This window comes from Hoeflea sp., assembly GCF_039975035.1.
Lineage (GTDB): Bacteria > Pseudomonadota > Alphaproteobacteria > Rhizobiales > Rhizobiaceae > Hoeflea.
The window spans coordinates 1-57,174 of the sequence record NZ_JBDWHW010000141.1 but is presented as its reverse complement, the minus strand read 5'-3'; the positions used below and the strand labels follow the sequence as shown (position 1 = coordinate 57,174).

The window sequence follows — 57,174 nt, the reverse complement described above, 5'->3', positions numbered from 1 at the left end:
GGCGGTATGCAGCAATCGGCAACAATTGCCCGGCGGACGTTGCCATCGGCGCAGCCCGCACTTGCCGCGCCGAGCGTGGCCACACCGGTAACGCTGGCTTCTGCCAGGGTTGCTCAGGCACCGCAGGCGTTCCCCGAACGGCCGCAGCAGTTGGCATCGGCCGTGCCGGTGAATCCCAGCTACGCCAACGACGCCGAACAGGTCATGGCGCCGGATCCGATCGTGACCGGTACGGCGCCGCGCAGTGCGGGCTGGACAACGACAGGCGGAACCCGAATCACGCTCGGTCCGGGCGAAACCATCTACAACCTTTCCAAGCGCTACGGTGTTCCCGCCAGCGAAATCATGAAGGCAAACGGCATTGATGATGCGTCGCGGGTTTCAGCCGGACGGCAGTTGCTGATTCCGGTTTATGTGTATTCCCGAAAAGCGCCGGTTTCGGCGCCGGACAACAATCCGAAGACCGTTTCCGCCAATTCGGGCACCGGATTGCGCGGCGAGGCCAGACACGACCGGATTCCGGTGCCAGCGCCCGCACCGCGCCAGGATGTGGCCGTTTTGCCGACGGCGCCGGCTTTGCGCAGCCCGAAGAATGAAACCGAAGCGCCACAGACGGTGACCGCGTCCAATTCGAAATCAGGCGGCCAGGCTGATGGCGTCTATACCGTCAGCGGTGGCGACACGCTGAGCAAGATCGCGCGGAAATACGATGTGAGCGTGGATGCGCTCAAGGCGGCGAACGACCTGAATGGATCGAACATTCGTATCGGCCAGTCGCTTGTCATCCCGGCAGCTGGAGCCGAGATGGTTGACAGATCGACCACTGCATCGGTCAACAAGGCGACGTCTCCGAAAGCCTATACGCCTCCGGTCAGCGCCGGAGACGACAGTGTCGCTGCAAAGACCAAATCGGACATCGCTTCGATCGCTCCGGCAGGGACTGGAATTGACAAGTTCCGCTGGCCTGCGCGCGGCCAGGTGATCACCGGGTTCGCCAAGACCGAGAACGGCAAGCGCAACGACGGGATCGATATTTCCCTGCCCGCCGGTACACCGGTCAAGGCAGCAGAGAACGGCGTTGTGATCTATTCCGGCGATGGTCTCAAGGAATACGGGAAAACCGTCTTGGTCCGGCATGATGATGGTCTGGTGACGGTTTATGCGCACGCGCAAGATCTTAATGTGACCCGTGGCGACAAAGTGGTTCGCGGCCAGGTTATCGCCAGTTCCGGAATGTCCGGAGTGGCCAAGACGCCGCGCCTGCACTTTGAAGTTCGCAAGAACGCCACGCCGGTCGATCCGACGAAATATCTCGAATAAGCGCCCCTCCAGGCGAAAGAGGAAAAAGGCCGGCACTTTTGTGTACCGGCCTTTTTTCATTGCGGCGCGGACGTGCTCCGCTCAGATGTTTTTTCCCAGACGGCCGGCCAGATCCTGGATGAATTGCCAGGCCACGCGTCCAGAGCGGGCGCCGCGTGTTGTTGACCATTCCAGCGCCTCTGAACGGAGTGTTTCGGGGTCGGAGCCGAGTTCGAAATGCGCGGCATATCCCGATACCATCTCGAGATAATCGTCCTGGGAGCATTTGTGGAACCCGAGCCAGAGACCGAAGCGGTCGGACAGCGAAACTTTTTCTTCGACCGTTTCGCTGGGATTGATGGCGGTGGATCGTTCGTTCTCGATCATGTCACGCGACAACAGATGGCGGCGGTTGGAGGTTGCGTATAGCAACACATTGTCGGGGCGACCTTCAATACCGCCATCGAGCGCAGCCTTGAGCGATTTGTAGTCGGTATCGTCATGATCAAACGACAGGTCGTCGCAAAACAGGATGAACCGCGCCTGCGCCGGTCTCAGCAGGCCCATGAGCGCGGGCAGCGAGTTGATGTCCTCGCGATGGATTTCTATGAGTTTCAGAGGTGCCGGAAGATCCGCGTCGGCAGCAAGCGCAGCATGAACCGCCTTGACCAGCGAGGATTTACCCATGCCCCTGGCCCCCCAGAGCAACACATTGTTGGCGGGTAGCCCATGGGCGAAGCGGCGGGTGTTGTCGACCAGAATGTCGCGGACATGGTCGACCCCCCTGATCAGACTGATTTCAATCCGGTTGGGCCGGGTCACCGGCGCGAGATAATGTTTGTCCGCGTCCCAGACAAAACAGGCGGCTGCATCGAAGTCGTTGGTGACGGGCAGGGACGGCGCCAGGGCTTCCACGGCGCGCGACAGGCGGGAAAGCTCGGCAAGGATTTGGCGGGCGGTTTCGTCTTGCATGCGATGTTCCAGGCAGGTTTGACTTGACACTATTGTACACCGAGCGGTGTTCGTTTGGATGAACAGGCAATGGCCGCTAGATGCTTTGACCGGTTGCATGCCTGTCTCGGACGAGTGAAATCACCCTATCCAGACATGTGCCAAAGCGGGTAGCACGGCAGGATGACGCGGAAAAGCTGTTTTGAACGGCAATTAGGGCCAGCCGGCGCCATGTTTGCGTTGCAATCGTCTATCTTGCCACTATATTCCGCTCGACTGTTGGGGAGCCTCCGGGTACCCCCCAAGCTTACCCTCAAGGAGTTTTTCATGTTTGTGACCCCGGCCTATGCCCAGTCCCCACTAGGTGGCGGCGGCAGTGAGATCCTGATGTCGATCCTGCCTTTCCTGCTGATTTTTGTAATCATGTATTTCCTCATCATCCGGCCACAGCGCACGCAGATGAAAAAGCGGACGGAAATGCTGAATAATGTTCGCCGCGGCGATCAGGTCATCACCGGTGGTGGTGTAATTGGCAAGGTCTCCAAGGTGATTGACGATACCGAACTGGAAGTCGAAATTGCCGATGGCGTCAAGGTACGGCTGGTTCGCAGCCTGATTGCCGATGTGCGTGTCAAGGGTGAGCCCGCCAAGGAATAGCCGCAAATGACGGACAGGAACGTGTTCCTGTTCGTCTGACGCCGGACTTTTTACCCACACAATTTCGTCCCCGAGGATGAACCGAGAGCACCATGCTTTATTTCTCCCGTTGGAAAACTACCCTGATCTGGCTTGCTGTTCTTGCCGGCGTGGTGTTTGCCTCTCCGAACCTTTTGAACCAGCAACAGGCAGACAACCTGCCGGACTGGGCGCCTTCCAAGAAACTCACTCTTGGCCTTGATCTTCAGGGCGGCTCCTACATGCTCCTGCAGGTGGACCGTCAGGACATTATCAAGGACAGGCTGACCACAACGGTTGATGACGTGCGGCGGGTGCTGCGCGAAGCGGGAATCGGATACACGGGCCTTTCGGGAACCGGCCAGATGGTGCAGGTCCGCATTCGCGATGATGCACGGATCGATGAAGCCAAAGAGGCTCTTGCCGAACTGACATTGCCGGTCAATTCCGGATTGTTTGGCGGCGGTACCGTGGCCGAGGCAAGCATCGAAGAAACCCAGCCCGGGCAATTGCGTATTCTGCTGACCGATGAAGGCATTACCTACCGCGTATCGTCGGCGGTAGCCCAGTCGATTGAGGTGGTGCGCAAGCGGATCGACGAACTGGGAACCACCGAACCGGTTATCCAGCGTCAGGGCGTTGACCGGATTCTGGTGCAGGTTCCGGGTCTTTCAGATCCGGAGCGTTTGAAAAGCCTTCTGAACCAGACCGCCAAACTGGCTTTCCGGATGGTCGACACGTCGATGCCGGTGCAGGAGGCAATCGAAGGCCGTCCTCCGTCGGGGGCGGAGGTGCTCTATTCTACCGATGATCCGCCGATTCCCTATCTTATCGAGCGAACTGTGCTGGTTTCGGGCGAGAATCTCGTCGACGCACAGGCCGGTTATGACCAGCGCACCAACGAACCGGTTGTCAGTTTCCGGTTTGATTCCAAGGGCGGTCAGCGCTTCGGTCAGGCCACGACCAAGAACGTCGGCTTGCCGTTCGCCATTGTGCTTGATGAACAGGTGATCTCGGCTCCGGTAATTCGTGAACCCATCCTGGGTGGTACCGGCCAGATTTCCGGCAATTTCGATGTTCAAAGCGCCAATGATCTGGCGATCCTGCTGCGTGCTGGTGCATTGCCGGCGACATTGACGGTAATTGAAGAACGCACCGTCGGCCCGGGGCTCGGCGCCGATTCGGTTGCCGCCGGCGAAATCGCCGGCATCATCGGCGCGGTTCTGGTGCTGGTGTTCATGTTCGTGGCCTACGGCATGCTTGGCTTCATCGCGAACCTGGCACTGATTGCCAACGTGGTGATGATCATTGCAATCCTTACGCTGCTGGGCGCAACGCTGACATTGCCGGGGATTGCCGGTATCGTTCTGACCGTTGGTATGGCGGTGGACTCCAACGTGCTGATTTACGAGCGTATTCGTGAGGAACACCGGGCCGGGCGATCGCTCATCCAGGCTATCGACGCCGGATTCAGCAAAGCCTTCTCAACCATTCTGGATGCCAACGTCACCACGCTGATTGCAGCAATCATCCTGTTCTATCTGGGTACCGGGCCGGTTCGCGGTTTCGCGGTGACGCTTGCAGTCGGTATTGTGACAACCGTCTTCACCGCCTTCACCCTGACGCGCTGGCTGGTTGCGGAGTGGGTGCGGCGCAGCCGACCGAAGGTCATGCCCAGAGGCGCGCTTGATGCGATTATCCGGGATTTCAGCTTCCGATTCATGAAGCTTCGCCGATACACCTTTGTCATATCGGCGGCTACTTCACTGATCTCGATGGCGCTGTTTGCCACGATCAACATGAACTACGGCATCGATTTCAAGGGCGGATCGATGATCGAGGTTCAAGCCAAGGACGGAAACGCCAATGTCGGCGACATCCGGGCGCGGCTGTCGGAACTCAACCTGGGAGACATCCAGGCGCAGGAATTCGGCTCGCCACGCGAAGTGCTGATCCGTGTGCAGGCGCAAGGTGGCGGTGAAAACGCCGAGCAGACGGTGATCACCCTGGTTCGCGCCGAGCTGGAAGGCGACTACGATATCCGCCGTGTCGAAGTGGTCGGACCGACGGTTTCGGGTGAACTGGCGCAAGCCGGCACCATTGCCGTCATTGCATCTCTTATGGCCATCCTGGTCTATATCTGGTTCCGGTTCGAGTGGCAGTTCGCGCTTGGCGCCATCATCGCAACGATTCACGATGTGGTGCTGACCATTGGCATTTTCGTTGTCTCCGGTATCGAGTTCAACCTTTCGAGTATCGCCGCGGTGCTGACGATTGTCGGATATTCGCTCAATGATACGGTTGTCGTGTACGACCGTGTCCGGGAAAATCTAAGGCGTTACAAGAAGATGCCGCTTCCGAGCTTGCTTGACATGTCAATCAACCAGATGTTGCCGCGCACCATCCTGACATCAGTGACCACGCTTCTGGCGTTGCTGGCGCTGTTCCTGTTTGGTGGCGAGGTCATCCGCTCCTTCACATTCGCAATGATCTTTGGTGTCGTGGTCGGAACCTATTCGTCGATCTTCATTGCCGCACCGGTGCTGATCCTGTTCAAGCTGAGGGCAGACACTTTTCGCGTCGGGATGGATACCGAGGATCAGGGGGAAACCGACCCGGACGCCGCCAACCAGAGCACGGCCTGAGGGATGGCGCGGGGTATCGAGATCCGCGAGGCGCATTTTCCCGGCCGCGCGCCGATCGAGGCCTACGGCAATGGCGGTTTCAGGTTTGCCGAGATGTCGCATCGCGGCTCGATCCTGTGTCTGCCCTCTGGCATATACGGCTGGGATATGGATGAAGATTCCGCGTTGACGGCTTCGCGGTTTGACAAGGTGATGGCTGAAGCCGGAGAGATCGAATTTCTGCTGGTTGGAACCGGCATGTCGATCCGGCCGCTGCCTGCCGATCTGAAGCAGGTCCTGCGTGGTGCCAATGTCTCGTCCGACCCGATGAGCACTGGAGCAGCGGTGCGGACTTACAATGTCATGCTAGCCGAATCACGGGCAGTCGCCGCCGCCCTGATCGCCGTCTGAGCATCGTGACCGGGCCGGGGTCATCAGGCGCTCTGTCGCCCGCTGCGCGTGAGCAACAGATGTCCGAGCTGCGTGCTGCTGACATTGACCGGTATCTGGCATTGTTGCTGATGCCCGAGGCGGTTCGCGACGATCTCCTGACGTTGATGCTGTTTAATGCCGAGATCGCGGCGATCCGAGACAGGGTGCGTGAGCCGCTGCCCGGCGAGGTGCGGCTTCAGTGGTGGAGCGATGTGCTTTCAGGCGAACGGGACGGGGAGGCGAACGCGCATCCTGTCGCCTCCGCGCTGCGAGACATGATGGATCGCCGTGCCATGGCCGCCGCACCGCTGATGGCGATGTGCGCGGCGCGGATTTTCGATCTTTATGATGATCCGATGCCCGATCGCATGAGCTATGAAGGTTATGCCGGCGAAACCGCGTCGACGATGCTGCAAATGTCAGTCTATCTGATCGACCCTGCGATCTCGGCTGAAACCGCCACCGCCAGTGGTCATGCCGGCGTGGCACAGGCGGTGGCCGGCCATTTGATGATGTTGCCGATCACCCAGGCCAGGGGGCAGGTTTTCATTCCAGGCGATCTGCTGGCCGCGACCGGGCTCGATCGCGACCGATTTGTAAGGGGTGAAGACCGCGCCGCGATCTCGACTGTGGTGCGGGCTTTCGCCGGATTTGGCAGGGAGCATCTCAACAAGGCGAAAGCAGCGCTCGGGCTGATGCCGGCAGCGGTATTTCCTGCCTATCTGCCGGTGTCTTTAGTGGAGCCTGTTCTGGTGCGTGCCGAAAAACTGGGCGCGGCCAGCCTGGATACGTCGCTTCAGTTGCCGCAGTGGCGGCGGCAATGGAGCTTGTGGCGGGCAGCGCGGCGCGGCGGACTCTGATATTTTCCGCATTCGCTCATTGCCGATGCGCGCCATCTCCTGAAACTGATCCATGATTTGCGCGGCTTGCACAACAATATGGTGCGGGGCATAGTCAGCAAGCGTTGACGCGTCCGGGAGCCGCGTCAAGTCGGAGGAAGAAGATGAGCCTTGGTGTCTTGATTGTGATGGTCGCTTTCGGCGTCTTGCTGGTGGTTGGCGCTGTTCACTATACCGGGGGATCGCGACACAAGGATGCCCGCGACACCGGCGAAGCGATCCTCGAGTTCGCCCGCGCCTATCCCGGCGAGGCCATTCGCTCTGTGACGATGACCATGGATGGAAATGCCTGTTTTTTCAGGCTGGCAGATGGAAAAGTCGGATTTCTGCAGTCGATGGGACGTCACTTCGTTGCGAGGCTGATCCTGCCGGGCGCGGTCTCGGTAGAGCCGCTTGAAAACCAGCCCGGGTTGAAGGTTGAATTTCATGATTCCACCCTCAAGGGCGGAGAATATGTGTTCCTGAACAGTGAAGAGGCGGCGGAAGTTTCACTTTGGCTGTGCGGAAGCTTTGTCCTGGCGAAGCCGGAACTGGGCGGTCCGGAGGAGGGGCACAATGCCTGATCTGAAAGATTTTCCGGATGTGACGCAGATGGCGATCCCGTTTTTCGTGCTCGCGATCCTGCTTGAACTGTTTGTCATCCGGTATTTCAAAGGCCGCGGCGATTATGAAACCCGCGATACGCTGACCTCCCTGTTGATGGGCGTCGGCAATGTGGTCTCGGGTCTGCTTCTCGGTTTTGTCGCGTTCTGGGTGCTGATGTGGGCCTGGGAATTCCGGATCCATGATTTTGGCACATCCTGGTGGGCCATCGCCTTGTGCTTCATCCTCGATGATCTGCGGTATTACTGGTATCATCGCATTGCGCACCGGTGCCGCTGGGTGTGGGCTGAACACGTCAATCATCATTCCTCACAACATTATAACCTGTCGACGGCGTTGCGGCAGAGCTGGACAGGCACGTTCACCGGCATGTTCATTCTGAGGATTCCCCTGGCGCTGATCGGCTTTCATCCAGTGCTTTTGCTGTTTGTCGGCGGGCTCAATCTTGTCTACCAGTTCTGGATCCACACCGAAGCGATCGGCAGGATGTGGAAGCCGATCGAATTGATCTTCAACACTCCGTCGCATCACCGGGTGCACCATGCCACCAATCCGCGCTATCTTGATTCAAACTATGCCGGCACATTGATCATATGGGACCGCATGTTCGGCAGTTTCGTGCCGGAACTCGATGAGGACATGCCGCGCTACGGCATTGTCAGGAACATCGGCACCTTCAATCCGGTCAAGGTGGCGTTTCACGAATGGATCGACATGTTCGCCGACGCGTTTCAGCCGGGGCTGACGCTGACCGAGAGGCTGGCCTACCTGTTCGCACCACCTGGCTGGAGCCATGACGGATCACGCAAGGGGTCGGAGGCGTTGAAAACGGATTATGTCGCGCAAAACCCCGAATCAGCTGGAACACCCGGCCTGCCGCGCGCCGCGGCCGGGCAGGCGGTGTCCCCGGCGGAATAGCATTGGTTCACCCGGGATCGGGGGGGGAAATGCCGGTTGACGCTTGCCAATTGCGCTGATCATGCAAGCGGTCTTGTCACTGGATCCGCGGGGGAGCTCTACATCGTCAGCCGCACTGCCAGAATCTGGTTGGCGATATCCTGAAAGGCTGCGCTGAGCTTGGTCGAGTCGGTAATGGCTATGGCATTATCGGGTTTGGATGCACATGTGGCCAACCCCTGGCGTGTGCTGGCATTGGGCACGCCGACGCCGACGGTGAAGATTTCGATGCTCTCCGCCTTGGCGTTGGCGCATGCCTTGATCATGAGCTGATCGGCATAGGTGCCGTCCCTGCCGTTGTGCAGGGGGTAGGTCGGAGACAGGGTGTTGGAGCCGTCCGTCATGACGATCATGAATTTACGGACATCCTTGGAGTATTGCTTGCCTTCGCTAAAAGGCACTTGCGGCGACAACACTCGCCAACCCCACATGATGCCGGCCGGAATATATGTCTCGTTCTGAGCCACCATGGAATTGATTGCACTGCGAATGGTGGTGAAGTTGTCGGTGAGCGTCAGCAGCGGTGCACTGCAACTCTGATTCATCAAGCCGGGAATCCGTCGATCCGGGCGTGAATCGCTGACGTCCTGTGGCGCATCCCGCGATCCGACGCAGCCTTTCCATTTGATGGTTGTCGTACGGTCCCTGCAGACGGTCTGTTCCGGACCGTATGTGTAGCTTGTGCACACCTCGCGCGATCCCGTGGTTGGCACGCCGTCGTTCATTCCCGAAGTGGTCTCCCGGTAGCACCCTGATTTGCCGGTCACGGGTCTGTAGGTGCTGCAAACATTCTTGGTGGTCGATGAGTCCGGATCGACCTGGAGCCAACTCTCGTTTCGGTATTGCAACCCGACATTGACGTAGCGCGAGAATGGCACGAGCGCGATCTTGACGTCGAGATCGGACTCATCCTCGAAGGTTTTGATCAGGGCATTGGCTGCAGATTTGAGATCGGCCAGTTTCTGGCCAACCATTGAATAGGTGTTGTCGAGCACCATGGCAATCTCGATGCTTCGTCCCCCGGAGCGTTGCGCCTGGGCAGTGACCCCTACATTGAGTATGTCGAGGTTGAAAATCCGTGCAAACGTGCTTGGCAGCTTACCGTTGACTTGCATCGTTACCTGGCCATCGGCATTGAGCGTGAAAGCCGTCACATCGAGGTCGCTGCGCACATCGTCAGTGACATTGCCCAGCAATGCGGAGACGGCGATCTCCCGCAACTCCGCTTCGGTCGTCTTCTTGGAGACTGCCGCGGCCAGCACCGCGGCGTCGACGGCGTTCTGGATGCTGGCCTTGTGGCCTGCGGCGTTGACATAATCAACGGCCAGTGCGGCGGCGCCGAACAATGGCAAGCTCATCAATGCGGCCATCATTCCGAAGTTTCCGGAGCGGTTTGTGCCGAGTTTGCGTAGCATCTCGATTTCCCCGTGATCGACGTCTGCGGACGTGTTTTCGTGTTTATGGGAAATGATACCGGCAAGGAGTTAAGGTTTTTCGAAAAAACTCGTTCGATTTGGACCGGGTTTTCGTGATGCTATTCGGCAGCTTGTCGCACGGAGTCGCTTGACAGCCATGCTGCAAAATCAGTGAGCGCGCGGCGCGCCATGGCCTGTTTCTTGGCCTTGGCCTTGTCCTTGCCCCGGAAGCGGCCGCCGCCTTCGGGCTTGACGATTGCGCCGGGTTCGAGCGGTGGAAACAGACCGAAATTGACATTCATGGGCTGAAACGAACGCTTGCCGGGCTCGTCATCGCTCAGGATATGGCCGCCGGTGATGTGATTGAGCAGCGCGCCGAAGGCGGATGTCAGCGGCGGAGGTGTCAGCGCCTCGCCCAAACGTTCGGCGGCGGCAAAGCGTCCGGCCAGAAGTCCCATCGCGGCGCTTTCGACATAGCCTTCGCAGCCGGTGATCTGTCCGGCGAAACGCAGACCGGGGCGGGATTTGAGTTGCAGCGTGCCATCGAGCAGCTTCGGCGAGTTCAGGTAGGTGTTGCGGTGCAGGCCGCCCAGGCGCGCGAACTCGGCATTCTCCAGGCCGGGAATCAACCGGAAGATTTCGGCCTGTGCGCCATATTTCAGTTTGGTCTGGAATCCGACCATATTGTAGAGCGTGCCGAGCGCGTTGTCCTGACGCAATTGGACCACGGCGTAGGCCTTGATATCGGGCTTGTGCGCGTTGGTCAGGCCCATCGGCTTCATCGGGCCGTGGCGCAAGGTCTCGCGTCCACGTTCGGCCATGATCTCAATGGGCAGGCAGCCGTCGAAATAGGGCGTTCCCTCCCATTCCTTGAAACCGGTGGTGTCGCCGCCAATCAGGGCGTCGACAAAGGCCTCGTACTGGTCCTTGTCCATCGGGCAATTGATGTAATCCTTGCCGGTGCCGCCGGGGCCGACCTTGTCATAACGCGACTGGAACCAGCAGACCGACATGTCGATCGAATCGGTGTGAATGATCGGCGCGATGGCGTCGAAGAAGGCAAGGGCATCCTGACCGGTCTCGGCGCGGATCGAACCCGCCAGCCCCGGGGCTGTCAGCGGGCCGGTGGCGATGATTGTCTGATCCCATTGGGCAGGCGGAAGACCGGTGATTTCCTCACGCGCGATAGCGATCAGCGGTTCGGCCTCGATGGCATTGGTAACAGCCTGCGCAAAGCCTTCCCGATCGACCGCGAGCGCGCCGCCGGCGGGCACCTGATGGCTGTCGGCGCAGGACATGATCAGGGAACCCGCCAGCCGCATTTCAGCGTGAATGACCCCGACGGCGTTGTTTTCCGCGTCATCGGAGCGGAACGAGTTTGAACACACCAGTTCGGCCAGACTATCGGTCTTGTGGGCTTCGGTGCCGCGCACCGGCCGCATTTCGTGGAGTGTAACCGGCAAGCCGCGCCGCGCGATTTGCCAGGCGGCTTCCGAGCCGGCAAGGCCGCCGCCAATGACGTGGATTGAAGAATGGGAGGATGTGTTCTTGATCATGGTGTCGGTTTACCACGGGCCCGGTCCCGTCTCAAAGATGTTTTGCGCACCCCGCAACAAACGAAAACGGCGCCCCATGGGACGCCGTAACGAACGGTCATATCGAATGTATTCAGCGGGTACGGATGCCGCGCGCCACATTGTCAATGTCGAAACGGGTCAGGCCGATGTCAGCCAGGGTTTCGTTGGAAAGGTTGGCAAGTTCCTGGGCGGTCTGGCGGGTCTTCATCCAGCTGCGTGCTCTGTTGAGAAATTTCATGACAGTCTCCTCGGGTGCGCGCCCTGCAGTCGGGGCGGTGAATACGATGTAATCAATCTGATGCCCCTCATATAGGCGTTTGCCGCTCTATTGTGCAGAGCAATAATCACAGCCCTGATATGCATGGCCGGAATGGCTGGTTAACTGGAAAATCACAATTCGGGAATGAGTAAAAATTAGGCAATGCAACAGGCCCGCCGCCTTGGCCAGGCATGGGCTGATTTGCGCATGAATGGCCACTGCACAAACAGAAACAGCGCCCTGGTTCCAGGGCGCCGTTTGAATTGACCGGTTGGAATACCGGGCAGAGATTTTTGGTCTTAGTTGCCGGGGCGGCGAGCGACGAAGGGAATGTCACCGCGGGAGATGCCCAGGTCATTGAGTTCGCGTTCAGACATGCGCGACAGTTCATTCACGGTCGTGCGGTAGTCGCGCCAGTCCTTGTAAGCCTTACGGAAGTTCATGGTGTTGGTCCTTTCTGTTCGGGCTGCAAATCAGCCCCGTGTTTGTTGAATTGAATATAGGGGCATCGGCTCGAATTGTGCAGTGCAAAATAACGCAAAGGAGCCATGCGGTTTCTGCATTACGCCTTAACAAAGCCTTGTAAAAACGACGTAAGCGCACAATATCGCCCGGCCATTGCCGCAATCGGGCTGAAGCAGTCCAGGGAATGGAATCGTGTGGTGAATTGGGTGAGATGGCTTGGCGCTCAGGGTGGACTGGCGCAAAAAATAACGCCCACCGGGGGAGGAGGATCCGGTGGGCGTCATTTTGGGAGACTGACGCTCGGGAGGAGGATGAACGTCAGTCACATCGAAGCGGCTTTATGGGAGGAGGAGGAGGCCGCTCCGAATTCTTGAAACTCTTACAAGGCGCGCCGTGCGGCGAATGGGATATCGCCCCGTGACATGCCGATGTCGCTCAACTCGCGTTCCGAAAGCCGGTTCAGCTCGACGCAGGTTTCGCGGTATTTCCGCCAGCTGGCGTAGGAGTGGATCAGTTTCATTTTTCGATCTTCCTTTGTCCTGCTGTTTTCCGGATCACCACCGTGGCGTTCCGATGTTTTGAATATAGGGGCATTCAATCGATTTGTGCAGTGCAATATTCTCATGGAAGCTATTCGATATTTGCATGGCTTAAGTGATTTTGGTGTCGCTTTGCCTCAAAGCTGTGCACTGGCGGAATATTTGAAGGCAGGCTGCCGTTTATGCCGTCATTGTCCGGCACGCGGCTTGGTGTAATCTCGGGCAGGAGCGCCTGGGTGAAGGAATCGGCAAATGCTTAGAAGATATCTCAAGCGTGAAATCGACCAGTGGACCCGGCGCGGGCTTCTGCAGCCCGGCCAGGGTGAGGCGTTGCTGGCCGATCATGACAAGCGCTATGCCGGTTTTAGCCTTTCCGCGGTTCTGGCGGTGCTTGCGGCAGTAATGTTTGGCGGTGCGGTGATCGCGCTTGTCGCGGCAAACTGGGACGCCATTCCGCGATTGATGCGGGTCGTCACTGTCGTTGTCCTTATAATGGGCGGTCTTGCTGTCGCCGTGGTGGCCGCGAGACGGGGGTCTGTCTGGATCACCGAGGCTGCACTGGTGTTCACGCTGCTTTGTTATGGCGCCGGCCTGGCACTGGTGGGCCAGATGTATCATCTGAGCGGCGACGAAGCGGCATTCATGCTGACATGGTCCGTAGGGGCGCTCGTGGTGTCCGCCGCCTTTGCCTCGCCGATGGCTGCCGTCAGCGCCGGTCTGTTGGGATTCGGCTACCTGTTCGCCGAATCAGACCTGTTCGGATACGGATCTGCAAATGTCCTCAATCTTTCCGGCTATGGAATTGTCCTGGCACTGGCCGTTGCCGTCATGGTGTCGGCCTGGAGAGCGCGTTCTGCCATCGGCGGACATCTTGGCGCCTTGCTGCTGCTGTGCTGGGCGATGTGGGTGGTGGACAGGGCAACCGACCTGCAACCTGGCTACGTGCTGGCCGCGATTGGCGCGGTGGCGTTTGCGCTCGGATCGTTTGCACCATCACTGACAGGCGGCGTGGTGGCTAAGCATGGCATGTTCTCGGCCTATGGGGCGGTTCTGTTGCTGGCCGGGATGGGTTTGATACAGGCCAACTTCAACGATCCGGGGCTTGTGACCGAGGTGGCGCTTGCCGCGCTGATTCTGATCAGCAGCGTTGCGCTTCTGATCGTTGCCGGCGGCGAAAACCAACTGGTCCGGCGGGCCGCTTATTTCGCCTTCGCTTGCGAGACGATTTACGTGGTTAGCGAAACGCTTGGATCGCTGCTTGGCAGTTCCGGCTTTCTGTTTTTCGGCGGTCTGGTGTTGGCCGTTATCGCATTCGCGGTGATGAAGATCGAGAAGCGATTCAAATCAGGCGAGGCACGGTCATGATGAAGTTCGGTCATATGCTGCGACGGCGGATCAACCCATTGCTGGCCGGCCTTGTGTCCGCCGCGGTTCTTGTCGGAACTCTTGCGCTGGCGATCGAGCGCAGGGCTGCGATCCTCAGGGATGGTCGCGAAGTCGTCCTCAAAACCGAACCGGTAGACCCGCGCGATCTGATGCGCGGAGATTATGTCCGGCTCAATTACAAGGACGTGTCCTCCATTGAAAAGCAACTGGTTGTCGGGGCCTGGCCGGTTGAAGACACCACCACTCCGGTGTGGCTGATACTGGCTCCGGGCAGTGACGGCGTGTTCGCGGCGAAGGCCGCAAGCTTTTCCAGGCCTCAGCAGGTTTCTGCGGAGGAGGTGGTTCTCAAATCGCTGCCGGCCCGTGTCAGCGTCGCTCAGCCGACCGGCGGATTGAATTCGATCGGCAGGCTGAGCTTCGGGATTGAGCGCTATTATGTTCCGGAAGGTGAAGGGCTTGAGATTGAAAAGGCCCGAAACGACGGTCGCACCACGGTCGCGATCCGTGTTTCGGAGAATGGAGAACCGCAAATCGCGAGATTAATGATTGATGGCGAGACGCTTTACCAGGAACCGCTCTATTGAAAAGCGGGCTATATTTTGCGTTCCGTGCGGATTGTGACCAAAAACCCTGACCGCTAGGGTCATTTTTCCTTTGATCGCCGCCAAACGGGTGATATAGAGCGACCGCGTTCAGGGTCGCCTCGCGCGAGCGTGGTTTTGCGGCCCTAAGAGCGGGTATGGTGAAATTGGTAGACACGCCAGATTTAGGTTCTGGTGCCGTAAGGCGTGGGAGTTCAAGTCTCTCTACCCGCACCAGATTATGATCCAGTCCGGCCGCCGCCTGGCGCTGGATGAGTGGACGAAGACGAAGAGGCATCCTGCCGGTTGATCCGGTTTGGAGCCTGAAATGAAAAATGCCACAAGCGACGCCGGTTAGCCGGCCCAGTCGCGGGGCCAACCCGAACGGTCGCAGTCGCGAGGAAATGAAGGTTTGAACATGCAGGTTACCGAAACGCTTGCCGAAGGGCTGAAGCGCGAATTGAAGGTTGTCGTTCCCGCCAAGGATATGGCGTCGCAACTCAACGAAAAGCTTGCCGAAGCCAAGGGCAAGATGCGGATCAACGGTTTCCGTCCCGGCAAGGTGCCGATTTCGCACCTGAAAAAGGTCTACGGAAAATCGATGATGGCCCAACTGGTCAACGAGATGATCCAGGAAAAGCCGACCGCGATCCTTTCCGAGCGTGGCGAGAAGGCTGCTACTCAACCTGAAATCTCCATGACCGAGGACGAGAAGGAAGCCGACGAAATCCTCAACGGCGCCGCCGATTTCGAATTCACCATGGTCTATGAAGTTATCCCGTCTTTTGACGTGGCGGACATGTCCAGCTTCAAGGTTGTGCGCGAGATCATCGACGTGCCGGCGGAAGAAGTCGAAGAGCAGGTGCTGCGCGTTGCCGAAAACAGCCGCACCTATGAGCCCAAGGACGGCAAGGCTGCTGATGGCGACAAGGTGACGATCGATTATCTCGGCAAACTCGACGGCGAGCCCTTCGAAGGCGGCGCCGATCAGGACGCGGAGCTGGTCATCGGTTCGAACCGGTTCATTCCGGGCTTTGAAGAGCAGCTGGTTGGCCTCAAGGCTGGCGACGAGAAAGAAATCTCGGTCACTTTCCCGGACGATTACCAGGCCGCCCATCTGGCCGGCAAGGAAGCCAAGTTCGACATTACCGTCAAGGCAGTGGCTGCTCCTGGCGAGCTGGAAATCAATGATGAACTCGCCAAGACGCTTGGCCTCGAATCGGCTGACAAGCTGCGCGAAATCGTGCGTTCGCAGATCGAAAGCCAGTACGGCCAGATCACCCGCCAGAAACTGAAGCGGCAGATCCTCGATCAGCTCGACGAAGCCCACAAGCTGGAATCTCCGTCCAAGCTCGTGGATGCCGAATTCGAAAGCATCTGGCGTCAGATCAACCAGGAACTTACCGACAACGGCAAGACCTTCGAGGATGAAGATATCACCGAAGAGGCTGCTCGCGAAGAATATCGCAAGCTGGCCGAGCGGCGGGTTCGGCTGGGTCTGGTCCTTTCCAAGATCGGCGAAGAAGCCGGTATCCAGGTCAGCGACGAAGAGCTGCAGCGGTCGCTTTTCGAGCAGGTTCGCAAGTTCCCGGGCCAGGAACAGGAAATCTATGAGTACTTCCAGAAGACACCGGGTGCCGTTGCATCGCTCCGCGCTCCGATCTTCGAGGAAAAGACCATTGATCACATGCTTACTGTCATTGACGTGACCGACAAGACCGTCAGCAAGGAAGAGCTGATGGCCGACGACGAGGCCGAGGCGGAAGAAAAGCCGGCAGCGAAGAAGAAGGCTCCGGCTAAGAAGAAAGCCGCCAAGAAGGACGACGCAGCGGCTGAATAAGTCATCCCTGCAAGGATTACAGGAAACGCCGGGGCATCAATTGCTCCGGCGTTTTTGATTCGACGACGTCATTGACGGCGTACCAACTGCGCCCGCCTGCGGGGATCGTGTGCAATCCAACGGTTTGGCTGTCTCAGATCAGCTTAAGGCCCTTGAGGCTGGCATGACCTTCCTTGCCGATGATGATGTGATCGTGGACGGTGATGCCCAGCGGGCGGGCGGTGTCGATGATCAGCTTGGTCATCTCGATATCGGCGCGCGAAGGGGTCGGGTCGCCAGAGGGATGGTTGTGGACCAGAATGATCGCGGTCGCAGAGAGTTCAAGCACGCGTTTGACCACTTCGCGCGGATAGACCGGAGTGTGATCCACGGTTCCGGTCTGCTGCACTTCGTCGGCGATCAGGGCGTTTTTCTTGTCGAGGAACAGCACGCGGAACTGCTCTCGGGCTTCAAAGGCCATCGCCGCCCGGCAATATTCGATCACTGACGACCAGGATGCGAGAACCTGCCGGCCCTTGAGATCGCCCTTGAGCATCCGGTGAGCAATTGCCGCGACCAGCTTGAGGTCGGTCGCGACGCTGTCGCCGACGCCCTTGACCTCGGTGAGCAAGCCGGTCGGCGCGCCGAGTACTTCGGGGAGCGAGCCGAAGCGGGCAAGCAGCGCCTTGGCTATCGGTTTTGTATCGCGGCGGGGAATCAGCCGGAACAACAGCAGTTCAAGCAATTCGTAATCGGCCAGCGCGCGGTCGCCACTTTCGCGAAACCGCTGGCGCAACCGGTCCCGATGCCCGTGATAATGTTCGTCCGCGCCGTCTGGCGCACCACGCGGATCTGTTGCGAGTGCCTGGCCCCGGGTCTTGCCCTGGCGGCTTTCGGCAAAAAAGCTGCGCTCGTCATCGGGCGCGAAGTCTCGACCTTCATCACGCATGCCGCCATCGTCGAGGCCTTTTTCAGTCGGGCCCGGGTGGCGGCGTGATGTCATGCGGGCAGACCGGGGCGGTCCAGCCCGGCAGGCGAAAGGGTGAAGATCTCGTAGCCGTCCTCGGTGACGCCAATCGTGTGTTCATATTGCGCGGTCAGCGAGCGATCTCGCGTCACCGCGGTCCAGCCATCAGAGAGCACTTTGACATGGGGGCGGCCCAGATTGATCATCGGTTCGATGGTGAAGACCATGCCCGGGCGCATTTCCGGGCCCTCGTCGAGGCGTCCGTAATGCAGGATATTGGGAGCGTCATGAAAAAGCCGGCCCACGCCATGGCCGCAGAAATCCCGCACCACCGAGCAGCGTTCGGCCTCGGCATAGGACTGGATGGCGTGGCCTATCGCGCCGGTTCGGGCGCCGGGTTTGACCGCCGCGATGCCGAGCATCAGCGAGTTCTGGGTAATTTCGAGGAGGCGCTCGGCAGCGCGCTTGATCTGGCCGACCGGATACATCCGGCTCGAATCGCCGTGCCAGCCGTCGAGCACATAGGTCACATCGATGTTGACGATATCGCCTTCGCGCAGCGGCTTGTCGTTGGGGATGCCGTGACAAACGACGTGATTGATCGATGTGCAGCAGGATTTGGTGTAGCCGCGGTAATTCAGCGTGGCGGGCAGGGCGTTGTTGTCCTTGCCGAATTCGAACACGAAGCGGTCGATCTCGTTGGTTGTCACGCCCGGGACGACCCGGGAGACCAGTTCATCAAGGCACCGGGCGGTGACCTGGCATGCCTTGCGCATGCCTTCAAAGCCATCAGGGCCATAAAGCCGGATCTGGCCGGTGTTTTTCATCGGGGCCGATGCGGCGTCAATATAGGTAACCATGGAAGGCTCGCTTTGTCCTGTCGCGGCCGGCTCGGCGCCGGCTGAAGTTTATATTACGCTGTTTAGACCAGCTTCCTCAACGGCAACCAGCGATTCAGCGCGTATTTCATCAGATGTGATCTTGCACCGTATGGCGCAAGCTTCAACCCCGCGTTTCATGGCGCGGTCAAAAGCAGCCGCATAGACGGGGTCGAGACCGCGGCAAAGGCTGAACCGGTCCACATCGGCGCGTTGAATGAGATAGACCATGATGGCGCGATGTCCAGCCTCGACCATGTCGCCCAGTTCTTCAAGATGCTTCGCGCCGCGGCTGGTGACACTGTCGGGAAATTCGGCCAGACCCGGGGACCTGCGAAAATGCACATTCTTGACCTCGACATAGGCCAGTCCCTTTTCGTGATCCCGCAGCAGGATGTCGATGCGCGAGTTGATGCCATATTTCTGCTCGCGCATGCGTTCTGCGTAGGTGCCGAGCGATCCGATCAGGCCTGCGTCGATGGCGTCCTCGACCAGCAGGTTCGGACGTGCGGTGTTTATTCCGACAAGTGTATCGTCGGCTTCGACCAGTTCAAGAGCGTGGCGGTATTTGCGCGTACCGCCGGTATGCTGGGTCAGGTAGCACGTTGAGCCGGGCGTGGTCAGTCCGCGCATGGAGCCGGTGTTGGGGCAGAAGCCGGTGATCAGTTCTCCGCTTTCCAGTTCGGCATCGAAAAGGAATCGCTTGTAGCGGCGGATCAAACAGCATGGTCAGGGCGCATATCAGGCATTGAACCCGCTCGCAAACAACAACGCCTTTTTCCGGTCGGGCGCATCAGACGAGACGGTGGAAGGGCTCAGACCCGGACGCGAACATAAGATCCGGGCGCGTCCTCGATCGGCTTGAGCTTCTTGCCTCCGGGTTTGCGCGCGGGCACCTCTTCAGCCGAAGATCCGCGGATCCACTCCTGCCAATGCGGCCACCACGACCCTGGGGTTTCCTTTGCGCCAGCCACCCAGTCGTCGAATTCGGCAGTGTCCGGGCCATCGGACCAGAATTGATACTTGCCTGCAGCGGGGGGATTGACCACACCGGCGATATGGCCGGATCCTGCCATGACATAGGTGACGTCGCCGCCAAACAGCTTGCCGCCGATATAGGCCGAACGGGCAGGGGCGATATGATCTTCCCTGGCGGCGAGGTTGTAGACCGGGATCTTGATGTCGCCGAGTTTCAGGGTCTGGCCGGCCAGCACCATTTTGCCCTGGGACAAATTGTTCTCCAGGTAGCAATTGCGCAAATAGAAAGAATGGTTTGCGGCCGGCATACGGGTCGCATCCGAATTCCAGTAAAGCAGGTCAAAGGGCATCGGATCCTTGCCCTTGAGGTAATTATTGACGACATAGGGCCAGATCAGGTCCGAAGCACGCAGCATGTTGAAGGCCGTGGCCATCTTGGACCCGTCGAGGTAGCCGTTCTTTTCCATCGCCGCTTCTATCGACGAGATCTGCGCGTCATCGACAAAGACCTTGAGATCGCCGGCATAGGTGAAATCGGTCTGGGTGGTGAAAAAAGTGGCGGTGGCGATGCGGGTGTCTTTTTCCCGGGCGTGCAGCGCCAGTGTGGCCGCCAGCAGGGTACCGCCGACACAATAGCCGATGGCGTTGACCTCGCGTTCGCCGGTGGCCTTCTCGATGGTGTCGAGGGCAAAGGAAATGCCCTCGCGGGAGTAAGATTCCCAGTCTTTGGTGGCCTGGCGCTGATCCGGGTTGACCCAGGAGATCACGAACACCGTGTGGCCCTGTTCTGTTGCCCATTTGATGAAGGATTTCTTGGGGTTAAGGTCCAGAATGTAGAACTTGTTGATCCATGGCGGCACGATCAACAACGGACGCTTGAGCACTTTTTCGGTTGCAGGCTGGTACTGGAGGATCTGACAGATGTCGTCCTGGGCGATGACCTTGCCTGGCGAGACGGCAATGTTCTCGCCGACCTTGAAGGACGAGGCATCGGATTGCCGCAGCTTCAGCTCGCCCTTTCCTGCAGCAATGTCCTCGGCGAGCATGTGCATGCCCTTGACCAGGTTCTCACCGTTGGAGGCGACCATTTCCTTGTAGAGCTCGGGATTGGTGGCAATGAAATTGGCCGGCGACAGGGCACTGGTGATCTGGCGCACGTAAAAGGCAGCCTTGTGGCGGGTATGTTCATCGAGGCCTTCACTCTCGTCGACGAGCTTGTTGGCCCAGTCGGAGGTGATGAAATAGGCATTTTTCAGGAACTCGAAAAACGGGTTGTCTTCCCAATCCGGATCGGAAAATCGCTTGTCCCTGGATTTTGGCTTCGGGCTATTGTCCTCGCCGGACATGCGCTTGACGGATTCGCTCCACATGCCGAAATAGCTGGTCAGCAGCGACGTCTGGGCTTCGATGGCGCGTTTGGGATCGGACAGCCAGTATTCTCCGACCTTGGAGAAGGTCTTGACCATGTCTGCCATCGGTTCGGAGACAGTGTCGGAAACTTCGCCTTTCTCGCGCGGCTCGACCCAGGCAGCGGCTGCCTTGCCCAATTCCTCAAGCATGCGCGCGACGTTGCGGGCGAAGGCTTCGGGATTCTTGACGACATAGGCATCGGCTGGTGATGCATTGGCCTCGCTTTGGTTTTCCCCGGCCGTGCTCTTGCCCTTGTCTGGCATATTGATGCCTCCTCCTGAATGCCGAAGCTTGCCTCCGGACTGTATTCTGCCTTAAATCGGCTTAGTTGCGATGCTTGGCTGTAGATCCGAACATCAGTCCCTTCTTGATAAGGACTTTTTTTGTCCATGTCATGACCACCATTTGGTGGAGACCGGAATATACATTGTCATGATGGAAATTTATCGACCGGCGTTTGTTGCGTTTGTCGCGATTCTTGCAAGCGGATGCCAGACGGCCTCGCTGGAGGATGCCGCTCCCAAGCCCGCTGCCGCGGACAGCCAGGCTGTTTCATCGGTGCCGGGCACCATGGTGGACCAGGCAGACGTGGAGTCTGCAAACGCACAGGAACAGACAACCCCACAGGAGCCCGCTCCAGAGCCGGCTGCGCCCACGGTCATCAGGCGCAACCCTGGCGTCATGTCGGTGATTCCGATCGAAAAAACCACACCGGTCGAGAAGAAGGACTTCGTCGCCACCGGTGCGCGCCAAACCGGACAATATCCGAGTTTCGGACGCATGCCAAAGGCGGCAAATTCACAGCTGACCGAGGCGCAAAAGCTCGCGGCGGAGGCGGAGATGACGGAACTGCTGCGGTCGCGGGCCGCGACACCTGGCGCGCGCGCCCAGTATGAGCGGCGGCTGAAGGAGCTTCGAGCGCTGGCCGCCAGCCACGGCAGCGACACCCAGCGGGAAATCGAGAAATAAATCTTGCGTTCGTGCTGGTTTGGACGCAAACCCTTGCCACTTGGGCACACCCAGCAATCTGCCCGCAATTTCGGGGAATTCCATGGAAGAATTTCACAAGGTCCGCAGACTTCCGCCTTATGTCTTTGAACAGGTCAACCGCCTGAAGGCTTCGGCCCGGGCAGGGGGCGCGGATATCATCGACCTCGGCATGGGCAATCCCGATCTGCCGACGCCGCCGGCCATTGTCGACAAATTGTGCGAAGCGGTCAGGGATCCGCGCACGCACCGCTATTCGACGTCGCGGGGAATTCCCGGCCTCCGCCGGGCGCAGGCGAGCTATTACCAGAGGCGTTTCGGCGTCAAACTCGATCCGGAAACGCAAGTTGTCGCCACGCTCGGCTCGAAGGAAGGCTTTGCCAACATGGCCCAGGCGATCACCGCCCCGGGTGATGTCATTCTTTGTCCAAACCCGACCTACCCGATCCACGCTTTCGGATTCATCATGTCGGGCGGGGTGATCCGGTCGCTCGATGTGGCGCCCGATGCCAGTTTTTTCCATGCGCTCGAGCGCTCGGTCCGGCATTCGATCCCGAAGCCGCTGGCGCTGATCCTGAATTATCCATCCAATCCGACCAGCTTTGTCGCCACGCTGGATTTCTACAAGGATGTCGTCGCGTTCGCCAAGAAACACGACATCCTCATCCTGTCTGACCTGGCCTATGCCGAAATCTATTTTGACGACACACCGCCACCTTCGGTTTTGGAGGTTCCAGGTGCAATTGATATCTGCGTCGAGTTCACCTCGATGTCGAAAACCTTCTCCATGCCCGGATGGCGGATGGGATTCGCGGTTGGAAACGAGCGACTGATTTCGGCCTTGACCCGGGTCAAGTCCTATCTCGATTACGGCGCATTCACACCGATCCAGGTGGCCGCCACCGCCGCACTCAACGGGGACGGCTCGGATATTGCCGAAGTGCGCTCGATCTACAAGCGCCGCCGCGACGTGCTGGTCGACAGTTTCGCCAAGGCCGGCTGGGATGTGCCGCCTCCGCCCGCCACCATGTTTGCCTGGGCGCCGATTCCCGAACCGTTCAAACAGCTTGGATCTCTGGAATTCTCGAAACTGCTGGTCGAGAAGGCCGATGTGGCCGTTGCGCCCGGCATCGGATTTGGCGAGCATGGCGACGAGCATGTCCGGATCGCGCTTGTCGAGAACGAGCACCGGATCCGGCAGGCGGCGCGCAACATAAAGCGCTTTTTCTCGAGCGTTCAGGAAAATGGCGGCGGGGACAATGTAGTGTCTTTGTCCGCCCGGCGTTGACCACCCGGTTAGCCGCCGGTAAACCCCCTTGCACATCTTCGGTTCGCGCTCCCGGCACGGACAAATTGAGTAATTGATCAGGCAAAGTGGATAGCAATCATGACTGATGCCCTCAAAATCGGCATTGCAGGACTTGGAACCGTCGGCGCCGCGCTGTTTCGCGCGATCACCACCCGGCACAATCTGCTCGCTGACATTTGCGGCCGTGAAATCCTGATTACCGCTGTCAGCGCGCGTGACCGCAGCCGCGATCGCGGCATCGGTCTCGAGGGTGTGAGCTGGTTTGACGATCCGGTGGCCATGGCTCGCGAGGCCGATATCGATGTGCTGGTCGAATTGATCGGCGGTGATGGCGATCCCGCCCATGCCGCTGCCATCGCGGCGCTGACCGCCGGGCGTCATGTTGTGACCGCCAACAAGGCCATGCTTGCCAGCCACGGTGTCGAACTGGCGCGGCTGGCCGAGAAAAACGGAGTGCTGCTGAACTTCGAGGCGGCGGTGGCTGGTGGAATTCCGGTCATCAAGGCCATGCGGGAATCGCTGACCGGCAATTCGGTCACGCGGATCTACGGCATTCTGAACGGAACCTGCAACTATATCCTGACCCGGATGCAGCGGGACAATCTCGGATTTGCGGAGTGCCTGTCAGAGGCTCAAAGGCTGGGATACGCCGAGGCCGATCCGGCCTTTGATATCGAGGGAAATGACACCGCGCACAAGCTGTCGATCCTCACCAGCCTGGCTTTCGGCACGCAGATCGCCGCTGATGCGGTCTATGTTGAAGGCATCACCAATATTTCCATCGAGGACATTCATGCGGCGGATGAACTGGGCTACCGGATCAAGCTGCTTGGTGTGGCGCAAAGAACCGCGACCGGCATCGAACAAAGGGTGCATCCGACCATGGTGCCCAAGGGTTCGATGATCGCTCAGGTCGAAGGTGTCACCAATGCGGTGACGATCGAAGCAGATATTCTTGGCGAACTGATGCTGTCAGGTCCCGGCGCGGGCGGTGACGCTACCGCGTCCGCCGTGCTTGGCGATGTCGCCGATATCGCCAAGAGCCGGCCGGGACATCAGCATGCGCCGGCCTTGGGGCGGCCGGCGGACACGCTTGAGCCCTATACCCGCGCCCAGATCCAGAGCCATGAAGGCGGATACTTCATTTCGCTCAAGGTTGACGACCGGGCCGGTGTCTTTGCCTCGATCGCCACACGGATGGCCGACAACGGGATATCGCTGGAATCGATTGTTCAGCGTGCGCGGCCAGTCGGGTCGGAAGCCGGACCGCAAACCGTCATTCTGGTCACGCATGCGACCACCGAATCCAAGGTTCGGACCGCAGTCGATGCCATCAAGGGCGAGGGCTACCTCTCGGGCGAGCCGCAGGTGATCCGAATCGAACGCACCCGCGAGAGCTGATGGCCGCAGATTTTTCCTTGCGACGCGGGCGAACCGGCTCGCAGCCCAGGCTGCCGCTTTAATCGATTTAGTCGCTGATATGACCAATATCCTGAAAAAACAATGGCTTTTAATGCGGGATTCACATTGCTTTGCTATGTTTTAAGGCTGTAAGAGCAGCCAACGAATTACCCTGAGGGAAGTTACACCATGGCAGGTATATCGACAGACACAAGCGGTCTCGACCGGATTCTGACACTCGAGATCGCGCGTGTCACAGAGCGTGCAGCTGTCGCGGCTGCGCGGCTGCGGGGGCGGGGTGACGAGAAGGCCGCTGACCAGGTCGCCGTAGATGCGATGCGCTCCGAGCTGAACCGGCTGCCGATCGATGGCGTCGTGGTGATCGGCGAGGGCGAGCGCGACGAAGCGCCCATGCTCTATATTGGCGAGGAAGTGGGCAACCGCGATGGCGCCAAGGTGGATATCGCACTCGATCCTCTGGAAGGGACGACAATTTGTGCCAAGAACCTGCCAAATTCGCTGGCAGTGATCGCGATTGCCGAAAAGGGCAGTCTGCTTTACGCCCCCGACGTCTATATGGAGAAAATCGCCATCGGGCCGGGCTATCCGGCCAATACCGTGGCGCTCGATGCCAGTGCGACAGATAATATGCATGCGGTCGCGCGCGCCAAAGGCGTTCCGGTCAATCAGGTGACCGCCTGTATCCTCGACCGGCCGCGCCATGCCCGCCTTATCGAGGAAGTGCGCGCCACGGGTGCTGCGATCCGGCTTATCGGCGATGGCGACGTTGCCGGCGTGATCCACACCACCGATCCCGAGGAAACCGGTATCGATATCTATCTGGGCATTGGCGGTGCGCCTGAAGGCGTGCTGGCGGCTGCGGCGTTGCGCTGTATTGGCGGACAGATGCAGGGCCGGCTGCAGCTCAACACCGAAGAAAAAATCGCCCGCGCGGCCAAGATGGGAATTTCCGATCCGCTCAAGATCTACACGATGGAAGAAATGGCGCGCGGCGACGTGCTGTTCGCCGCCACCGGCGTGACCGACGGCAATCTGTTGCAGGGCGTGCGGTTCACGCCGGATGCGATCGTTACCCATACCATCGTGATGCGATCTTCTTCCCGTACTGTTCGCGAAATCAAGGCCCGGCACCAGGACCTCGCAAAATTCGACTGACGCACAGTGCCTTGACCCGGGCCGGCCAGCCGACCGCAGCTTCCTGACGGGAGTTTCTGTCAGACGTTTTGCCCGTCTGTCCTGTTTAGTCTATGAGCAATGTCTCCAGCGCGGCCATGGTGGCCCGGCGCTTGATGACGGGTTGATTCTCGATGACAGGCAGCAACGTGTCCGACCGGGCGTTTCTTGGAGTGGACCAGTCACTCTCCGGCCAGAAATGGATCGCGCGGCTGGATCTGGCCGGCGAAAACAAGGCGATCTCGATTGCGCAGACCACCGGGCTGCCTGATGTCATCGCGCGGGTTCTGGCCGGCCGCGATGTTGCCATGGGCGACGCGGTTGCTTTTCTCGATCCTACCATCAAATCGCTGATGCCCGACCCGTCCAGTCTCACCGATTGCGACAAGGCCGCAGCCCGCATTGCTGCTGCAATCGCCGGCGGCGAGCGTGTGGCCATCTTCGGCGACTATGACGTCGACGGTGCGACGTCGTCGGCGCTGATGCAGCGCTTCCTGCGTCATTTCGGCGTGGTCAGCGAGATTTACATTCCGGACCGGATCTTTGAAGGCTATGGGCCAAACCCCACCGCCATCGGCGAACTGATCGACCGGGGCGCGGGACTGATCATTACCGTCGATTGCGGCTCAACCAGTCATGACTCGCTCCAGGAGGCCGCACGGCGCGGCGTCGATGTGGTGGTGATCGATCACCACCAGGTGGCAAGCGAGTTGCCGGTCGCCCACGCGCTGGTCAATCCCAACCGCGAGGATGATCTGTCAGGGCTTGGCCATCTGTGTGCCTGTGGAGTGGTGTTCATGGTGCTGGCGGGCACGCTGAGGCTGTTGCGCGGCAAGGGTGAAGCGCGGGCAGGGACATTCGATCTTCTCGGCTGTCTCGATCTGGTCGCCCTTGGCACGGTCTGTGATGTGGTGCCACTCAAGGGGCTTAACCGTGCGTTCGTGGTCAAGGGGCTGTTGGTGGCGCGGACCCTGGGCAATACCGGGCTTGCGGCGCTGTGCCAGCGGGCCGGAGTCAACGGACCGATCACCCCCTATCATCTTGGCTACCTGATCGGTCCGCGAATCAATGCCGGCGGGCGCATTGGTGATGCGGCGCTGGGCAGCCGGTTGCTGACGCTGGAGGATCCGGCGGAAGCCGGGGCCATCGCGGAGCGGTTGGAGGAACTCAATCGCGAACGCCAGGCCATCGAAGCGGCGATGCTGGCGGAAGCGGATGCGGAAGCTGCCATGGAAATGGCGTCCGGAGACGGACCGGCCATCATCATCACCGAGCGCCAGGGCTGGCATCCAGGAGTGGTCGGACTGCTGGCTTCACGGCTCAAGGAGCGCTACCGGCGGCCGGCATTCGCCATCGCCTTCGATGGCAATGGCAAGGGCACAGGATCGGGCCGTTCGGTTCCCGGGCTTGATATCGGCCGACTGGTGCGCAAGGCGGTTGAACGCGGCCTGCTGGTCAAGGGCGGTGGCCATGCAATGGCAGCCGGGATCACAGTGGACAAGACCAGGCTGGGCGAATTGCGCACGTTCATTGAAGAACGTGCCGCAGACACCGTTGCCGGATTGACCGCGGCGCACCGGCTCAAGATCGATGGGGCGATTTCGGCTTCCGGGGCGACGCTGGATCTGGTCGACATGATCGAGTGCGCCGGGCCCTATGGCGCGGGCCATCCGCAGCCGGTGTTCGTCGTACCGGCGCATACGCTCAGCGATGCGCGGGTGGTGGGGCAGAATCACATCAAGCTCACGCTGTCAGGGGCTGATGGAGGCAAGCTCAACGGCATCGCATTTCGCGCCGCCGACACCGAAATGGGCGCCACGCTGCTGGGAGGCCGGGGGATGATGTTTCATGTCGCAGGAACGATTTCCGCCGATCACTGGCAGGGCGTCCGGAGGGTTCAGATCAGGGTGATTGACGCAGCACCCGCGCGCTAACCCCGTCGTCCAATCGCGTTGCCGGTCTGCCGGTCCTCAAAGCCGATGCGATCCGCAAGGTGGCTTTTTCCGTGCCTGAGAGACATGCGCCGACGCTGTCGCACAACGATCGAAATCCGCCGCGGGAGCTGTGCGCCCGGCTCATCTACGGTTCATGTGCAGGATGAGGAGAACAAGCGAAGTGCTTGAAAATTGTGGTACGCCCTAGGGGAGTCGAACCCCTCTTTCCAGAATGAAAATCTGGCGTCCTAACCGATAGACGAAGGGCGCGTACAATGTGGCCGTCTTATAGTCAGACCGCTTTGGGACCGCAAGCGGTTAATTCATCTCTCCGGAAAAAAATGTCATCTAATTGGAGTTGGCGGAAAAGACCGGCAAAATGCCCGGCGCTGTGGGCCGGCGACATGGAGCCGAATGCGGTTTTGCTACTTGCGGCGGCGACAACGCCAGTTCCAGTCACGCTGGGTGCCGATGTCGATATGAACCGATTCTGTGTGGCAGTAGGTGCCAACCCCGCCACGGTTCGGCATGGCGCGAAGGTATTTGGCCAGTTGCCATTTGGAAACGCCTTCGATCTGGATATCGGCTGCCTCGCAGGAGGTGTGCCGCGATCCCGAAGCGCCGCCGACGCGCCGGTTGTATTTTGGGCTGCGGTAGCCCGATGTGACCACAAGTGAACGGCCGTAGTGACGTTCGATGGTTTTGAGAACCCGAATCAGTTCAGGTTTGAAACAACCGACATCGACCTTTTCGGTCTGAAGACGAAGGCCGTTGGGAGCGAGACGCGCCAGACCCGCGGCCGAAGCCAGCTCCATGCGTGCGCCGCGCGGCTCCTCCGAACTGTCGCTGTCGCTAATCCCGAACACGTTTGACATGCGCACCCCGGGGAGCGCCGCACTGTTGCCAGTGGATGCTGAGGCCACGACAACCTGGGTGGGTTTCGACGAGGCCAGACGTTTTTTCGTTCCAGAGGGTGCGTTCCTGGTCGATTTCGGCTGCGATGCAAACAGGCGCGCGAAAATGGATTGTTTCTTTGGCGGCGCAACCACCGCCAGTTCCCGGGTTTTCGGCTGTTCGGCGGATTGATCCGAATCGGTTCCGACACTTGCTGGCGTCGGATCAGCCGACGCCATCCGCAACGCAAGCTGCGCGGAATCACTTGAGACATTTTCGGCAGGGGTGGGCTGGGGGGCTTCAGCCGAGGCGCTGTAGAGGTTCGGCGACGCATGAACCGGTTGGTTCTGCGTGATTCCCTGGTTGAGCGCATCGACGGATGTGTTGGCCATGGCGAGTTGCTGATTTGCTCCACCTTGCGCCTGATCTGCCGCTGGCTGAGCTGGCTCGGCATCTGCCGAGGCGGGCGAGGGAACCGGAACCGGTATGCCTTCAGACGTTGAGGCCTCAGCTGCCGAGGCCATCATCAGTGCGTCAGACTGGTCAGCGCTGTTGAAATTGCTGAAACTGGGGGAACCGGGTGCGAAACCCTGGCTGGCAAACATCGACGGATCGCCGGCTGACACGCATCCGGTCAGGGCAATCGCCACACCCGCCAGCAAACATACATGGGTGCCAGAACCGCGCCTGACTGCATTTTTTCCGCCTGTCTGCAATCTCTGGAGCCCCCGGTCTCATGCAATGGCAGACCCGAAGGCCTCAAGATTGTGCGTACCCATTAATGGCGTTGTTGTAAACGCAACGTCCGGAGTCTGCCGGACAAACGGGTAACTGGATGTGGATCATGCGATGCGTCGTAAATACGGCAGAACCATGACATTATTGGCAAACTAGACGCCGACCATTGCGTGAGCCTTGCCACGCCGCGGGGAACGACCGGCCACAGAACATCACCGGTCGATCACCTGCGTTTACCATGCGCCGGTGTTTTTCATCGATGCCCAAGGTTCCGCGGGGTCAAGCGGATCGCCCTTTTGAAGAAGCTCGATGGAAATTCCGTCCGGCGACCTGACAAAGGCCATGTGCCCGTCGCGCGGCGGCCGGTTGATGGTCACGCCATTGTCGAGCATGTGCTGGCATAGTTTGTAGATATTATCGACCTCATAGGCGAGGTGACCGAAATTGCGGCCGCCCTGATACTCCTCCGGATCCCAGTTGTAGGTCAATTCCACCATCGGGGCCTTGTCGGCAAGGGCGCGCGCCTTGTCGTCGGGAGCGGCGAGAAAAATCAGCGTGAACCGGCCTGCCTCGCTTTCGTGGCGGCGGATTTCTTCAAGGCCAAGCTTGTTGCAATAGAAATCGAGCGATGCATCTACATCTGTGACCCGGACCATCGTGTGCAAATAACGCATCGGCTTTCTCCATGATTCTTGATTGAACCGACGATAGGCGGATTTGGACACGAGGCAAAGGCATGGCGGTGTTGCGCCTGAACTTATTGCAACCGCCGCAAGTTGCTCGATCGGATACAGGACACGGATATGGCGTATCAAGGTGAAAGCAACGAGCGTCACAAGCATTAGACGTGGAAGACTCAACAAGTTTTGCGGCAGGGCTTGCACTGTCCGCGCAATACAATGTTAATGTTTCAATCGAGAATCACTTAATTTCCATGTGGCGCGTATCGGAGAGTTATCCGGATGGGGGAAAGGTCCTCAGACAAGAACGAGGCGGTAGCGGAAGCTCATGGCGACGCGGTGGACCTCATTGAGATCACCGGGGTCATCAAGTGGTTTGACGTCGCCAAAGGCTTCGGCTTCATCGTTCCAGACAATGGCATGGAAGACGTGTTGCTGCATGTCACCTGTCTGCGCCGCGACGGTTACCAGACCGTTCTGGAAGGAACCCGCATCGTCTGTGAAATTCAGAAGCGCGAGCGGGGCTACCAGACATTCCGCATTATCTCGATGGACACCTCGACTGCGGTCCATCCCTCGCAATTGCCCCCTGTGCGCACCCATGTTCAGGTCAAGCCGTCGAGCGGTCTTGAACGTGCGATCGTCAAATGGTTCAACCGCACCAAGGGGTTTGGCTTCCTTACCCGTGGTGAGGGGACAGAAGACATCTTCATCCACATGGAGACGCTCAGGCGCTATGGTTTGGCGGAGCTGCGGCCCGGCCAGGTTGTCTTGGTGCGGTACGGGGATGGCGACAAAGGCTTGATGGCGGCTGAAATCCATCCCGATATCGATTCCCCGATTCAGAATTCGCACTGAACGGAATGCGCTTTTTTTCGCATCTGCTCACCTTCGTTCTCACAGCTTTCCTATTGGTGGCCGGGGCCTTGTCGGTCGCTGCCCCGGTTCTGGCGGCAACGATGCCGACAGATTCCGAGCCGCTTGTCATCACCACCACAGCCGGCCCGGTTTCCTTTGGCGTGGAACTGGCGCTGACTGCGGCGGACCGCGCCACGGGATTGATGCACCGGCAGGACATGGCGGCTGATCACGGCATGCTGTTCCGGTTTGATCAAACCCGTCAGGTTCTGATGTGGATGAAAAACACTCCGTTGCCGCTCGACATGCTGTTTATCGACGATGACGGCACCATCGTCGGCATTGCAAAAGACACGACGCCGTTTTCGGAAGCGATCATAGCCTCGCCAGGGCCTGTGCGTTACGTGCTTGAATTGAATGCCGGCACGGCTGAGCGGATGGGTATTGCGGTCGGCGACGTCGCTCGTCACCGGGCGATCAGCGAATGATTTGCCATTCGTGGCATTATCGAACGATTTGGAGTTGCGGGGCATGGCGTTCCGGTGTATCCGGAGCACGCCTTAGGCAACGGAGCGTAGCGCAGCCTGGTAGCGCATCTGGTTTGGGACCAGAGGGTCGGGAGTTCGAATCTCTCCGCTCCGACCATTTTTTCGGTGTTCATTGATTTGAGCGCTACACATCAAGGCGCCGTGATCCGCCTTTTCAGGCGGGGTTCGTCATGAAGGGGAATTGGGACATGTCTGCAAAAATCTATCGTCCCGCAAAGACAGCCATGCAGTCAGGCAAGGCCAATTGCCAGGACTGGGTGCTTGAGTTCGAGCCGGAAAAACCCCGCTCGATCGACCCGATCATGGGATATACCTCATCGGGCGACATGAAAAGCCAGATCCATTTGAAGTTCGACACGCGCGAAGAAGCCGTGGCCTATGCCCAGCGCAACGGACTGGCCTTTCGCGTCTCCGAGCCGAAGGAAAGCAAGCGCCGCCGGGTCGCGTACGCGGACAATTTCCGCTTTGACCGCCGTCAGCCCTGGACTCATTGAAACTATCCGACATCTCGGCCGGCTACCCGGTTCGACACCCAATCGGCCCCTTAGCTCAGCTGGATAGAGCACCGGCCTTCTAAGCCGACGGTCGCAGGTTCGAATCCTGCAGGGGTCGCCATTTTTTTGATTTTCGCCACATACGTTGAGACAATCGCCACGATTTTGAGACTCATCGCCACATATGTTGAGACTCAGGCCTTTCCGTGGTCGAGTTCGTAAGTGATACCGTTGTTGCTCGGCAGTAGATTGAAAATTATCTGAATTCCCGTTCGTTCGGTCTCATTGAGAGTGCCCTTTCTTTTTTCTCTCCATGAGGAAATGGATGGGAGTACGACCGATTTCGACGAAACCAGTTCGTCGGTAGAGGCTCGCGACTGGGTTCCACAAGAGATACTCAAGTCGCACAGGGAGGTTCGTGTCATCCGCTAGTTGAAGGCAATGGGCGAGAATTCTTGAGCCAACGCCTTGTCCACGAATTTCATCAATCAGATAGAACTCGCCGAAGCGGATGAACTCTGGTAGCAGTTGAAGCGAAACTGTACCGATCGGGCAGCCGTTCATCTCGATCTGACAGAATGGTTTCTCTCGTAATCGCTGATCATGAACCGAGCGTTGAAACTCTTCGTCCCACCCCCATTTCTGAGCAATGTGGGGACCAAGTGCCTGCTTTTTCGCTCGGAATGAAAACTCAAATTCCTCATCCGTTGGGGTAAGCTTTCGGAATCTCAAATCGGGTGGCAGGTCCGGAATTATCATAGGTTCCTGTTCGCGGTTCAGATCGTCTGATTTCATCGGGTTGCGTCTTGTTCATAAGAAGTTTGACCTGGTTTCCCATCGGCGGGAAGCTTGTTTTGATCAAGTTTACGGTGGATTTTGAAGGCAAGCCGAAAACTCCGAGTCTCAACCTATGTGGCGAAAGGCAACTTGAGTCTCAATCTATGTGGCGACGGGTCTCATTGCGACTGGTTCACCAGTGGAGAATTGTCAACAAAATCAATGAAACTGAGTCTCAAGGTTTCTGGCGATCGTCATTTCTCATTGTCCGACCCGGAGACATGGGTTGCGGATTATACCGGAGACATGGGTAACACACTCGCGCCGAACGGTGTGTCGACTGTTTGCAACGTTCTCTGCTCGATATCGATATATCCCGGATCATAATCGAGGAATGAGATGAGCCAGATTTTATCGTCGACTTCCGGTTGTCCCAGAATCTGGCTAGTCAAGTCACGGCGGAGGTTTTGCTCGCTCGGGATTGTCTAACTGGTGGTCATCATAATATAAAGATTGCGAGGGATGCAAAGTTGTTGAAGTGACCTGTGCGCTCCGGACGTAAGCGGGTTGAAATACCGACTTTCGGATCAAATGGTCAATGGTTTGGTATCTGCGGCATTTGAGTAACGCGCACAGAGATCAGGGGAATCGGGTGAAGCAATCATCTGGCGATGATGCTTGCAAGGAAATCGTCGTCCCAAGCGGCGACTTTTCGTCTGAGGCGCAGCGAGTCCTTTCCGGGGGTCATTCGGATGAGGTTGTGGGCCATGTGCTTGAGCGTGGTGAAATTGGCCGGGGCATGATTTGTTCGAACCCGGCATTCGTCGTCGCGAAAGACCATGTCCATAACCCAGTGCAGGCTGTTCTCGATTGCCCAATGGCTTCTGACGATTGGTCCCAATTGCCTGGCTGGCAGCGCCAGGGAGGTAATGTAGAAGCGGGTCTCCCGTTGGGTTTTCTCGCCGATTTCGCGCGTACTCTCGACCATGACGACCGCTTTCAGGCCGGGCCAGTCATGGCGTTCCTGGAGCCAGCCTATGTCATGGATGACGGTGGTGGTTCTCGTCTCGATGCGGCCGTGATCGCCATCGACCGTCTCGTCCCGACTGATGGTCGTGTCTTTGAAATCGTTGTCTTTCTGCTCGGCGGCGAAGATCGCGACATCATCGCGCAGCGAGCCTTGATTGCCTTTGAGGGCAAGCACGTAATCGGCCTTTCTGTCGAGGATCTTGTCCGCGATGGCACGCTGGCAACCCATCGCGTCGATCGTCACGATCGCCCCCTCGATGGCAAGCATGTCCAGAAGCTTGGGAATGGCGGTGATCTCGTTGGCCTTCTCGGCCACCTTGACCTGAGCGAGCACGAGGCGCTGGCGTGCGGCAAAGGCCGAGACCATGTGGATCGCCGCCTTGCCGGCCCTCTTCTCGAACGAGCGGCGCACCGTCTTGCCATCGATGGCGATGATGTCCGCAGGCGCGCCAGTCAGCGCGGCGACCCAGCCGGCAAAGCATTGCTGGAACTTCTCGGCGTCGAGCGTGGCGAAGATGTCGCCGAGGTGATCGTGCGATGGCGTCCCCGCTCGAAACGGCCGAAAGCGGCGCAGAAAGTCAAGCTTCTTGTCCCCAAAGCGGGCGATGTCGACGAACGTCTCCGCCCCAGCCAGAACCGCGAGCAAGCTCAGAAGCAGCACTTCGTCGAGCGGATATGCCACCTTGCCCGGCTGCCGACTGTCCGGCAGATCCGTGAAATACCGAAGAAAGACAACCGCTTCGCCAACCGCATCACACTCCACCACCACATCATCCATCGTCGTCCTCCTTCCAAATCAGAGGATCACGACAGATTCAGCTTATTACCCCTTTGTCACGCATTTCTTCACCCGATTGCCCTGTGCTGCAACTGCAGACCTGTTGCAGAATGACGAATTTGGTGTTGAGGTGCAGAGCTAATTGGTTCGGGCTTATGAAGTTTGGGCTGGAACGAAGGAAACACGCACCGCATATCAACGGATGGTGCGTCGCAGGTTCGGTTTGCATGCCCGAAGCAGGTCATCTGTCAATTCTGTTAATCGATCTTCACACCTGTCTTGAAACACCTGCACCTGATCGTGTCCCTGCACGGAGTGTAGCTTCGCCTATCGCGGTCTTTCCGTACTTGGCCGGGAACGTGTCAGCTAGCCACGGCGGGCATGCTGATGAGCGAATCATCGCTCATTGTGGCGATGGTCTCAGGGTTCATGTAGCGGGAGCGCTGGACCGCCCACTCGTCGTTTTGCTCAAGTAGCAACGCACCCGCGAGACGGACGACGGCATCGTCGTTGGGGAAGACGACGACGCCGTCGGTGCGCTGCGTGATTTCGCCGTTCAGACGTCCAATGGGGTTGGTGCTGTGCAACTTTGTCCAGTGCGGCTTGGAAAGCTTATGTAGGCCAGCACATCCTGTTTGGCGATGTCCATGAGATTGGCAAATTTCGGCACCTTCGGCCTGATCTGCGACGTTGCGCCATTGGACACAGGCGGCGATCAGCGCCAGCGGCCTGACCACTGAGGTCTCGATCGGCGGCGCGGGCGGCGTTGATATCCTGACCGGCGGATCGGCCAATTACACGCTGGCCGGCGGCATCGGCAATGATGTGCTGTTCGGCGGCGCCGGCAATGACACGATCTTTGGCGGGGACGGCAATGACGGCTTTTTCGGCGGGGTCGGCAACGACGGCGACGATGTGCTGTTCGGCGGTGCCGGCAATGACACTTTCTATTTCCTCAATGGCTCGGGCAACGACTTGATCCAGCAGTTCGAGAACGGCGTGGACACCTTCAACTTCGCCAATCACAGCCAGGTCAACTCGATGGCCAACCTGACCATCACCGACGCCGGTGCGGACGCCTATGTGACGTTCAACGGCGGCGGCCAGTTCATCGCCTTCGGCTCGGCAGGCCTGATCGAAGCCAGCGATTTCGTGTTCTGAGGTGTCTGTTATCGGGGTTCGGCATTTGCCCCGAAATCATCCCCACTGAGAAGTCCGAAAACGGGGCATTTTAAAACCTGAACAGAGCTAACCTTCAGACGCAGACCCCACGTGGAACAGATCCAATACAGTGCGTCGCTGGTTGGCAGCTTTTTCGATTGCGGCCATCTTAACCGGGCCATAGCCACGAATGATCTCCGGCAACCGTGCCAGTTCGATTGCATGCGCGAGGGTCTCTGGCTTCAGATTATCAACCATATCGATCATGTCGCGTTCGTATTGGTCAATAAGCGCCCGCTCCAGCTTGCGCTCCTGTGTGTAGGAAAACGGGTCGAGCCGCGAGCCGCGGACAGCCTTCAGTTTTCCCAGAATTCCCATCGCGGTGAAGATCCAGGGACCGAACTTGATCTTTCTCGGCCGGCCGGTTTCCGGGTCAACACGGGTCATCAACGGCGGTGCGAGCCAAAGCGACATCTTCCCATAGCCCTCGATCGCATTGTCGAGTTGCACCTTCCAGGCTGTATCCGCATAAAGCCGGGCAACCTCGTATTCGTCTTTGTAGGACATCAATTTGGAAAAATTGGTTGCAACCGCCCTGGTCAAGTCTTCAGATCCCTCAACGGCTGCCGCCTCCGCACTCTGGATGCGACGCACCAGCTGTTCATAGCGCGCGGCCCATTTGGCGTTTTGATATTTTGTGAGATGGGATTTCCGATGTGCAATCAGCGCCTCGGTGTCATCCAGGGCCTGGGGTGGCAGGGACAGGGGCGGATTGTCGACCGCGAACTTTGCCGGATCGACAGCAACCAAGCGTCCCAGATCGAGCGCATCCATGTTGAACTCGATGGCTGCACCGTTGAGTTCGATGGATTTTCTGATGGCCGAAAGCGGCAGCGGCAGCCACCCCATCTGATGGGCATAACCAACCATCAGCATATTGGCGCCGATCCGGTCGCCAAGCACCTGCTCCGCGATCCTGTCGGCCTGGATGGCACGGAGTTCCAACACCGCGCTATCCACCTTGGCAATCAACGCATCATTATCAACCCGGTAGTCACGGTCGCTCTGAAATGCTGCGGTTGGCGCGGGTATGGATGAAAGCAGCGCCCGCGTTCGGCCAGCGTCATAGGTTTTGAGGCCATCGAGGCTGGCAGCGGTTATCAGATCGCAGCCAAGCACCAGATCGGCACTGGCCGGACCGACCTGGGAACTGCCCAGCGCATCAGGGGAAGCCGTCAAGCGCAGATGACTGAATACCGCGCCGCCTTTCTGTGCAAGGCCGGTCATATTGTAACTGCTGGAGCCCAGACCAACAAGGTTGGCCGCCATGGCGAGTACGCTGCCTATGGTGACAACGCCGGTTCCTCCAACGCCGGTGATCAGCACATTGACCGATTTGGCGGCTGTTTCGATCTCCGGCAGATCCTTGACCAACTTCCGATCGAAGCCTCCCGCGTCTCTACGGGGCTTGCCTCCTTCGACAGTGACAAAGGAGGGGCAAAACCCCTGAACGCAGGAGTAGTCCTTGTTGCAGGAAGACTGATCGATCTTCCGCTTTCTGCCGAACGGGGTATCGGTCGGCAGAACGCTGACGCAGTTGGACTGAACCGAACAATCTCCGCATCCCTCGCAGACATTCTCATTTATGAAAATGCGGGTGGTCGGATCAGGCATCAGCTTGCGCTTGCGCCGGCGCCTTTTCTCGGCCGCACAGACCTGCTCATAAACGATGACGGTTGTGCCTTCGATGTCCGCCAACAATCTCTGGATACGGGGAAGCTCCTTGCGGTCGACAACATCCACGCCCTTGATCTGCACCGAGGTACGGTCAATGTCATCACTGACGACAACAACACGCTTTACATTCTCCGCCAGAACCTGACGCACGATATCCTCGGTGACCAACTCACCTTCAACAGGCTGGCCTCCGGTCATGGCAACCGCGTCGTTGGCCAGGATCTTGTAGGTAATATTCACTCCGGCCAACACAGCGGCACGGATCGCCAGAAGTCCCGAATGCGAATAGGTGCCATCGCCGAGATTCTGGAATACGTGCCCGGTTTTCGTGAAGTTCGAAAGGCCGATCCAGTTGGCCCCCTCGGCACCCATCTGCACCGGTTTCAGGGTGTCGCGATCCATCCACATCGCCATTGAATGACAGCCGATGCCGGACAATGCGACCGAACCGTCGGGAACCTTGGTCGAAGTGTTGTGCGGACAACCGGAACAAAAATAGGGAATGCGTTTTGGCTGGGTCGGGTCAGGTTGAACAAGCCGGCCTTCTGTGAGCGAGCCAGCCAACACGGTCAGCGCCTCATCTGCAAGACCTAATGCTTCCATGCGGCTTGCCAAAACCCTGGCAATGGTCCTGGGATCAAGCTGGACGTCTGATGGCAGAAGCCGCAATCCATCCGTGTCCGATTTGCCGGTGATCTTTGGTCGCATCGCTTCATTGAAGAGAATTCTGGCAGCTTGTTCCTCAACAAAAGCCCGCTTTTCCTCGACAAAGAGGAGCTCGTCGCAGCCGCTCGCGAACTCGGCAAATCCGGTCGGCTCCACCGGCCAGATCATCCCCACCTTGTAAATCGACACTCCGAGCGCCTTGATGCGCGCTTCGTCAATTCCGAGCAATTCTAGCGCGTCCAGCAAGTCCGAATAGGCTTTGCCCGTAGCCACGACACCCAGTTTGGCGCCGGCCTTGCCGTGGGTGCGCAGGTCAAGTCGATTGGCGCGGGCGAATTCGTGTATGAGCGGCAACCGGTGGCGAATGACAATTGTCTCGTCGCGCTGGGGATTGTACTCGAGCCGGGGACGTATATCGATGTCAGGATTGCTTCGATTGGGGCTGACAAAGCCGATGGCCTTGTCGTCAACATCGACAGTTGTCGTTGTATCCACCGTCTCATTGACAGTCTTGAGGCCAACCCACAATCCTGTATAGCGCGAAAGTGCGTAACCATGGAGCCCGTAGGTCAGGATTTCCTCGACATTGGAGGGATAGAGCACCGGAATCAGATGGGCGGCCAGCGCCTGTTCGCTCTGATGCGCAACAGTTGACGATTTGCCGGGGTGGTCATCACCGAAAACAACCAGCACTCCCCCCTGCTGCGTGGTTCCAGCATAATTGCCATGCTTGAACGGATCCCCGGAACGATCTATGCCGGGCCCCTTGCCGTACCACATCGCAAACACGCCATCGACGGTTCGTCCGGGTATGGAATCGATCTGTTGCGTTCCCCAAACCGAAGTCGCGGCAAGGTCTTCATTCATTCCCGGCTGAAAGACAATCGAATGTGACTTGAGAAAATCCTTTGATTTCCAAAGTTCCATGTCGAAGCCGCCAAGCGGAGATCCACGATAGCCCGAAACGAAACCCGCGGTATTCAACCCGGCTTTCCGGTCCAGTTCGCGTTGGGTCAGAAGCAGGCGTACCAGAGCCTGGTTTCCGTTGAGAAATATCGTTCCCTCAGTTTGCGTGTAGCGATCGGACAGCGAGACGTCGCGCAGAGCAATATTCATGATCAATCCCGTTGACGTTGAGTTGCATGGCTCGGTTCATTGACCACGCCTGAAGCAAGCAGTTCATCGATTTGCCCCTCTGACCACCCGGCACCGATCAGGACGGAGCGGGTATCCACTCCAATACTAGCCGGCATCCGGCGCATCTTGGGCGTCGACCCGTCATATCTTACCGGATGGGTCAGCAGCGTTGCTTCCGCTCCATTGACAGTGACCTCCTCGAAACACTCGTTGTGGTCGGCCTGCGGATCATGCCGGATGGCGTCATAGTCCTGTACCTTCTCGTACCAGAGCCCGTGTACCGATAACGCCTGATCGAGCCGTTCATAACTCCATCCAGACAGTTCTTTGCCGAGAACCTCCATGAAACGATCACGATTGGCCATCCTGTCCTCGGCCAGCGAAACAAGTTCCGGCTCACCGATGGCTTCGGCGAATTTCTCGATATCACCGCCCAGACTGATGACGGCGTGACAATCAGCGAGCTTGAAAACACCGTAGGGAGCAGGAAGAAACCAGGAAGCCAGTCTCGGATCCCGCTGCATCCTATCTGCTGAACGATTGCCCGAATAGTAGGCGGCCATTGATTCGGCCTGCAAATCCAGACCGGCACTGAAAAGGTTGGATTCGATACGGGTACCCTCGCCTGTCTCCAGTTTCCTGATATAGGCAGCATTGACCGCCATCGCGAGAAGTGCGGCGCCGTGCTGATCGACGATCGGGACCCCGGGTACGGTCGGTCCCGATTCAAGATTTCCGGTAGCAGCAATCAGTCCACAGCGTGCCTGGACGAGCAGATCCTGCCCCGGCGCCTTGGCCATCGGACCGGAAGAACCCCATCCCGATGCCGAGGCATAGATAATGTCCGGCTTGATTTTCTTGACCGCTTCATAGCCGAATCCAAGCCTTTCCAGCACACCGATCCGGTAGTTTTCGATGATCACGTCTGACTGAAGAATCAGCGATTCGATAACCTTGCGGCCCTGCTCGCTCTTCAGGTCGACAGATATCGAGCGCTTGTTGCGGTTGACTGACATGAAGGTGGCGCTCAGACCGCCGACAAAAACCGAATCTGCTCCATACCCGCGTTCAAAGGCACCGCCAATCGGCTCGACCTTGATGACATCGGCGCCCATATCGGCAAGATATTGCGAAGCTGCCGGACCCTGTACGAAATGCGTGAATCCGAGGACTTTCATATTACGAAGCATCGACACTTCTCCGCTCATAATGGCATCTGCCCGTTTTTAAGCAGGCTGCGAGCAATCACCACCCTGTGAATGTCGGAAGCTCCATCGAAAATCCGATAAACCCGGGCATCCCGGTAGAGTTGCTCAAGCGGCATCTCGCGGCAGTACCCCATTCCGCCAAAAATCTGGACGGATTTGTCTGCCACCCTGCCAAGCATCTCCGATGCATAATATTTGACCATGGAGACCTTCTCGCGCGGGTCCATGCCCTGATCGGTCTCCCAGGCAGCATTGAGCACCATCATGCGTGCGGCAAAGATTTCGGTTGCCATGTCGGCAAGCATCGCCTGCACCATCTGGAAATCTCCGATCTTCTTGCCAAATTGCGTGCGCTGCTGGGCATACTCAATCGAGTACTGCATCAGTTTGCGCGCCATACCGACAGAGCGGCCGCCGACCATGCCAAGCCGGACCTTGTTGATTGTCGAGAGCGCCTGATAGAGACCGGTCCCCTCCTCTCCGAGCATCTGTGATTTCGGAAGACGAATATTGTCAAATATCAACTCGAAATGATTGGTTGCACGCAATCCCATCATGTATTGCAGGCGTCCAAGCGTGAAACCCGGGGTATCCTTGTCGATCAGGAACGCGCTGATTCCCTTGGCGCCCTTGGACGGATCGGTCACGGCGGTAATGATGAAGGCATCAGCAACATCGGCGTCACTGATAAAATGCTTTGATCCGTTGATGATGTAGTCGTCACCATCGCGCTTGGCAGTCGTCTTGATCCCGGCCGCATCCGAACCAGCCTCGGGCTCGGTCATGCCCAGTGCAACATTGATGTCACCGGCCACAGCAGGAAGCAGGTATTTCTCGCGCTGTTCGCCGACACAATTTTCAAGTGATCCGGGAATCGCACCGAACGCACGGCGCACGAGGGCATCTTTGGTAAAGCCGAACTCTTCCTCACACATGCACATGTCAACGGCATTCAGACCACCGCCGCCCAGCTCTTCGGGAAATCCCATGGCGAAAAGCCCAACGGATTTGGCCTTGTTGCGAAGCTCACGCGCAAGGTCGGGGTCGACGAACTGCTTCTCTTCTACCTCGGCCTCATGGGGCTGCAGTTCATCCTTGATAAAGCGCCGAAGCGTATCAAGGATCATCTGGGTTTCTTGCGGAACAGAAAAATCAATCACTTACTTGTCTCCAGAAGGTCGTCTAATTTTGGAAATCTCGGCCAAATTGCCAGTTCATTCGCCGAAACCGAAAACGGTCGGGTCAAGCCTGTCGGAGAATTGCGCTTTGCGCTTTCCCAGAAATGCATCCACGCCTTCTTTGAAATCAGCGGTCTGTGACAGGCCTTCACTGAGATCGAGCGTGCGGCGTATAGCTTCGCTTTCAGGAAGATCCCAGGCGTAGGAAAGTGCCTTTTTGCAGGCGAATGCCGCCTGCGCCGGTCCTTGGGCCATCCTTGCGGCAAGTTCGATGGAGGTCTTGACGACCTCTCCGGCCTTGGCGATTCGATTGGCCAGCCCCCAATCGAGGGCTGTCTGCGCATCAATCATCTCCCCAAGCAGCATCATCTCCTTGGCCCGCCCGACGCCAATGCGCTGAGTCACGCGCACAGTTCCACCACTGCCGGGAAACCCGCCGAGCAGAATTTCAGGCAAACCGACACGCGAGGTTTCGGAAAGAACGATCAAGTCGCAGCCGGACGCCAGTTCCAGTCCGCCACCAAGCGCCAAACCTTCGATGGCGGCCACCGTCGGCTTGGGAAAGTTCGCCACGACGCCGTAGGTCTCGTTTTCGAAACCGAGTTTCTTCGAAACAATCGCACTTTCAGCGACCAGGCCGGGAAATTCGTTGATATCGGAGCCTGCACAGAAAGCTCGCTCACCACTGCCGCGAAGCACCAGCGCTCCGACATCCGGATTTGCCGCGAGCCGGGCCAGTTCGGCGTTCATCTGACGGGTCAGATCCAGCGTTACGACATTCATCGGCGGATTGGCCAATGTCAGCACCGCGACCCTGCCGTGAAATTCCACGAATACTTTTTGAGCGTCCATTTACAGCTCCTCCTTGGTCCCGAACTTGACTTATCCTGACTTGCACGTCAATAAGTTTCCTGTGTCGCAACCCGAGAATCCAAGCTCATGGGTTTGGGGTTTGCACGATCAGTCTTGAGGAGATGTCAGAAATGACCGCAATCGTTGTCGCCCGTGTCGAAGTCACTGACCCGGCCAAATATGAAGATTACAAACCGTTGGCCAAGAAGGCGATCGAAGCCTTTGGCGGACGATATCTCGTACGCGGCGCAGACCCCGTCACGATCGAGGGTGATGCGGCGCCGGTACGTTATGTCGTGGTGGAGTTCGACTCGATCGAGACGGTCAAGACCTTCTACGACTCACCGCTTTACCTTGAAGCCCGAAAAGCCCGCGACGGCGCTGCTATTGCACAGATCGTCGCGCTGCAAAGCGTTTGATTTTTTCAGAAAGGTCCACTTCCATGACACGAAAATCCTATGATTGCTCAGGCGTCATTCCGGCTTGCCTGCTTCCACTCCACAATGATCTGTCCATCGATGAGCAAAGCTTTCGCAAGCACCTTCGTGATGTCGCTGTTCCCGGGATTGCAGCTATCACTGTCAACGGCCATGCTTCCGAGGTGTCGTCCTGCACTTTCGACGAGCAGGAAATGCTGCTGAATGTGGCGCTGCAGGAAATCGGTGACCGCGTTCCGTTGATCAACGGAGTTTATGCAGACAGCGCACATGAAGCCGTGCGAATTGCGCGTATGGCTGACAAGAATGGCGCATCGGCTTTGCTGGTGTTCCCATCCAATGTCTTTATTCTGGGCGCCCGCCCGGAAATGGTGATCGATCACTACAAGAGGGTGGCCGATGCCACGGATCTGCCGCTGATCATCTTCCAGTTTCCTACCAACACGCCACTTTCCTATTCTCACGACCTGTTGTGCAAGTTGCTCGAGGAAGTCCCCTCAATCCGTGCCATGAAAGACGGCTGCGGAGATCCTGCGCGTCATGAGATGACGGTTCGCGAACTGCAATCGAACGACAGGCCATTCCATGTGTTGACAACCCACAGCGCCTGGCTGCTTCCGTCACTTGTAACCGGCTGCAACGGCATTCTTTCGGGAGCGGGAAGCACCATTGCCGACCTGCAGGTCGCGCTCTACGAAGCAGTCAAGGCAAATGACCTGGCAAGGGCAAAGGAAGTGGCGGCACGGATCTATCCAACCACACACGCGTTCTACGGCGCGCCTGCTGTTGATATGCACAACAGGATGAAGGAAGCTCAGGTCCTGCTCGGACGCCTGCCGAGTGCAGCAGTACGTCCGCCGCTGCAGAAACTTGATGCGGCCGAGATTGCCCGTATCGGTACCGCAATGCAGACGGCCGGCATCGGGAATGAAGGCGCGATGAACCTTGCATCGTGAATTTAACGCAATGATTGCACCATTGGTCAAAAGCTGAATATAAGGAACCGGTCCTATTTCGGTTCAACAAGAAAGCTAATCAATGCTTGCACACTCGTGGATCCATTATGCGTAATCGCATCAAACAGGTCGCGGAAGAGCTTCTGATAAAGCATGGCTATCGCGGCCTGAGCTTCCGCCAGGTTTCCGACCTCCTCAATACCACCCGTGCCAATTTGCATTATCACTTTGGCAGCAAGGATGGCCTGGTGGAGGAGGTTCTGGAGGATTACGCAAATGGAACACTTGACCGTTATCGTGACATCTGGACCGATTCACGAACATCGCTGCGGGACAAGGTGGAAACCATCGTCCGGATGAGCCGCAGCCGATACGAGACCTATAACCCGAACGGCGACAAGGGCGAGCCCTGGAGCCTTATGATCCGGCTCCGGTCTGACAGTGATGCGCTCACACCCAAGATGCGCTCCAAGCTGCTGGAAGTCAGCCGCGAGTTCGAAACACTTGTAAGGGTCGGCGTACGTTCGTCTATCAATTCAGGAGAATTGCGGCCCGGCACACCGGAAGATCAGGTGGTCATCATGCTTGTCAACATCATCCATTATGCCGGCTCGGTCACCCGGGATCATGGCACATTCAAGAGGCTGGCCGAGCTCTGGGAAGCTACTCTTGCAACAATCGAGAATGCTTACGGCCAAAAAAAGCAGTCCAAATCGACCTGAGATTGAGGCTTCTGCCCGCAGGCTCCCGTCCCACGCCGGTCCATCCACACTTCAACTGGACCTGGCTGCGGAGATGAGAGCTCTAAGATCTACACCGGCCGCCTTTCGGTCCCAGGCCGAACTCCCCGCACCCGCCTTGCGCAAAATCTCCTTGCGGATCTTTTGCGTCGGGGTACGCGGCATCTCTTCAATTTCTTCCAGATAGCGCGGCACCATATGGTGGGGCAGTTCCCTCGCCAGATGGATCATGATGTCATGCGGATCAAACCTGGCCCCCGGGCGGCACAGGATACAAAGCTTGATATCTTCGTCGGCAGCAAATTCGGACGGAACGCCGACCGCAGCACTCTCCTGAATTGCAGGATGCAGGTTTGCAGCGGCCTCGATATCATAGGAGGATATATTTTCCGCACGGCGTCTGATCCGATCGCCCAAACGGTCCACGAAATAGAGCCAGCCTTCTGCGTCCACGTACCCTGTATCTCCACTGTGAAACCAGAGGTTCCGCCAGGCTGCCATGGTCGCGGCATCATTCCGGTAATATCCGGGACTGACGATCCAAGGGAGCTTCGGCCGGATGACAAATTCGCCTGTTTCGCCCGTCGGCACCTCCAGATCGGTGTCCGGGTCGACCACGCGGAATTCATACCATTCTTCACGAATTACGCCGCACGCACCTACTTTCAGCGGCGCATCATAGGGATGCCAGCACGGAATGTTGATTTCCGTCATACCCCAGGTTTCAATGCCCTTTACGCCAAAACGGCGTTCGAAATCCGCCGCTATGTGTTTGGGAAAAGGGGCGGTTCCAAGCCTGGTAAGATGAGTGTCGGCATCATCAGGGCGCTCAGGTTGCGCGTGGATCATTTCGAGCAACGGCCCATGCCCGATGGTGAATGTCGACCTGGATTGACGAATGCGATCAAGCCAGCGTTCCGCGTTGAATTTGCGATCGAAACATATATTCGCGCCGGCAAGCAGCGAAGCATAAACCGCACAAAACCTTGGAGACATATGAAAGAGAGGATGCGCAAAATAGCAGGTGTCCTCGGGTCCTATGCGCAAGCCCTGCAAGGTTTGCAACGCGGTCAGATAGCATTGGGCCTGCGTGACCATTACACCCTTGGCCGGACCGCTTGTTCCCGATGTAAAAAGGATAGAGGCGATATCGCTGGGCTTTCCCTCGGGAAGTACAGCCAGCGCCGGATCTCCCGGCTCCAGCCGCTCACACGAGATTGCGCCAAAATCCGGAATGTCACACGCCTCCCCTATCCAGAAGATGCGACGCAGACTGGCGACGTTGTGGCAGATCCCGGCAAGCGCCGGCAACACCGAAGCGTCAACGACTACGATCTCCGGTTCAACCAGTTGCAGGGAGCGCGCCAGCATGACGCCAGTCAAAACCGGATTGATCGGGACATTGGCAGCGCCGGCGAGATTTGTCGCGAACCAGACCGCCAGATGGTCTATCGAATTCTCCGCCACGAGAACAAGTCTGTCATGTGGTTTCAGGCCGGAAGTGACGAGCGTTTGTGCATAGCCACGCGCCAGCTCATAAAGACCGGCAACACTGACGGGCGCGTCGTCCTCAAATTGAATGAGCGGCCTGTCTTTCGTCAGGCCGCTCCGCCATTTCAAGACATGATCGAGAGTCCACTGCGCAAACTCGAAACCCGGATCATAACTGTCATTGTTCATGGTCACAATCGGGAGGACACGGGGCCCTCCCGACCTTTGGTTAGTCGATGGTGATAAATGCACCATCGCGGATTTCGACCGTGATCAACGAGTCTTCGAACACGCCTTCATGTTGGTCCGGCGTATAGCAGAGCTTGCCGTCGAGGTAGGTGCCATCGAAATCACAGATCGTTTCAAGCTTGTCGCGGATTGCGGAACCGGTGACTTCGTCATCGCCGATCCGGCGGATTGCCTCGGCCAGCGCCATGAAGCCGGTGGATGACAGAAGTTCTCCGTAACCCTGTGGCACCTTACCGCCGCCCCGGATCACCTTGCCCAGTTCGTTCTGCTTGTCTGAAGGATCGTTCCAGTTACCCATGGAAACCACCTGAACGCCCTCGCCCGCAGTGCCCGCAGCATCAATGAACGGCTGCTGGTTGAGTGAGCCCGAACCGATAATCGGAGCTTCAATCCCGACCTGCTTGGCGGCGCGAACAAACGCGGCACCCAGAGAAGGCGCAGAAGTCTGAAGCAGGATTACATCCGGTTCGGAATTGCGGATGTTGGTCGCCTGGGCTGTCAGTTCGATGGCCGACAGAGGCGCGGAAACCGCAGCAACCACTTCGATGTCATGTTCTTCCGACAATTTCCTGGCATATTCCATGCCTGCTTCACCATATGCATCTTCCTGATACATGACAGCAAACCGCTTGTGGCCTGGACCAAATACGCCGCGCTCCATGATGCCGGACAGGATAACCTTGTCGGTCGGCGCAATACGGAAAACCCAGGGCCAGAAATCATGCGACTTGTCGGTCACGCTGATTGTACCGACCGGTGCAAGCACAGGAACTTCTGCATTCTTGGCTACCGGCATCAGAGCAAGCGTCCCGGTACCAATGGTCGAGCCGATGATCGCCACGACACCATCCTGACGGATCAAGCGCGTCGCGCATCGCGCGGATTCAGTCGGGTTTGTCTGGTCGTCACAGAAGATGATTTCCAGCTTCTTGCCGTCGATGCCACCATTTTCATTGAGGTTGTTGGCAAGGATCTCAACGATATCACGCTCGGGGACACCAAAAGGCGCCGCCGGTCCGGAGACCGAGAAAATACCACCGACCTTGATGGTTTCCTGTGCGGTGGTCGGGGTGATCCCCAGGGCTGCAATCGCAACACTCGCGAATGCCAGTTTCATCAGATTTTTCATAGTTCTCTCACTCCCTTTTTGCTTCATGATCGATGTCGTGTTGTTCACCCCGCCCCTCCCATGAAGGCGTCGGCTATTTCTTCCGGATTTTCGAGATCCTCCCTGCCGCCAGTTCGGATCGTCTGACCTTGCGAAAGGATCAGATAACGTTCGGAAATCCGACTGGCGAAAGGCACGTTCTGCTCTGCGAGCAAAAGCGCCAGGCCGCGCGATTTCAGCGTCGCGAAAGCCTGTTCGAGAATATCGAATACGGCCGGCGCCAGACCCTGACTTGGCTCGTCCAGAATGAGAACATCCGGCCGGCGACCCAAGGCCAGGGCAATGGCCAGCATCTGTTGCTCGCCACCGGACAGCACGCCCGCATTGGCGCTGGCGCGTTCCTTGAGGATCGGAAACATGTCGAGGATAAACTCGCGCTGTTCATCGCGCGCGCCCGGTTCCAGCAGGCGCATGCCGACATCTATGTTTTCGGACACCGACATCGTCGGGAAGATATTCCCGCGCTGTTCGGGCACGAAAGAAATCCCCATACCGGCCCGGGCGGCCGCACTCAACCGACCTATGTTGCGGCCGTTGACGTTGATCTCGCCGCCTCCGGACACGATGCCGGCAATAGCCCCGAGCATGGAGCTTTTCCCGGCTCCGTTCGGTCCAAGAATGGCGAGCATCTCTCCGGCGGCAACTTCGAAACTGACACCTTCAACCACGAAGATACGGTTGTAGCGCGCTGTTATGTTTCGACACGCAAACGCCACTGGTGTGTCCTGGTTTGCGGCCATACTTCCTGTCATTTTGCTGGCATTACTCATCAACCCGCACGCCCCAGATAAGTGTCAATAAAAGCTCGATCCTTGGCGATCACGTCCGGTGTTCCTTCAAGAAGCACGGCACCCTCCTTCAGCACGACCACGTGTTCGGCCAGTTCCCGGATCAAGTTGAAATTGTGCTCCACAAGAAGGACACCGACGCCTCGCTCAGCCAACCGGCGTACTTCACCGGCAAGCATGCGCTGTTCATCGCGGGCCAGGCCGGCGGCCGGTTCATCAAGCAGGATGTACTTGGGCTCGTTGGCCACGGCGCGTCCGACCTCGACCAACCGGACCCGTCCCATCGGCAACTCGTTCATCTGCAGATCGCGGAATTCACTCAACTGCAGATCTTCAAGGATCGCCTCGCACCGGTCGCGGAACCGCTGCTCTTCAGCGGCGGCGAACGGAGTACGCACCATGGCGCCGAAGATCGAGGATTTCTTGACCGGGTAAAAGCCGCACATGACTGCGTCGAAGACCGTTGTGTGTGGATCAAACCGCGGCGTCTGGAAGGATCGAGCAAGACCCAGGCCGATCCGCCGGTGAGCCGGTTCGCGATCGATCCGCTTGCCGTCCACGCTGACCGTTCCCGAAGCTGTGCTTACCATCCCGGTGATCGCATTGAACATCGTGCTCTTGCCCGAGCCATTCGGCCCGACGATCGAGACGATCTGTCCCTTCTCGACCGAAAGCGAGACATCCCTGACGGCGACAACACCGCCAAACCGGACCGTGACATTGTTAGCCTGAATGGTCATTTCACACCTCCCCGGTTGGCGCTGCAGCGACTTTTTTAGGTCTCTTGGCCGCCGAGTTCTTGGCGAAAAGGCGCCGCCAATCGGTTCCCAGCGCGCCATTGGGCGCAACCAGAAGAACAAAGATCAGAACCGCACCGAAGATCATCCCCTGGGTTTCCGCAGCCGGCAGATAGATGGTGATCAGGGTAAGGAATGCGGCACCGAGGACCGGCCCCAGAAGGGTCGAAGCGCCACCAATCACTGCCATCAGCACTACGCGAATCGACACATGCATGGTCAGCGAATCAGGCCCCATGTAGGTAAGGTGATGGGCGTAGAGCCAACCCGCCAAACCGGCCACGGTGGAGGAAAGCGCGAAATACACAGCAAGCGTTGCGGGCACATTGATGCCGTCGGCGGTGGCGCGCAATGGATCGTGCTTGGCTGTCCTGACCGCACGGCCAATGGCTGAGGCTGTCAGATTGGCATAAAGCACCATGACGATAACCACGACCAGCCATGCCAACAGATGCATGGAAAACAGGCTGTTTGCGAACCACAGGGTTGGAATGCCGGATATGCCGATATAGCCCCCCGTCAAATCGCCACCCTCGCGAATGGCGAGTTCGAGAACAATGCTCAGGAGAAGCGTCGCAATGGACAGCGGCAACGGCGAAAGACGGGTGATTGCGCGGGCCATTGGATAGGCCAGCAAGGTCGGCAGCAGCAGCGCGGCAACCAGACCGATCAGCGGTGATACACCATACCTTGCCGTCAGGATGGCCGTCGCATAGGCGCCCAATGAGCCGAACGCCGCAGGTGCGATGGACAAAATGCCGGCCTGTCCATAGGCCATTCCCACTGACAGCGATAGCAGCGCAAAGATTGCAACCAGCACGGAGTTATCGAGCCAGAACGGACTGGAAGAGATAATGGGTGTGATAATGGCCACAACCACAATCAGAAAAACAATCGGCATGAACCGTTTGAGATTTTCGTACTTCATCAGACACGTCCTCCCGTGGCGGCGATCTGGTTCATTCGACCCATCGAAAGAATGACGAAGATGAATATGAATGGCGTCGCCGTTGCCCAGCCGCCCGAGAGGTACCCGGCACTCAGTGCCTGAACCATCCCGATGACGAGACCGCCGGCAAAGCCGCGCAAGGCGCCATGCATGCCGAATATAATTGCCGCACCAAACCCCCATATCGTCAGATTGAAAGCGGTCGAGTAGTCAGCGCCGGTCGTATACAGAATGAGAACCCCCGCCACGCCGGCGAGCAATCCGCCCAGAACATAGGTTGAAAACCAGATCTGCTTGACCGGAATGCCGTTAAGCGCCGCGCCGACAGGATTGGCCGCACTTGCCCGCATGGCACGTCCAAACGGTGTCTTCTGCAGCACGATGAACAATATCGAAACCACTGCGACACAAACCGCGACATTGATACCGATCTGCGGGCTCACCCGGATACCACCCAGATTCCAGAATGTGGAAAACGGCTGGCGAATCATCGGGTTGGCCCCGAAGAAGGTGAGAATGAAAGATTCGATGAAAGTCGCCAGACCAAAGGTCCCCAGCACAGCGATGACATGGTCAACATGCCCTGGACGGTTGAGCCGCATCGAGATGAGTCCGACCAGTGAAGACGCGAGCACCGCCACACCGATGGCAGCCACAAGCCCCAACGGTCCGCCAATCATATACATGACCGCCGCCGCCAGCACCGCATAAGCCCCCATGGCCACATCAACCGACCCAGTGGTGGAAAACAGCAGACTTACAGGAAATGCAAGCAGACCGTAGGTAACGCCCAGGAGGGCACCACGCGTGAGATACTCAATGAATTCGAACAAGTTTTTCCTCCCTGTTACCCGTCTTCAATACGGCACTTGTCGATGAAGTCGGCATACTTGCATGTCAGTAAGTCGAAGCTGATGCGCCATGTCAAGTAGCTGTGGCAGATTCCGGTAAGACTGATCAGTTCATCCAGAGGCCGCCGGTTACGTTGACTGATTGACCAGTCATATAGTCGGCTTCGTCGGAAATCAGGAATGCCACCACGTTGGCTATGTCGCGTGGCTTACCCAGGCGCCCGAGCGGAATGAGATGTTCTCGCTCTTGTGCGGGCGGCACCCCCTTCAACGCACCGGCAGCGTCGGCCTGCTCGCGCATCTGGGTATCAGTAATGGTTCCGGGACACACTGCATTGACGCGAATGCCATGGGATGAAAGGTCAAGCGCCATCGACTGCGTCATTCCAATGATGGCGAATTTCGAAGCACAATAGGCCATCGACATCGGACGTCCGGATTTTCCAAACCAGGACGCGATGTTGATTATCAGTCCGCCACCCGCATCTCGCATAAGCGGGGCAACTTCGTAACAGCAGTTGTATGTGCCTCCGATATTGACCGCGATTGTGCGATCGAAATCCTTCGGCTCACTGTCGAGAATGGAAGCGACCTGGCCGATACCGGCATTGTTGACCAGAATATCGGGACCGGCGTTCCAGGCCGTTCTCGTGGCCGCCAGCGCAGAGGCCACGGCTTGGCGGTCCGATACATCGACTTCAGCAAAGTGAACCTTGCCTGCGGAGCCTGCAATTTCATTAGCGGCTAGCGCAACCTCATCACCATCGACGTCCCAAAGGCTGACAGTGCACCCTTCGGCAATCAATCTTTCCGCAATTGCGCGTCCTATTCCCCGCGCAGCGCCGGTGACAATGGCGTGTCTGCCTTCAAGTCGGTACATGTTCTATTTCCATTTTATTATGTTTTACAACAGGTTATGTCCGGCGAATATGGATACCACCATCAACATGGAACGCGCCACCTGTCGAGTAAGGAAGAAGTCCTGCAGCCAGGACGCCAACGGTCTTGCCGATATCTTCAGCCTCTCCCCAGCGAGGCAGGGCAAACCCTCCGGATTTCACCCAGTTGTCGTATTTGTCGAACACATCGGCGGTCATGTCCGTGCGGATAATGCCGGGGCGAACCTCATGCACAGCAATACCGTACTCGGCCAGGCGAAGGGCATAGAGCGTCGACATCATTGGAATGCCGGATTTCGAGATGCAGTAGTCGGCCTGCCCTTGCGTCGCGACCACAGCATTTCCGGTTGAAACGAAAATGATCGAACGTTTCGGATGCGTAGGGTCGCCGCAGGGTTCCCCGGCCATCCGCTTTGCCAGACGCTGGGTCAGAAAGAACGAGCCGCGCAAGTTGACGCCAATGAGCCGGTCAAGACTTTCGACGGGAATTTCGAGCATGTCACCGCGATAGGCCGTCTGCACGCCGGCATTGTTGACCAGGCAGCTGATCGGCCCGAACGCATCCCATGCTTCCGAAACCAGACGCTCGTGATCATCGACCTGCGCTATATCGCCTTTCACGAATGCGGCCTTCATTCCGCGCTCGCGAATTCCCGACAAGGTCTCTTCAGCACTCTCGTCTCGAGCGATGTCGTTGATAACGACATCAAACCCGTGGTCTGCCAGAGAGTATGCGATTGCGCGACCGATCCCTCGGCGACCGCCGGTCACAAATGCGACGCCCGGGGTTTGCTTGCTATTGTCGGACGCAGTCATCAGGCGGCACCTTCGGTCGGCACCCAGGCCATGATATGAATTGCCGTTGCGACAGTTTCGCCACGCTGGTTGGTTGCGACCACCTCAGACCGTGCACGGAGCTTTTCTCCCTGCAACTCCGAGACGGTGTAACGAATGGTCACGGTATCGCCAAAGAAGACAGGGCCGACGAATCGGACCCGATCATAGCCAAGGGAGACCGGTGTGTACCCGACATATTTGTCGACATGCGGCTGGTACATCAGCGTTGACGCCGTTGACATCAGGCCAACGCTCAGCACGCCGTGGGCAATCCGCTGGCCGAAGGCGGATTTGCTCATGAATTCCTCGTTGCAGTGGACTGATGACAGGTCGCCGGTGATGCCAGCAAACAAGTAAACATCACTTTCACCCACCGTCTTTGCGAATGTCACGCTGTCGCCAATGGCCACGTGAAAATCTACGTCTTCCATGTCTACCCTCCCTGTTGAGCGACTCATAGTCCTGACTTGCATGTAGGTCAACATCTGGTTTAACATTGGCGAGACGAATTTGCATGGCGCGACATTCGGGATGGAGGAGTAGCTCGGAAATGACATCATCGGTTGGGACACGTCCGGCCCCTTCGGCATTAAGGGCGGCGATTGATGAACTCACACAGGCTTTCGGCGATCGGATTTCGCTTTCACAAGCCGTGCGCGAACAGCACGCCAGCCAGTTGACCTGGATGGAACGGCAGGCGCCGGACGCCGTGGTGTTTGCCCGCACCACCGAAGAGGTGGTGACGATTACAAACATATGCCGGGCGCACAAAGTTCCTATTATCGCTTTCGGAGCGGGCAGCTCTTTTGAGGGGCACGTCAATGCGCCGTATGGCGGCATCTCGGTGGACCTTTCCCAGATGGATGCGATTGTGGCGGTTAATGCCGAGGATATGGATTGCACCATTCAACCCGGGGTGACACGTCTCACGCTGAACGAGCATCTCCGCGACACCGGACTTTTCTTTCCGATTGATCCCGGCGCGGATGCCTCGCTTGGCGGCATGGCCGCTACCCGCGCTTCGGGCACCAATGCCGTGCGTTACGGTACCATGAAAGACAATGTGCTCGCATTGACCGTTGTTACCGCTGACGGCAAAATTATACGAACAGGAAGCCGGGCACGAAAGTCTTCCGCCGGCTACGATCTGACACGACTTTTCGTGGGATCGGAAGGCACACTTGGAATCATAACTGAACTGGTGCTGCGCCTGTCACCGATTCCTGAAGCCATTTCGGGAGGGATTTGCAGTTTTCAAAGCGTCCGCGATGCCTGTGATGCGGTAATTGCAACAATCCAGTGCGCCATCCCGGTTGCACGAATCGAACTTCTCGATGATGTCACCGTCGGTGCGATCAATGCATACTCAAAACTCGATCTGGAAGAAAAGCCGCTTCTGCTTCTCGAGTTTCACGGCACACCGGCAGCTGTTGCCGAACAGTCGGAACGTTTCTCCGAGATCGCTGAATCCTTTGGAGGTGGGCCTTTTCACTGGTCGAGAAACCCTGAAGAGCGGACACGCCTGTGGAAGGCGCGTCATGATGCCTATTGGGCCTGCCGTGGATTAAGGCCGGAAGCCCAGCCCATTCCGACCGATGTCTGCGTGCCAATTTCCCGATTGGCCGATTGCGTGGAAGAGACCAAAAAGGAGATCGAGGCCCTGGGCCTGATCGCCCCTTTGGTCGGCCATGTCGGAGACGGGAATTTTCATGTGCAGCCTTTGGTTCGAATGGATGACCCGGCGGAGATTGCACTTGTGCGTGATTTTATCGGCCGGATGGTCAAACGCGCGATTGCCATGCAGGGCACCTGTACCGGCGAACACGGGGTTGGTCAGGAAAAGCGCCGCTACCTTGAGCTTGAACACGGCATTGAAGCGCTGGAACTGATGCGGTCAATCAAGTCTGCAATCGACCCCGACAACCTGATGAATCCTGGAAAAATGCTGGATCCCGAGACATGAATATCATCACGCCCAAACCCTCCCGCGCTGGCTCGGTCGATTTCGTTGATGGCCATACCCGCCTCTACGGAATCCTGGGGCATCCTATCGAACAGGTCCGAACACCTGAAACAGTGACTTATGAACTCCGACGCAGGGGCATCAATGCCATTGTGTTGCCAATCCATGTCCGCCCCGAGGAACTCGATGACTGCATCCCCGGCCTCATGAAGATTGCCAACCTCGATGGTCTTGTGGTCACGATACCACACAAGAAAACAATAACCGGCCATCTCGATCGGATTGGACCGCTGGCGGAAATCAGCGGAAGCGCATCCGTTATTGCGCGGTCGAAGGACGACAAATGGGTTGGCGAGATGTTTGATGGAAACGGTTGCGTCAGTGCCATGCTCCGCCGTGGCGTTGAACTGGCAGGCAAACATGTGTTCCTGCTTGGCGCCGGAGGTGCCGGAGTGGCCATCGCCAGCACGCTTGCGCGGACCGGTGTCGCGCAAATTTCGCTACAGGACCCCGATGCCGCACGCAGCGCGGATCTGCACGACCGGATTGGCAAATGGTTTCCCAACGTGGTGATATCGAGGAACGCACCTTCGCTTGATGAGATAGATGTCTTGATCAATGCTTCATCGGTGGGCATGCTCGACGCATCGCGGATACCGATTGATATCAAGGAGATCCCGGAACGCGTTGTGGTGATGGATGCCATCATGGATCCGGACCGGACACGGCTGATCGCGCTGGCTGAAGAGTGTGGCTGCGCGACCGTCTACGGCAGGGAAATGCTTGATTCGCAAATCGAGGTCGTATCCGACTTCCTGCTCGACTCCCGCGACCTGTTGGCAGCCGACATCAAATTCCCATAAACCAGGCATCCGGAGAACTGGCGTCCGCCAGTTCACTGTTCTTGCATGTCATTGGCGCAAAATCTCTGCAAAGTCCTGCGCCTCATGCATCAATCATCATCAATTCTGACAATTAGTTTGCCGCGGTTTTTCCCCCGCAGGAGCCCCAGAAAGGCATGCGGCGCCTGTTCCAGTCCTTCAACGACATCTTCAAGGCGCCGGATCTCGCCCGACGCAACAAGCGGCGCAATTGTCTGGTCAAACTCTTCACGTATGTCGGCGAAATCTGTCACGATAAAGCCTCTGACCAGAAGCCGTTTGACCAGAATGTCTCGCATGAAGCGGTTGAGCGACGTTTCATTCTCACCGCTTGCCAATCCGCTGTACTGCGAAATCACGCCACAGACCGGGATACGAGCAAAATCATTGAGCAAGGGAATGACGGCTTCAAGCACTTCTCCGCCGATATTCTCGAAATAGACATCAATGCCATCGGGGCACGCCTTGGCCAGTTGCGCAGCGAAATCAGGCGCGCGATGATCGATGGCAGCGGAAAATCCGAATTCGCTCGTGGCAATCCCGCATTTTTCCGCACCACCCGCGATCGCCACCGCCCGCGCGCCGGTGCGACGGGCCAGTTGTCCGACCATGGAGCCCACCGGTCCGGTCGCAGCCCCCACCACAACGGTTTCTCCCGGGCGCGGATTGCCAATTTTCATGAGGCCTGCATAAGCGGTAAAGCCCGGACTCCCCAATACGCCGAGGTAGGCCTCCGGGGCGATCTGGTCGACATCGAGTTTTCGGACCGCCTTCCGGTTGACGACGGCATAATCCTGCCAACCGCCCTGAGCGGCAACGATGTCACCAACCTTGAATTCAGGTGTTTGCGATTGCAGAACTTCGGAAATCGTGGCGCCGACCATAACCTCGCCCAGGCCAACGGCAGGCGCGTAGGATTTCGCATCGTCCATTCGCCACCGCATATAAGGATCTAGCGACAAGAGGCGATTTCTCACCAGAACATCATTCTCCGCCACCCTCGCAGGCACATTTCCTGTTACCAGCTTGAAATCCGAGATGGTTGGTTCACCGACTGGCCGTCGGTTCAATTGCCATTGTCTGTTCATGGAGGTTCCTTTTCAACCACGAAATATAATTAACTTGCAGGTAAGTCAATATTTGAAACGTCAGCAGGTGATGTGATTGTCGACACAGAAGGCAATTGGACCAAACTTCAATGCTTGTGCCACGCGAACTGCCAAAGGGCATGGACCGCTTCCACGGTGTTGTGAAAAACACGTCTGAAGCGAAGAAATTCTTCTCGTCCGCAACACAAATGGAACGGGCCAAAGATGCCCGGCTTGGCCATTGGAATTCAATTGCAAGCGGCAACTTTGACCAGGGCTATGTCAAAAATGTGCGCACAACTGGCGCTGTGCACGCGCGAATTGGGCTCGAACCGAGATGGGAAATTGGCGGTTACGGTCTGCTTGCCGAGCATCTGGTACACTGTGTCATTCAGCAATATTGGCCTGCTGGACTGCTCTCGAAAAGGAAGGGAACCGCCGAGGATGATTGCGCCCCCGGCGGGATCTTATTCACGATGAAACCCCCTTGGTCGATGCCTCAATCAATCTTGGGTCAGCATCGCCCGTCCGCCTATTGTCTGAGTTCCAGCGGCAGCAGTTCGTCGGGCATGTTCTGGAATGCAACCGGCCTGACGAACCTTCTGATAGCCAGCGTACCGACCGAGGTGGCGCCAAAATTGGTGGACGCCGGATATGGGCCGCCATGCACCATGGCGTCACAGACCTCCACTCCGGTGGGGAATCCGTTGGCAAGCAGACGCCCGGCCTTGCGCTCCAGCACCGGCATCAACTGCCTGGCGAGATCGAGATCCGCGTCGTCCATGTGCAACGTACAGGTGAGCCGC

At 58.0% G+C, this 57,174-nt stretch carries 52 protein-coding genes, 4 tRNA genes and 2 pseudogenes (1 of these 58 only partly in view); 27 read left to right on the top strand and 31 right to left on the bottom strand.

The features are described from left to right. Window positions 1-1,320, top strand: partial view of a peptidoglycan DD-metalloendopeptidase family protein gene (locus tag ABJN75_RS12260; protein ID WP_348439875.1) — the 3' portion only. 423 nt of this gene lie to the left of the window's left edge; 1,320 of the gene's 1,743 nt are visible here — the last part of the coding sequence; its start codon lies beyond the left edge, outside the window; its stop codon occupies window positions 1,318-1,320. 81 nt (window positions 1,321-1,401) lie between these two features. On the opposite strand, the gene ABJN75_RS12255 is transcribed toward ABJN75_RS12260, so the two are convergent. Next, complete coding sequence (locus tag ABJN75_RS12255; protein WP_348439874.1) at window positions 1,402-2,271, bottom strand: ATP-binding protein; 870 nt, start codon at window positions 2,269-2,271, stop codon at window positions 1,402-1,404. A gap of 306 nt (window positions 2,272-2,577) precedes the next feature. On the opposite strand from ABJN75_RS12255, the gene yajC reads away from it, so the two are divergent. The 6 genes from yajC (at window position 2,578) to ABJN75_RS12225 (ending at window position 8,401) form a co-directional block, all read left to right on the top strand. Next, on the top strand, window positions 2,578-2,907 hold the full coding sequence (gene yajC / locus ABJN75_RS12250) for a preprotein translocase subunit YajC (protein WP_348439873.1): 330 nt from the start codon (window positions 2,578-2,580) through the stop codon (window positions 2,905-2,907). A 92-nt stretch (window positions 2,908-2,999) separates the two neighbouring features. Beyond that, window positions 3,000-5,570, top strand: coding sequence for a protein translocase subunit SecDF (gene secDF / locus ABJN75_RS12245; protein WP_348439872.1), 2,571 nt, complete (start codon window positions 3,000-3,002; stop codon window positions 5,568-5,570). A gap of 3 nt (window positions 5,571-5,573) precedes the next feature. Further along, entirely contained in the window at window positions 5,574-5,960 is a 387-nt protein-coding gene (locus tag ABJN75_RS12240; RefSeq protein WP_348439871.1) for an Mth938-like domain-containing protein, read from the top strand. A gap of 59 nt (window positions 5,961-6,019) precedes the next feature. Further along, a complete protein-coding gene (locus tag ABJN75_RS12235; RefSeq protein WP_348439870.1) occupies window positions 6,020-6,841 on the top strand; it encodes a phytoene/squalene synthase family protein in 822 nt (273 codons plus the stop codon). Between the two features lie 143 nt (window positions 6,842-6,984). Then, on the top strand, window positions 6,985-7,443 hold the full coding sequence (locus tag ABJN75_RS12230; RefSeq protein ID WP_348439869.1) for a hypothetical protein: 459 nt from the start codon (window positions 6,985-6,987) through the stop codon (window positions 7,441-7,443). After that, window positions 7,436-8,401, top strand: coding sequence for a sterol desaturase family protein (locus tag ABJN75_RS12225; protein ID WP_348439868.1), 966 nt, complete (start codon window positions 7,436-7,438; stop codon window positions 8,399-8,401). Before ABJN75_RS12230 ends, ABJN75_RS12225 begins: the two co-directional genes overlap by 8 nt. 98 nt (window positions 8,402-8,499) lie before the next feature. On the opposite strand, the gene ABJN75_RS12220 is transcribed toward ABJN75_RS12225, so the two are convergent. The 5 genes from ABJN75_RS12220 to ABJN75_RS12200 all read right to left on the bottom strand — a co-directional run bounded on the left by ABJN75_RS12220 (window position 8,500) and on the right by ABJN75_RS12200 (window position 12,676). Continuing rightward, window positions 8,500-9,855: a VWA domain-containing protein gene (locus ABJN75_RS12220; protein WP_348439867.1), complete on the bottom strand. Its 1,356-nt coding sequence runs from the start codon at window positions 9,853-9,855 to the stop codon at window positions 8,500-8,502. 119 nt (window positions 9,856-9,974) lie between these two features. Continuing rightward, window positions 9,975-11,411 (bottom strand): methylenetetrahydrofolate--tRNA-(uracil(54)-C(5))-methyltransferase (FADH(2)-oxidizing) TrmFO, encoded by a 1,437-nt coding sequence (trmFO, locus tag ABJN75_RS12215; protein WP_348439866.1) that lies wholly within the window; start codon window positions 11,409-11,411, stop codon window positions 9,975-9,977. Between the two features lie 112 nt (window positions 11,412-11,523). Next, on the bottom strand, window positions 11,524-11,670 hold the full coding sequence (locus ABJN75_RS12210) for a DUF1127 domain-containing protein (protein ID WP_348439865.1): 147 nt from the start codon (window positions 11,668-11,670) through the stop codon (window positions 11,524-11,526). A 320-nt stretch (window positions 11,671-11,990) separates the two neighbouring features. Then, on the bottom strand, window positions 11,991-12,134 hold the full coding sequence (locus ABJN75_RS12205) for a DUF1127 domain-containing protein (protein ID WP_348439864.1): 144 nt from the start codon (window positions 12,132-12,134) through the stop codon (window positions 11,991-11,993). Window positions 12,135-12,535: 401 nt separating this feature from the next. Beyond that, a complete protein-coding gene (locus ABJN75_RS12200; protein ID WP_348439863.1) occupies window positions 12,536-12,676 on the bottom strand; it encodes a DUF1127 domain-containing protein in 141 nt (46 codons plus the stop codon). Between the two features lie 271 nt (window positions 12,677-12,947). Between ABJN75_RS12200 and ABJN75_RS12195 the strand changes: the two genes are divergently transcribed. The 4 genes from ABJN75_RS12195 to tig all read left to right on the top strand — a co-directional run bounded on the left by ABJN75_RS12195 (window position 12,948) and on the right by tig (window position 16,502). Beyond that, window positions 12,948-14,060 (top strand): DUF2157 domain-containing protein, encoded by a 1,113-nt coding sequence (locus tag ABJN75_RS12195; RefSeq protein ID WP_348439862.1) that lies wholly within the window; start codon window positions 12,948-12,950, stop codon window positions 14,058-14,060. Then, on the top strand, window positions 14,057-14,665 hold the full coding sequence (locus ABJN75_RS12190; RefSeq protein WP_348439861.1) for a GDYXXLXY domain-containing protein: 609 nt from the start codon (window positions 14,057-14,059) through the stop codon (window positions 14,663-14,665). The genes ABJN75_RS12195 and ABJN75_RS12190 overlap by 4 nt, the downstream gene beginning before the upstream one ends. A 149-nt stretch (window positions 14,666-14,814) precedes the next feature. Beyond that, window positions 14,815-14,899 (top strand) — tRNA-Leu (locus ABJN75_RS12185). A gap of 181 nt (window positions 14,900-15,080) precedes the next feature. Next, complete coding sequence (gene tig, locus ABJN75_RS12180) at window positions 15,081-16,502, top strand: trigger factor (RefSeq protein ID WP_348439883.1); 1,422 nt, start codon at window positions 15,081-15,083, stop codon at window positions 16,500-16,502. 133 nt (window positions 16,503-16,635) lie between these two features. Here tig and radC read toward each other — a convergent pair. The 4 genes and pseudogenes from radC to phaC all read right to left on the bottom strand — a co-directional run. Further along, window positions 16,636-17,301: pseudogene (radC, locus tag ABJN75_RS12175) on the bottom strand (DNA repair protein RadC); the annotation flags it as partial. A gap of 179 nt (window positions 17,302-17,480) precedes the next feature. Further along, window positions 17,481-18,308, bottom strand: coding sequence for a type I methionyl aminopeptidase (map, locus tag ABJN75_RS12170; protein ID WP_348439860.1), 828 nt, complete (start codon window positions 18,306-18,308; stop codon window positions 17,481-17,483). Between the two features lie 48 nt (window positions 18,309-18,356). Then, window positions 18,357-19,046, bottom strand: a complete 690-nt coding sequence (gene sfsA / locus ABJN75_RS12165; RefSeq protein ID WP_348439859.1) for a DNA/RNA nuclease SfsA — start codon at window positions 19,044-19,046, stop codon at window positions 18,357-18,359. 95 nt (window positions 19,047-19,141) lie between these two features. Continuing rightward, on the bottom strand, window positions 19,142-20,977 hold the full coding sequence (phaC, locus tag ABJN75_RS12160; protein ID WP_348439858.1) for a class I poly(R)-hydroxyalkanoic acid synthase: 1,836 nt from the start codon (window positions 20,975-20,977) through the stop codon (window positions 19,142-19,144). 169 nt (window positions 20,978-21,146) lie between these two features. Here phaC and ABJN75_RS12155 point away from each other — a divergent pair, with 169 nt between their 5' ends. The 5 genes from ABJN75_RS12155 to recJ all read left to right on the top strand — a co-directional run bounded on the left by ABJN75_RS12155 (window position 21,147) and on the right by recJ (window position 27,539). After that, window positions 21,147-21,683, top strand: a complete 537-nt coding sequence (locus tag ABJN75_RS12155; protein ID WP_348439857.1) for a hypothetical protein — start codon at window positions 21,147-21,149, stop codon at window positions 21,681-21,683. 82 nt (window positions 21,684-21,765) lie between these two features. Continuing rightward, complete coding sequence (locus tag ABJN75_RS12150) at window positions 21,766-22,989, top strand: LL-diaminopimelate aminotransferase (protein WP_348439856.1); 1,224 nt, start codon at window positions 21,766-21,768, stop codon at window positions 22,987-22,989. Between the two features lie 99 nt (window positions 22,990-23,088). Further along, a complete protein-coding gene (locus ABJN75_RS12145) occupies window positions 23,089-24,411 on the top strand; it encodes a homoserine dehydrogenase (protein ID WP_348439855.1) in 1,323 nt (440 codons plus the stop codon). Between the two features lie 189 nt (window positions 24,412-24,600). Next, on the top strand, window positions 24,601-25,587 hold the full coding sequence (gene glpX, locus ABJN75_RS12140) for a class II fructose-bisphosphatase (RefSeq protein ID WP_348439854.1): 987 nt from the start codon (window positions 24,601-24,603) through the stop codon (window positions 25,585-25,587). A 152-nt stretch (window positions 25,588-25,739) separates the two neighbouring features. After that, entirely contained in the window at window positions 25,740-27,539 is a 1,800-nt protein-coding gene (gene recJ / locus ABJN75_RS12135; protein ID WP_348439853.1) for a single-stranded-DNA-specific exonuclease RecJ, read from the top strand. 195 nt (window positions 27,540-27,734) lie between these two features. Here the strand turns inward: recJ and ABJN75_RS12130 are convergent. From ABJN75_RS12130 to ABJN75_RS12120, 3 genes are all read right to left on the bottom strand, one after another. Beyond that, window positions 27,735-27,809, bottom strand: a tRNA-Glu gene (locus tag ABJN75_RS12130). 155 nt (window positions 27,810-27,964) lie between these two features. Continuing rightward, window positions 27,965-29,083, bottom strand: a complete 1,119-nt coding sequence (locus ABJN75_RS12125; protein WP_348439852.1) for a D-Ala-D-Ala carboxypeptidase family metallohydrolase — start codon at window positions 29,081-29,083, stop codon at window positions 27,965-27,967. Between the two features lie 321 nt (window positions 29,084-29,404). Next, window positions 29,405-29,845, bottom strand: coding sequence for a VOC family protein (locus ABJN75_RS12120; RefSeq protein ID WP_348439851.1), 441 nt, complete (start codon window positions 29,843-29,845; stop codon window positions 29,405-29,407). Window positions 29,846-30,133: 288 nt separating this feature from the next. Here ABJN75_RS12120 and ABJN75_RS12115 point away from each other — a divergent pair, with 288 nt between their 5' ends. The 5 genes from ABJN75_RS12115 to ABJN75_RS12095 all read left to right on the top strand — a co-directional run bounded on the left by ABJN75_RS12115 (window position 30,134) and on the right by ABJN75_RS12095 (window position 31,872). Beyond that, the gene (locus tag ABJN75_RS12115) at window positions 30,134-30,709 is read left to right on the top strand and encodes a cold-shock protein (protein WP_348439850.1); all 576 of its coding nucleotides are present in this window, start codon (window positions 30,134-30,136) and stop codon (window positions 30,707-30,709) included. Window positions 30,710-30,810: 101 nt separating this feature from the next. Continuing rightward, on the top strand, window positions 30,811-31,197 hold the full coding sequence (locus tag ABJN75_RS12110) for a DUF192 domain-containing protein (protein ID WP_348439849.1): 387 nt from the start codon (window positions 30,811-30,813) through the stop codon (window positions 31,195-31,197). Window positions 31,198-31,277: 80 nt separating this feature from the next. Further along, a tRNA-Pro gene (locus ABJN75_RS12105) sits at window positions 31,278-31,354 on the top strand. A 91-nt stretch (window positions 31,355-31,445) separates the two neighbouring features. After that, a complete protein-coding gene (locus ABJN75_RS12100; protein ID WP_348439848.1) occupies window positions 31,446-31,751 on the top strand; it encodes an ETC complex I subunit in 306 nt (101 codons plus the stop codon). Between the two features lie 44 nt (window positions 31,752-31,795). Next, window positions 31,796-31,872 (top strand) — tRNA-Arg (locus ABJN75_RS12095). Window positions 31,873-32,033: 161 nt separating this feature from the next. Here ABJN75_RS12095 and ABJN75_RS12090 read toward each other — a convergent pair. From ABJN75_RS12090 to ABJN75_RS12080, 3 genes are all read right to left on the bottom strand, one after another. Then, the gene (locus ABJN75_RS12090) at window positions 32,034-32,546 is read right to left on the bottom strand and encodes a GNAT family N-acetyltransferase (protein WP_348439847.1); all 513 of its coding nucleotides are present in this window, start codon (window positions 32,544-32,546) and stop codon (window positions 32,034-32,036) included. A gap of 643 nt (window positions 32,547-33,189) precedes the next feature. Next, window positions 33,190-34,335, bottom strand: a complete 1,146-nt coding sequence (locus tag ABJN75_RS12085) for an ISAs1 family transposase (RefSeq protein WP_348433741.1) — start codon at window positions 34,333-34,335, stop codon at window positions 33,190-33,192. A 362-nt stretch (window positions 34,336-34,697) separates the two neighbouring features. Continuing rightward, complete coding sequence (locus ABJN75_RS12080; RefSeq protein WP_348439846.1) at window positions 34,698-35,072, bottom strand: transposase; 375 nt, start codon at window positions 35,070-35,072, stop codon at window positions 34,698-34,700. On the opposite strand from ABJN75_RS12080, the gene ABJN75_RS12075 reads away from it, so the two are divergent. Then, window positions 35,026-35,496, top strand: a complete 471-nt coding sequence (locus ABJN75_RS12075) for a hypothetical protein (RefSeq protein WP_348439845.1) — start codon at window positions 35,026-35,028, stop codon at window positions 35,494-35,496. The two genes, ABJN75_RS12080 and ABJN75_RS12075, sit on opposite strands and share 47 nt — an antisense overlap. Before the next feature lie 87 nt (window positions 35,497-35,583). Here the strand turns inward: ABJN75_RS12075 and ABJN75_RS12070 are convergent, their stop codons facing one another. Genes ABJN75_RS12070 through ABJN75_RS12055 form a run of 4 tightly spaced genes read right to left on the bottom strand, consistent with a single transcriptional unit; the run spans window position 35,584 to window position 42,274 of the window. After that, window positions 35,584-39,015, bottom strand: coding sequence for an indolepyruvate ferredoxin oxidoreductase family protein (locus tag ABJN75_RS12070; RefSeq protein ID WP_348439844.1), 3,432 nt, complete (start codon window positions 39,013-39,015; stop codon window positions 35,584-35,586). A gap of 2 nt (window positions 39,016-39,017) precedes the next feature. Beyond that, on the bottom strand, window positions 39,018-40,226 hold the full coding sequence (locus tag ABJN75_RS12065) for a CoA transferase (protein WP_348439843.1): 1,209 nt from the start codon (window positions 40,224-40,226) through the stop codon (window positions 39,018-39,020). A 14-nt stretch (window positions 40,227-40,240) separates the two neighbouring features. After that, the gene (locus ABJN75_RS12060) at window positions 40,241-41,404 is read right to left on the bottom strand and encodes an acyl-CoA dehydrogenase family protein (protein ID WP_348439842.1); all 1,164 of its coding nucleotides are present in this window, start codon (window positions 41,402-41,404) and stop codon (window positions 40,241-40,243) included. A gap of 54 nt (window positions 41,405-41,458) precedes the next feature. Continuing rightward, a complete protein-coding gene (locus ABJN75_RS12055) occupies window positions 41,459-42,274 on the bottom strand; it encodes an enoyl-CoA hydratase-related protein (protein WP_348439841.1) in 816 nt (271 codons plus the stop codon). Between the two features lie 131 nt (window positions 42,275-42,405). Here ABJN75_RS12055 and ABJN75_RS12050 point away from each other — a divergent pair, with 131 nt between their 5' ends. The 3 genes from ABJN75_RS12050 to ABJN75_RS12040 all read left to right on the top strand — a co-directional run bounded on the left by ABJN75_RS12050 (window position 42,406) and on the right by ABJN75_RS12040 (window position 44,389). Then, window positions 42,406-42,693, top strand: a complete 288-nt coding sequence (locus tag ABJN75_RS12050) for a DUF1330 domain-containing protein (RefSeq protein ID WP_348439840.1) — start codon at window positions 42,406-42,408, stop codon at window positions 42,691-42,693. Window positions 42,694-42,716: 23 nt separating this feature from the next. Further along, window positions 42,717-43,667, top strand: a complete 951-nt coding sequence (locus tag ABJN75_RS12045) for a dihydrodipicolinate synthase family protein (protein WP_348439839.1) — start codon at window positions 42,717-42,719, stop codon at window positions 43,665-43,667. 107 nt (window positions 43,668-43,774) lie between these two features. Then, on the top strand, window positions 43,775-44,389 hold the full coding sequence (locus ABJN75_RS12040) for a TetR/AcrR family transcriptional regulator (RefSeq protein ID WP_348439838.1): 615 nt from the start codon (window positions 43,775-43,777) through the stop codon (window positions 44,387-44,389). A gap of 51 nt (window positions 44,390-44,440) precedes the next feature. Here the strand turns inward: ABJN75_RS12040 and ABJN75_RS12035 are convergent, their stop codons facing one another. The 9 genes from ABJN75_RS12035 to ABJN75_RS11995 form a co-directional block, all read right to left on the bottom strand. Then, a complete protein-coding gene (locus ABJN75_RS12035) occupies window positions 44,441-46,087 on the bottom strand; it encodes an AMP-binding protein (protein ID WP_348439837.1) in 1,647 nt (548 codons plus the stop codon). 40 nt (window positions 46,088-46,127) lie between these two features. Then, window positions 46,128-47,264 carry an ABC transporter substrate-binding protein gene (locus ABJN75_RS12030; RefSeq protein WP_348439836.1) on the bottom strand — a complete coding sequence of 379 codons (1,137 nt, stop codon included), beginning with the start codon at window positions 47,262-47,264 and terminating at the stop codon, window positions 46,128-46,130. A gap of 56 nt (window positions 47,265-47,320) precedes the next feature. After that, window positions 47,321-48,031: an ABC transporter ATP-binding protein gene (locus tag ABJN75_RS12025; protein ID WP_348439835.1), complete on the bottom strand. Its 711-nt coding sequence runs from the start codon at window positions 48,029-48,031 to the stop codon at window positions 47,321-47,323. Between the two features lie 53 nt (window positions 48,032-48,084). Beyond that, entirely contained in the window at window positions 48,085-48,843 is a 759-nt protein-coding gene (locus ABJN75_RS12020; RefSeq protein WP_348439834.1) for an ATP-binding cassette domain-containing protein, read from the bottom strand. Between the two features lies 1 nt (window position 48,844). After that, window positions 48,845-49,828: a branched-chain amino acid ABC transporter permease gene (locus tag ABJN75_RS12015; RefSeq protein ID WP_348439833.1), complete on the bottom strand. Its 984-nt coding sequence runs from the start codon at window positions 49,826-49,828 to the stop codon at window positions 48,845-48,847. Next, window positions 49,828-50,682 (bottom strand): branched-chain amino acid ABC transporter permease, encoded by an 855-nt coding sequence (locus ABJN75_RS12010; protein WP_348439832.1) that lies wholly within the window; start codon window positions 50,680-50,682, stop codon window positions 49,828-49,830. The genes ABJN75_RS12015 and ABJN75_RS12010 overlap by 1 nt, the downstream gene beginning before the upstream one ends. Window positions 50,683-50,806: 124 nt before the next feature. Then, complete coding sequence (locus ABJN75_RS12005) at window positions 50,807-51,580, bottom strand: SDR family NAD(P)-dependent oxidoreductase (RefSeq protein WP_348439831.1); 774 nt, start codon at window positions 51,578-51,580, stop codon at window positions 50,807-50,809. Window positions 51,581-51,614: 34 nt separating this feature from the next. Then, on the bottom strand, window positions 51,615-52,415 hold the full coding sequence (locus ABJN75_RS12000) for a 3-ketoacyl-ACP reductase (RefSeq protein ID WP_348439830.1): 801 nt from the start codon (window positions 52,413-52,415) through the stop codon (window positions 51,615-51,617). Continuing rightward, window positions 52,415-52,867 (bottom strand): MaoC/PaaZ C-terminal domain-containing protein, encoded by a 453-nt coding sequence (locus ABJN75_RS11995; protein WP_348439829.1) that lies wholly within the window; start codon window positions 52,865-52,867, stop codon window positions 52,415-52,417. Before ABJN75_RS11995 ends, ABJN75_RS12000 begins: the two co-directional genes overlap by 1 nt. Window positions 52,868-52,986: 119 nt before the next feature. On the opposite strand from ABJN75_RS11995, the gene ABJN75_RS11990 reads away from it, so the two are divergent. Together ABJN75_RS11990 and ABJN75_RS11985 are read left to right on the top strand one after the other, a co-directional pair. Next, the gene (locus ABJN75_RS11990; RefSeq protein ID WP_348439828.1) at window positions 52,987-54,399 is read left to right on the top strand and encodes an FAD-linked oxidase C-terminal domain-containing protein; all 1,413 of its coding nucleotides are present in this window, start codon (window positions 52,987-52,989) and stop codon (window positions 54,397-54,399) included. Next, window positions 54,396-55,262, top strand: coding sequence for a ThiF family adenylyltransferase (locus ABJN75_RS11985; RefSeq protein WP_348439827.1), 867 nt, complete (start codon window positions 54,396-54,398; stop codon window positions 55,260-55,262). Before ABJN75_RS11990 ends, ABJN75_RS11985 begins: the two co-directional genes overlap by 4 nt. A gap of 89 nt (window positions 55,263-55,351) precedes the next feature. On the opposite strand, the gene ABJN75_RS11980 is transcribed toward ABJN75_RS11985, so the two are convergent. Beyond that, window positions 55,352-56,368, bottom strand: coding sequence for an NADP-dependent oxidoreductase (locus tag ABJN75_RS11980; protein ID WP_348439826.1), 1,017 nt, complete (start codon window positions 56,366-56,368; stop codon window positions 55,352-55,354). Between the two features lie 532 nt (window positions 56,369-56,900). Then, window positions 56,901-57,174, bottom strand: a pseudogene (locus tag ABJN75_RS11975) (aldehyde dehydrogenase (NADP(+))); the annotation flags it as partial.

Bases quoted from the DNA above. Each gene is read 5' to 3' on its own strand.
- ABJN75_RS11995 (WP_348439829.1), bottom strand. From the start codon at position 52,867: ATGGAAGACGTAGATTTTCACGTGGCCATTGGCGACAGCGTGACATTC.
- ABJN75_RS12225 (WP_348439868.1), top strand. From the start codon at position 7,436: ATGCCTGATCTGAAAGATTTTCCGGATGTGACGCAGATGGCGATCCCG.
- secDF (WP_348439872.1), top strand. From the start codon at position 3,000: ATGCTTTATTTCTCCCGTTGGAAAACTACCCTGATCTGGCTTGCTGTT.
- ABJN75_RS12030 (WP_348439836.1), bottom strand. From the start codon at position 47,264: ATGAAACTGGCATTCGCGAGTGTTGCGATTGCAGCCCTGGGGATCACC.
- ABJN75_RS12100 (WP_348439848.1), top strand. From the start codon at position 31,446: ATGTCTGCAAAAATCTATCGTCCCGCAAAGACAGCCATGCAGTCAGGC.
- ABJN75_RS12220 (WP_348439867.1), bottom strand. From the start codon at position 9,855: ATGCTACGCAAACTCGGCACAAACCGCTCCGGAAACTTCGGAATGATG.
- ABJN75_RS12000 (WP_348439830.1), bottom strand. From the start codon at position 52,415: ATGACTGCGTCCGACAATAGCAAGCAAACCCCGGGCGTCGCATTTGTG.
- ABJN75_RS12015 (WP_348439833.1), bottom strand. From the start codon at position 49,828: ATGAAGTACGAAAATCTCAAACGGTTCATGCCGATTGTTTTTCTGATT.
- ABJN75_RS12145 (WP_348439855.1), top strand. From the start codon at position 23,089: ATGACTGATGCCCTCAAAATCGGCATTGCAGGACTTGGAACCGTCGGC.
- yajC (WP_348439873.1), top strand. From the start codon at position 2,578: ATGTTTGTGACCCCGGCCTATGCCCAGTCCCCACTAGGTGGCGGCGGC.
- ABJN75_RS12050 (WP_348439840.1), top strand. From the start codon at position 42,406: ATGACCGCAATCGTTGTCGCCCGTGTCGAAGTCACTGACCCGGCCAAA.
- ABJN75_RS12090 (WP_348439847.1), bottom strand. From the start codon at position 32,546: ATGAAATCAGACGATCTGAACCGCGAACAGGAACCTATGATAATTCCG.
- tig (WP_348439883.1), top strand. From the start codon at position 15,081: ATGCAGGTTACCGAAACGCTTGCCGAAGGGCTGAAGCGCGAATTGAAG.
- trmFO (WP_348439866.1), bottom strand. From the start codon at position 11,411: ATGATCAAGAACACATCCTCCCATTCTTCAATCCACGTCATTGGCGGC.
- ABJN75_RS12200 (WP_348439863.1), bottom strand. From the start codon at position 12,676: ATGAAACTGATCCACTCCTACGCCAGCTGGCGGAAATACCGCGAAACC.
- ABJN75_RS12205 (WP_348439864.1), bottom strand. From the start codon at position 12,134: ATGAACTTCCGTAAGGCTTACAAGGACTGGCGCGACTACCGCACGACC.
- ABJN75_RS12035 (WP_348439837.1), bottom strand. From the start codon at position 46,087: ATGAACAATGACAGTTATGATCCGGGTTTCGAGTTTGCGCAGTGGACT.
- ABJN75_RS12210 (WP_348439865.1), bottom strand. From the start codon at position 11,670: ATGAAATTTCTCAACAGAGCACGCAGCTGGATGAAGACCCGCCAGACC.
- ABJN75_RS12115 (WP_348439850.1), top strand. From the start codon at position 30,134: ATGGGGGAAAGGTCCTCAGACAAGAACGAGGCGGTAGCGGAAGCTCAT.
- recJ (WP_348439853.1), top strand. From the start codon at position 25,740: ATGACAGGCAGCAACGTGTCCGACCGGGCGTTTCTTGGAGTGGACCAG.
- ABJN75_RS12255 (WP_348439874.1), bottom strand. From the start codon at position 2,271: ATGCAAGACGAAACCGCCCGCCAAATCCTTGCCGAGCTTTCCCGCCTG.
- ABJN75_RS12110 (WP_348439849.1), top strand. From the start codon at position 30,811: ATGCCGACAGATTCCGAGCCGCTTGTCATCACCACCACAGCCGGCCCG.
- ABJN75_RS12240 (WP_348439871.1), top strand. From the start codon at position 5,574: ATGGCGCGGGGTATCGAGATCCGCGAGGCGCATTTTCCCGGCCGCGCG.
- ABJN75_RS12005 (WP_348439831.1), bottom strand. From the start codon at position 51,580: ATGTACCGACTTGAAGGCAGACACGCCATTGTCACCGGCGCTGCGCGG.
- ABJN75_RS11990 (WP_348439828.1), top strand. From the start codon at position 52,987: ATGACATCATCGGTTGGGACACGTCCGGCCCCTTCGGCATTAAGGGCG.
- ABJN75_RS12020 (WP_348439834.1), bottom strand. From the start codon at position 48,843: ATGACCATTCAGGCTAACAATGTCACGGTCCGGTTTGGCGGTGTTGTC.
- ABJN75_RS12120 (WP_348439851.1), bottom strand. From the start codon at position 29,845: ATGCGTTATTTGCACACGATGGTCCGGGTCACAGATGTAGATGCATCG.
- phaC (WP_348439858.1), bottom strand. From the start codon at position 20,977: ATGCCAGACAAGGGCAAGAGCACGGCCGGGGAAAACCAAAGCGAGGCC.
- ABJN75_RS12085 (WP_348433741.1), bottom strand. From the start codon at position 34,335: ATGGATGATGTGGTGGTGGAGTGTGATGCGGTTGGCGAAGCGGTTGTC.
- ABJN75_RS12055 (WP_348439841.1), bottom strand. From the start codon at position 42,274: ATGGACGCTCAAAAAGTATTCGTGGAATTTCACGGCAGGGTCGCGGTG.
- ABJN75_RS11980 (WP_348439826.1), bottom strand. From the start codon at position 56,368: ATGAACAGACAATGGCAATTGAACCGACGGCCAGTCGGTGAACCAACC.
- glpX (WP_348439854.1), top strand. From the start codon at position 24,601: ATGGCAGGTATATCGACAGACACAAGCGGTCTCGACCGGATTCTGACA.
- ABJN75_RS12230 (WP_348439869.1), top strand. From the start codon at position 6,985: ATGAGCCTTGGTGTCTTGATTGTGATGGTCGCTTTCGGCGTCTTGCTG.
- ABJN75_RS12155 (WP_348439857.1), top strand. From the start codon at position 21,147: ATGATGGAAATTTATCGACCGGCGTTTGTTGCGTTTGTCGCGATTCTT.
- ABJN75_RS12065 (WP_348439843.1), bottom strand. From the start codon at position 40,226: ATGCTTCGTAATATGAAAGTCCTCGGATTCACGCATTTCGTACAGGGT.
- ABJN75_RS11985 (WP_348439827.1), top strand. From the start codon at position 54,396: ATGAATATCATCACGCCCAAACCCTCCCGCGCTGGCTCGGTCGATTTC.
- ABJN75_RS12190 (WP_348439861.1), top strand. From the start codon at position 14,057: ATGATGAAGTTCGGTCATATGCTGCGACGGCGGATCAACCCATTGCTG.
- ABJN75_RS12045 (WP_348439839.1), top strand. From the start codon at position 42,717: ATGACACGAAAATCCTATGATTGCTCAGGCGTCATTCCGGCTTGCCTG.
- ABJN75_RS12195 (WP_348439862.1), top strand. From the start codon at position 12,948: ATGCTTAGAAGATATCTCAAGCGTGAAATCGACCAGTGGACCCGGCGC.
- ABJN75_RS12040 (WP_348439838.1), top strand. From the start codon at position 43,775: ATGCGTAATCGCATCAAACAGGTCGCGGAAGAGCTTCTGATAAAGCAT.
- ABJN75_RS12070 (WP_348439844.1), bottom strand. From the start codon at position 39,015: ATGAATATTGCTCTGCGCGACGTCTCGCTGTCCGATCGCTACACGCAA.
- ABJN75_RS12150 (WP_348439856.1), top strand. From the start codon at position 21,766: ATGGAAGAATTTCACAAGGTCCGCAGACTTCCGCCTTATGTCTTTGAA.
- ABJN75_RS12235 (WP_348439870.1), top strand. From the start codon at position 6,020: ATGTCCGAGCTGCGTGCTGCTGACATTGACCGGTATCTGGCATTGTTG.
- map (WP_348439860.1), bottom strand. From the start codon at position 18,308: ATGGTTACCTATATTGACGCCGCATCGGCCCCGATGAAAAACACCGGC.